Source organism: Enterococcus sp. DIV1298c (assembly GCF_017316315.1).
GTDB lineage: Bacteria > Bacillota > Bacilli > Lactobacillales > Enterococcaceae > Enterococcus_B > Enterococcus_B mangumiae.
In genome coordinates, this window is the sequence record NZ_JAFLWG010000019.1 from 1 (window position 1) to 45,588 (window position 45,588).

42 protein-coding genes, 1 pseudogene and 1 other annotated feature are annotated in these 45,588 nt (G+C 38.6%); of the genes and pseudogenes, 10 read left to right on the plus strand and 33 right to left on the minus strand.

Features of this window, described 5'->3' with window-relative positions; genetic code table 11:
- Nucleotides 1–114 precede the first annotated feature (114 nt).
- From JZO83_RS05410 to JZO83_RS05430, 5 genes are all read right to left on the minus strand, one after another.
- Nucleotides 115–2,556: a DNA translocase FtsK gene (locus JZO83_RS05410; RefSeq protein WP_207115170.1), complete on the minus strand. Its 2,442-nt coding sequence runs from the start codon at nucleotides 2,554–2,556 to the stop codon at nucleotides 115–117.
- 174 nt (nucleotides 2,557–2,730) lie between these two features.
- Nucleotides 2,731–4,173 carry a glycoside hydrolase family 1 protein gene (locus tag JZO83_RS05415; protein ID WP_207115171.1) on the minus strand — a complete coding sequence of 481 codons (1,443 nt, stop codon included), beginning with the start codon at nucleotides 4,171–4,173 and terminating at the stop codon, nucleotides 2,731–2,733.
- Between the two features lie 208 nt (nucleotides 4,174–4,381).
- The gene (locus JZO83_RS05420; RefSeq protein WP_206857037.1) at nucleotides 4,382–5,194 is read right to left on the minus strand and encodes an amino acid ABC transporter substrate-binding protein; all 813 of its coding nucleotides are present in this window, start codon (nucleotides 5,192–5,194) and stop codon (nucleotides 4,382–4,384) included.
- Between the two features lie 18 nt (nucleotides 5,195–5,212).
- Entirely contained in the window at nucleotides 5,213–5,848 is a 636-nt protein-coding gene (locus tag JZO83_RS05425) for an amino acid ABC transporter ATP-binding protein (RefSeq protein ID WP_207115172.1), read from the minus strand.
- Nucleotides 5,849–5,868: 20 nt separating this feature from the next.
- On the minus strand, nucleotides 5,869–6,510 hold the full coding sequence (locus JZO83_RS05430) for an amino acid ABC transporter permease (protein WP_206857035.1): 642 nt from the start codon (nucleotides 6,508–6,510) through the stop codon (nucleotides 5,869–5,871).
- A gap of 90 nt (nucleotides 6,511–6,600) precedes the next feature.
- Nucleotides 6,601–6,831 (minus strand) — a binding site (T-box leader).
- A 92-nt stretch (nucleotides 6,832–6,923) separates the two neighbouring features.
- Between JZO83_RS05430 and JZO83_RS05435 the strand changes: the two genes are divergently transcribed.
- A complete protein-coding gene (locus JZO83_RS05435; RefSeq protein WP_207115173.1) occupies nucleotides 6,924–7,409 on the plus strand; it encodes a prolyl-tRNA synthetase associated domain-containing protein in 486 nt (161 codons plus the stop codon).
- Nucleotide 7,410: 1 nt separating this feature from the next.
- Here the strand turns inward: JZO83_RS05435 and JZO83_RS05440 are convergent, their stop codons facing one another.
- The 3 genes from JZO83_RS05440 to JZO83_RS05450 all read right to left on the minus strand — a co-directional run bounded on the left by JZO83_RS05440 (nucleotide 7,411) and on the right by JZO83_RS05450 (nucleotide 10,487).
- Complete coding sequence (locus tag JZO83_RS05440) at nucleotides 7,411–9,486, minus strand: DNA topoisomerase III (protein ID WP_207115174.1); 2,076 nt, start codon at nucleotides 9,484–9,486, stop codon at nucleotides 7,411–7,413.
- Nucleotides 9,419–9,796, minus strand: coding sequence for a DUF1033 family protein (locus JZO83_RS05445; RefSeq protein ID WP_207115175.1), 378 nt, complete (start codon nucleotides 9,794–9,796; stop codon nucleotides 9,419–9,421). Before JZO83_RS05445 ends, JZO83_RS05440 begins: the two co-directional genes overlap by 68 nt.
- Nucleotides 9,797–9,920: 124 nt before the next feature.
- Nucleotides 9,921–10,487, minus strand: a complete 567-nt coding sequence (locus JZO83_RS05450; RefSeq protein WP_206857031.1) for a TetR/AcrR family transcriptional regulator — start codon at nucleotides 10,485–10,487, stop codon at nucleotides 9,921–9,923.
- 146 nt (nucleotides 10,488–10,633) lie between these two features.
- Between JZO83_RS05450 and JZO83_RS05455 the strand changes: the two genes are divergently transcribed.
- The gene (locus JZO83_RS05455) at nucleotides 10,634–11,899 is read left to right on the plus strand and encodes a multidrug efflux MFS transporter (RefSeq protein WP_206857030.1); all 1,266 of its coding nucleotides are present in this window, start codon (nucleotides 10,634–10,636) and stop codon (nucleotides 11,897–11,899) included.
- A 163-nt stretch (nucleotides 11,900–12,062) separates the two neighbouring features.
- Here JZO83_RS05455 and mnmA read toward each other — a convergent pair whose 3' ends face one another.
- The 5 genes from mnmA to JZO83_RS05480 form a co-directional block, all read right to left on the minus strand.
- Nucleotides 12,063–13,184: a tRNA 2-thiouridine(34) synthase MnmA gene (gene mnmA / locus JZO83_RS05460; protein WP_010736172.1), complete on the minus strand. Its 1,122-nt coding sequence runs from the start codon at nucleotides 13,182–13,184 to the stop codon at nucleotides 12,063–12,065.
- 199 nt (nucleotides 13,185–13,383) lie between these two features.
- Entirely contained in the window at nucleotides 13,384–14,007 is a 624-nt protein-coding gene (locus JZO83_RS05465) for a hypothetical protein (protein WP_206857027.1), read from the minus strand.
- Nucleotides 14,008–14,751: 744 nt separating this feature from the next.
- Complete coding sequence (locus JZO83_RS05470; protein ID WP_207115176.1) at nucleotides 14,752–15,039, minus strand: hypothetical protein; 288 nt, start codon at nucleotides 15,037–15,039, stop codon at nucleotides 14,752–14,754.
- 388 nt (nucleotides 15,040–15,427) lie between these two features.
- Nucleotides 15,428–15,688, minus strand: coding sequence for a hypothetical protein (locus JZO83_RS05475; protein WP_207115177.1), 261 nt, complete (start codon nucleotides 15,686–15,688; stop codon nucleotides 15,428–15,430).
- Nucleotides 15,689–16,316: 628 nt separating this feature from the next.
- Nucleotides 16,317–16,583: a hypothetical protein gene (locus JZO83_RS05480; protein WP_207115178.1), complete on the minus strand. Its 267-nt coding sequence runs from the start codon at nucleotides 16,581–16,583 to the stop codon at nucleotides 16,317–16,319.
- Nucleotides 16,584–17,232: 649 nt separating this feature from the next.
- Between JZO83_RS05480 and JZO83_RS05485 the strand changes: the two genes are divergently transcribed.
- A complete protein-coding gene (locus tag JZO83_RS05485) occupies nucleotides 17,233–19,155 on the plus strand; it encodes a hypothetical protein (protein ID WP_207115179.1) in 1,923 nt (640 codons plus the stop codon).
- Between the two features lie 132 nt (nucleotides 19,156–19,287).
- Here JZO83_RS05485 and JZO83_RS05490 read toward each other — a convergent pair whose 3' ends face one another.
- Together JZO83_RS05490 and JZO83_RS05495 are read right to left on the minus strand one after the other, a co-directional pair.
- The gene (locus tag JZO83_RS05490; protein WP_207115180.1) at nucleotides 19,288–19,899 is read right to left on the minus strand and encodes a metallophosphoesterase; all 612 of its coding nucleotides are present in this window, start codon (nucleotides 19,897–19,899) and stop codon (nucleotides 19,288–19,290) included.
- Nucleotides 19,900–19,983: 84 nt separating this feature from the next.
- Nucleotides 19,984–21,216, minus strand: a complete 1,233-nt coding sequence (locus JZO83_RS05495) for an MFS transporter (RefSeq protein WP_207115181.1) — start codon at nucleotides 21,214–21,216, stop codon at nucleotides 19,984–19,986.
- 134 nt (nucleotides 21,217–21,350) lie between these two features.
- On the opposite strand from JZO83_RS05495, the gene JZO83_RS05500 reads away from it, so the two are divergent.
- Nucleotides 21,351–22,130 carry a hypothetical protein gene (locus JZO83_RS05500; RefSeq protein WP_207115182.1) on the plus strand — a complete coding sequence of 260 codons (780 nt, stop codon included), beginning with the start codon at nucleotides 21,351–21,353 and terminating at the stop codon, nucleotides 22,128–22,130.
- Between the two features lie 137 nt (nucleotides 22,131–22,267).
- Here JZO83_RS05500 and JZO83_RS05505 read toward each other — a convergent pair whose 3' ends face one another.
- The 5 genes from JZO83_RS05505 to JZO83_RS05525 all read right to left on the minus strand — a co-directional run bounded on the left by JZO83_RS05505 (nucleotide 22,268) and on the right by JZO83_RS05525 (nucleotide 27,332).
- Nucleotides 22,268–22,615 carry a DUF1831 domain-containing protein gene (locus JZO83_RS05505; RefSeq protein WP_206857016.1) on the minus strand — a complete coding sequence of 116 codons (348 nt, stop codon included), beginning with the start codon at nucleotides 22,613–22,615 and terminating at the stop codon, nucleotides 22,268–22,270.
- Between the two features lie 75 nt (nucleotides 22,616–22,690).
- Nucleotides 22,691–23,821 (minus strand): cysteine desulfurase family protein, encoded by a 1,131-nt coding sequence (locus tag JZO83_RS05510; protein WP_347401508.1) that lies wholly within the window; start codon nucleotides 23,819–23,821, stop codon nucleotides 22,691–22,693.
- A gap of 168 nt (nucleotides 23,822–23,989) precedes the next feature.
- A complete protein-coding gene (locus JZO83_RS05515) occupies nucleotides 23,990–24,970 on the minus strand; it encodes a ribose-phosphate diphosphokinase (protein WP_206857014.1) in 981 nt (326 codons plus the stop codon).
- A gap of 77 nt (nucleotides 24,971–25,047) precedes the next feature.
- Nucleotides 25,048–25,902: a dihydrolipoamide dehydrogenase gene (locus JZO83_RS05520; RefSeq protein ID WP_207115193.1), complete on the minus strand. Its 855-nt coding sequence runs from the start codon at nucleotides 25,900–25,902 to the stop codon at nucleotides 25,048–25,050.
- A gap of 194 nt (nucleotides 25,903–26,096) precedes the next feature.
- Nucleotides 26,097–27,332 carry a transposase gene (locus JZO83_RS05525; RefSeq protein ID WP_242542451.1) on the minus strand — a complete coding sequence of 412 codons (1,236 nt, stop codon included), beginning with the start codon at nucleotides 27,330–27,332 and terminating at the stop codon, nucleotides 26,097–26,099.
- A 332-nt stretch (nucleotides 27,333–27,664) separates the two neighbouring features.
- Between JZO83_RS05525 and JZO83_RS05530 the strand changes: the two genes are divergently transcribed.
- On the plus strand, nucleotides 27,665–29,572 hold the full coding sequence (locus JZO83_RS05530) for a M13-type metalloendopeptidase (RefSeq protein WP_207115183.1): 1,908 nt from the start codon (nucleotides 27,665–27,667) through the stop codon (nucleotides 29,570–29,572).
- Nucleotides 29,573–29,836: 264 nt separating this feature from the next.
- Here the strand turns inward: JZO83_RS05530 and JZO83_RS14520 are convergent.
- The 6 genes and pseudogenes from JZO83_RS14520 to JZO83_RS05550 all read right to left on the minus strand — a co-directional run.
- Nucleotides 29,837–29,959: pseudogene (locus JZO83_RS14520) on the minus strand (GNAT family N-acetyltransferase); the annotation flags it as partial.
- 524 nt (nucleotides 29,960–30,483) lie between these two features.
- Nucleotides 30,484–30,585 (minus strand): putative holin-like toxin, encoded by a 102-nt coding sequence (locus JZO83_RS14380; protein ID WP_347401510.1) that lies wholly within the window; start codon nucleotides 30,583–30,585, stop codon nucleotides 30,484–30,486.
- Nucleotides 30,586–30,981: 396 nt separating this feature from the next.
- Complete coding sequence (locus JZO83_RS05535; RefSeq protein WP_207115184.1) at nucleotides 30,982–31,533, minus strand: isochorismatase family cysteine hydrolase; 552 nt, start codon at nucleotides 31,531–31,533, stop codon at nucleotides 30,982–30,984.
- A 12-nt stretch (nucleotides 31,534–31,545) separates the two neighbouring features.
- On the minus strand, nucleotides 31,546–32,238 hold the full coding sequence (locus JZO83_RS05540; RefSeq protein ID WP_206857010.1) for a 5'-methylthioadenosine/adenosylhomocysteine nucleosidase: 693 nt from the start codon (nucleotides 32,236–32,238) through the stop codon (nucleotides 31,546–31,548).
- A 17-nt stretch (nucleotides 32,239–32,255) separates the two neighbouring features.
- Nucleotides 32,256–32,540 (minus strand): cell wall synthase accessory phosphoprotein MacP, encoded by a 285-nt coding sequence (gene macP, locus JZO83_RS05545; protein WP_206857008.1) that lies wholly within the window; start codon nucleotides 32,538–32,540, stop codon nucleotides 32,256–32,258.
- A gap of 12 nt (nucleotides 32,541–32,552) precedes the next feature.
- Entirely contained in the window at nucleotides 32,553–33,116 is a 564-nt protein-coding gene (locus tag JZO83_RS05550) for an NUDIX hydrolase (RefSeq protein WP_207115185.1), read from the minus strand.
- Nucleotides 33,117–33,333: 217 nt separating this feature from the next.
- Here JZO83_RS05550 and JZO83_RS05555 point away from each other — a divergent pair, with 217 nt between their 5' ends.
- Together JZO83_RS05555 and JZO83_RS05560 are read left to right on the plus strand one after the other, a co-directional pair.
- On the plus strand, nucleotides 33,334–33,990 hold the full coding sequence (locus JZO83_RS05555) for a 5-bromo-4-chloroindolyl phosphate hydrolysis family protein (protein WP_207115186.1): 657 nt from the start codon (nucleotides 33,334–33,336) through the stop codon (nucleotides 33,988–33,990).
- 89 nt (nucleotides 33,991–34,079) lie between these two features.
- The gene (locus JZO83_RS05560) at nucleotides 34,080–35,279 is read left to right on the plus strand and encodes a toxic anion resistance protein (RefSeq protein ID WP_206857001.1); all 1,200 of its coding nucleotides are present in this window, start codon (nucleotides 34,080–34,082) and stop codon (nucleotides 35,277–35,279) included.
- Nucleotides 35,280–35,330: 51 nt separating this feature from the next.
- Here JZO83_RS05560 and JZO83_RS05565 read toward each other — a convergent pair whose 3' ends face one another.
- From JZO83_RS05565 to JZO83_RS05580, 4 genes are all read right to left on the minus strand, one after another.
- A complete protein-coding gene (locus tag JZO83_RS05565; protein WP_206856999.1) occupies nucleotides 35,331–36,710 on the minus strand; it encodes an amino acid permease in 1,380 nt (459 codons plus the stop codon).
- Nucleotides 36,711–36,752: 42 nt separating this feature from the next.
- Nucleotides 36,753–37,619, minus strand: coding sequence for a GRP family sugar transporter (locus JZO83_RS05570; protein WP_206856997.1), 867 nt, complete (start codon nucleotides 37,617–37,619; stop codon nucleotides 36,753–36,755).
- A gap of 348 nt (nucleotides 37,620–37,967) precedes the next feature.
- The gene (locus JZO83_RS05575; RefSeq protein ID WP_207115187.1) at nucleotides 37,968–38,993 is read right to left on the minus strand and encodes a sensor histidine kinase; all 1,026 of its coding nucleotides are present in this window, start codon (nucleotides 38,991–38,993) and stop codon (nucleotides 37,968–37,970) included.
- 17 nt (nucleotides 38,994–39,010) lie between these two features.
- The gene (locus JZO83_RS05580) at nucleotides 39,011–39,685 is read right to left on the minus strand and encodes a response regulator transcription factor (protein WP_206856994.1); all 675 of its coding nucleotides are present in this window, start codon (nucleotides 39,683–39,685) and stop codon (nucleotides 39,011–39,013) included.
- Between the two features lie 397 nt (nucleotides 39,686–40,082).
- Between JZO83_RS05580 and JZO83_RS05585 the strand changes: the two genes are divergently transcribed.
- Entirely contained in the window at nucleotides 40,083–40,910 is an 828-nt protein-coding gene (locus JZO83_RS05585; protein ID WP_206856993.1) for a manganese catalase family protein, read from the plus strand.
- A gap of 54 nt (nucleotides 40,911–40,964) precedes the next feature.
- Here JZO83_RS05585 and JZO83_RS05590 read toward each other — a convergent pair whose 3' ends face one another.
- The 3 genes from JZO83_RS05590 to JZO83_RS05600 all read right to left on the minus strand — a co-directional run bounded on the left by JZO83_RS05590 (nucleotide 40,965) and on the right by JZO83_RS05600 (nucleotide 42,527).
- Nucleotides 40,965–41,171, minus strand: coding sequence for a hypothetical protein (locus JZO83_RS05590; RefSeq protein ID WP_023519183.1), 207 nt, complete (start codon nucleotides 41,169–41,171; stop codon nucleotides 40,965–40,967).
- A 189-nt stretch (nucleotides 41,172–41,360) separates the two neighbouring features.
- Nucleotides 41,361–41,816, minus strand: coding sequence for an ArgR family transcriptional regulator (locus JZO83_RS05595; RefSeq protein WP_207115188.1), 456 nt, complete (start codon nucleotides 41,814–41,816; stop codon nucleotides 41,361–41,363).
- A 78-nt stretch (nucleotides 41,817–41,894) separates the two neighbouring features.
- Complete coding sequence (locus JZO83_RS05600; protein WP_207115189.1) at nucleotides 41,895–42,527, minus strand: GyrI-like domain-containing protein; 633 nt, start codon at nucleotides 42,525–42,527, stop codon at nucleotides 41,895–41,897.
- A 208-nt stretch (nucleotides 42,528–42,735) separates the two neighbouring features.
- On the opposite strand from JZO83_RS05600, the gene JZO83_RS05605 reads away from it, so the two are divergent.
- Both JZO83_RS05605 and JZO83_RS05610 read left to right on the plus strand, forming a co-directional pair.
- Nucleotides 42,736–44,118 carry an MFS transporter gene (locus JZO83_RS05605; RefSeq protein WP_207115190.1) on the plus strand — a complete coding sequence of 461 codons (1,383 nt, stop codon included), beginning with the start codon at nucleotides 42,736–42,738 and terminating at the stop codon, nucleotides 44,116–44,118.
- A 305-nt stretch (nucleotides 44,119–44,423) separates the two neighbouring features.
- Nucleotides 44,424–45,530, plus strand: coding sequence for an FAD-dependent oxidoreductase (locus tag JZO83_RS05610; protein ID WP_207115191.1), 1,107 nt, complete (start codon nucleotides 44,424–44,426; stop codon nucleotides 45,528–45,530).
- Nucleotides 45,531–45,588: the final 58 nt, after the last annotated feature.

The following is a 45,588-nucleotide window of genomic DNA, read 5'->3' on the forward strand; positions in this document are numbered from 1 at the left end:
TTATAATCATTGTTCTGTTACTACCTCTTTTTTTTAGTCTTAGATATTTTTTTAAACTAAACACAAAAAAAAGCAAAAAATCAATTCAATAAGAAAAGATTTCTTGCTTTTAATTTATATCTCCTGATTGTCAGATAGTGGCTGATCCATGGATTCTTCCACCTGCTCGATAAAGACTTTACGTGGTTTACTTCCTTCTGAAGGCCCTACGACTCCATGCGCTTCCAGTTCATCGACTAAACGGGCTGCCCGATTGTAACCAATTCTGAAACGTCGCTGCAATAAGGAAATACTTGCAGTTTGCATTTCGATGACTAATGCCTTTGCCTCTTCAAATAGTTCATCTTGTGGTTGCTCGTTTGAACCCGTTGATTCGACTTCATCAGTCGGCATCATTTTCTCTTCATAATTTGCTTCTTGTTGATCCGTTACAAAGCTTACCACCCGTTCGACTTCATGATCGGAGATAAATGCGCCTTGGACCCGGATCGGTTTGTTCTCACCCATTGGCAAGAAGAGCATATCCCCTCGTCCTAAGAGCTTTTCAGCACCATTTGAATCAATGATCGTCCGTGAATCGGTTCCGCTGGATACAGCAAACGCCATGCGGGAAGGAACATTGGCTTTGATGATCCCAGTGATAACGTCCACACTTGGGCGTTGTGTCGCTAAGATCATATGGATTCCTGCGGCACGAGCCATTTGTGCTAAACGAATGATCGCATCTTCAACTTCGTTACTTGCGACCATCATCAGATCCGCCAATTCATCGACAATAACGACGATAAACGGCAAGGTTGGATGTTTCGTCCCATTTTCCAGATTTTTTTGTTGAACAAATTCATTGTACCCAGAGATATTTCTCACACCAGTTGCAGCAAATTTCTCGTAACGTTCTTCCATTTCCTGAACGACTTTTTGTAATGCTTGCGCCGCTTTTCTTGGGTTAGTTACGACCGGCGTCAATAAATGCGGGATGCCGTTATACATATTCAACTCAACCATTTTCGGATCGATCATCATCAATTTTACTTCATGCGGTTTTGCGCGCATCAAGATACTTGTGATGATCCCATTGATGGCGACCGACTTCCCACTACCAGTCGATCCGGCAACAAGCAAGTGAGGCATTTTAGATAAATCAGCCGTTTGGACACGACCAGAAACATCTCGTCCTAATGGTACTTCCAATAGTTTGTCTGGATGATCCGGCTGTGCTTCGATGATCTCTCTAAAGGAAACCATACTGATCTTGCTGTTCGGTACTTCGATCCCAATCAATGATTTCCCAGGAATCGGCGCTTCCATCCGGACATCTTTTGCAGCTAAAGCTAAAGCAATATCATCCGTCAAACTAACGATCTTACTTACTTTTACTCCGACAGCCGGTTGAATCTCAAACTTCGTCACAGAAGGTCCTAAACTCGCTTTGACGACTTTTGCATCGACACCAAAACTTTGGAAGGTTTGTTCTAGGACGCCAATGTTTTTCTCGATTTTCTTATACTCGTCACTTTGGTCTACCGTTTGTGCCGAATCTAATAAATCGATTGAAGGTAGTTCGTATGCTTGATTTTCTTCTTCTGCTTCGATCTCAAATTCTAGTGCAGTGCCATCATCTTCAAAGAGCTCTTCTTCTGATAGCTCCTGCGTTTCTGTCGGCTGTGCTGTTGCTTGTGTCGGACGTTCCATCACAGGAGACTGGACATTCCCTTGAAAACTATCGATGGGAACAAAACTCAATTGTTCTGGTTCCTTTTCTTCATAACTATTTGAAGCTTGTTCGTCAAAATTATTTTGACGAGTCGCTTGTTTTTGTTCCATTTCCGCCATTTCAGCTTCTGCTGCTTCTTTCGCAGCAAGTCGCTTGGCTTCTTTTGCTTCGGCGCGTTGCTTTTGTCGTTCTTCTTTCACTGCTTGTTTACGTGCCTGTTTCTCTGGATCTCCTTCCAACAATTGTTGGAACTTCTCTCCCATGGTCTGCAAGCCATCCAGTAATTGATGTCCTTCGATATTACTGATCAAAGTTGCTCCGCCAATAATCAGTAAAACAGCAACAAAATAACTACCTGGTTGAGCGATCAAAAAGAACGTCAAATTATAAAGAAATGCACCTAACATCCCTCCACCGACATTTGCGGTGATTTGACTTTGGCGAATATCTGCCGATAGCAGGTCCCAAGTCGTTCCGATAATATTTGGTTCACCACTGTTCAATTTCCCAAAAAGGTTGGCATGTAAAAAGAGCAAGATACCTAAATAAAACAGTCCTACTCCCAACCAACGACGACTCTTGCCCATCGTAAATTCTCTATTTTTGACCATGATCCAAAATCCTAAAACTGCTAATACTACACAGAGGATCTGATACGTATTTCCAGCGACTATGCGAAAGCCGTTCGCCACTAAAATGCCTAAAAAGCCAAGTTTTAAAAAGCCAAAGACGGCAAATAGTATAAAAGCAAAGCCAACACCGATCGCAATCATTTGCTCCTGCTGCTGTTTTTGTTTTTTTGTTTTTCTCTTCTTCTTAGCAGGACGTTTTTTCTTTGCCATGATTTATCCCTCTTTTCATCAAGTTCCATTATACAAAAAAAAGCAAGCGAACAAAAGTTTTGTTTGTCCGATTGCTGATTTTCTTTCTTTATCAAAAAAAGAAGAGCCGGACCTACGTCCTCTCTTCCTTTTTTTGCTATTCATTTTTTATGAAGAAATGGTTCAAATGACCTGCTACTCGCCAATATTTGCTCCATTTTCACGAATCACTTGTTGGTACCAATAGTAGCTATCTTTTTTGTAGCGATCAAGTGAGCCTTCTTGTGTTTCATCCTGATCCACGTATACAAAGCCATAACGTTTTTGGTAACCATTCAACCAGCTAAGCAGATCTGTATAAGACCAAGTGCAATAGCCCAAGACTTCTGCGCCATCTGAAATTGCTTCTTTGATTGCTTTTACATGGCTTTCCAAGTAATTGATACGATAATCATCGTGGATTTTTTTATCTTCGGTCAATTTATCATATTCACCTAAACCGTTCTCAGTGATCAAAACAGGAATACGGTAACGGCTTGTGATCCGTCGCAACGCAACACGTAACCCTTCTGGATCAATCTCCCAATCCCAATTCGTACGTTCGACAAATGGGTTTTCGACCTTTTTGTACATACCAGGTACGCCTGTTTCTTCTGATGAACCTTTTTTACCTGTCGTATTCATCTTACCAGCACCCACGCCATCCAATGGATTAAAGGCATTCGTTGCTGTTTGATAGTAGTTGATCCCTAAAAAGTCAGGTTTTGCTGAAGCTAATAGTTCCTCATCGCCCGCTTCGATCGTTGGTGCCCATCCTTGCTCTTCCAAGAATTTCATCGCAGCAATCGGATATTTGCCCCACATGTACACATCCATCCAATAATGAGCCATCAAATCTTCGGCATTTTCAGCCGCTAAAATGTTTTTTGGATCGCTGTCGATTGGATAGTTTGGCGTATACGCAAAACTTGGTCCGATCTTCCCAGGCATGTCCATTTCATGAAAGGCATTGATGACAGCTGCATTTGCCAAGTTTGCAATGTGGTTCACCTGATACATCCGTTTTGGATCAGTTACTCCAGGAGGATGTACAGCTAATAAATAACCTAGTGAAGTGAAAATATTTTGCTCGTTCAAACTCACCCAATAATGGACTTTGCCACGAAACGCTTCGAATAACGTTTTTGCATAGTTCGTAAAATCTTCGATGATTTGACGAGATTCCCATCCTTGGTATTCATCTTGTAATGCTTGTGGTAAATCCCAATGATACAATGTCAACATTGGTTCAATGTCGTTTTTGATCAATTCATCAATCAAGTCCATATAGAAAGCCAAACCTTCTTGATTGATCTCCCCGCGGCCATTTGGAAAAATACGCGTCCAAGCCACAGAGAAGCGATACGTTTTCAAACCTTGTTCTTTCATCAAGGCAATGTCTTCTTTATAACGATGGTAGTGATCTACTGCTAGGTCACCATTCGTTCCTTTAAATGTCTTACCTGGAATACGGACAAAGCGATCCCAAACTGACTCACCTTTTCCGCCTTCTTGCCATGCGCCTTCTACTTGATAGGCTGCTGAAGCAGATCCCCAAAGAAAATCATCAGGAAATGCCGTTAACTTTTGGTGTTCCATGAACATCTTCCTTTCCTAGTTCAATCTTTACCTCTTTAGAATAACACGAAACCCTTTTCATTACCAAGTAGATTTTCGACTTTTCATCATAAAAGTCTAGTCATTTAAAAAATAAGTCTGACATATAGCAAAAAAAGAGAGCACAGCAGATGCTGTCCCCCCTTTTTCGGATTTCACCATGATTTTGCGCCTCATGCCATCCTGTCACCTATTCTGGTGTGACATCCTCGCCAAACCATTTCTCTGAAATCTTTTTAAACTCTCCGTTTTCAACCAATTCAGCGATGCCATCATTGATTTTCTTCACGAGTAGTTCATCATTTTTTCGCGCACCGACAGCAAAATCTTCTCCGTCAAACTCCCCTTTGATCACGTTGAAATCATCTAATTCGTCGCGTACGGTCAAAAAGTATTCTGCGTAGACTTTATCGATCAAGACGCCATCTGTACGACCACTCTTCAAATCGATCAATGCTTCATTGAAACTTGCGTATAAGACCGCATCTTGATTTTTTACATAATCTTTCAAGATCTCTGGGTGTCTGACAAACATATCATAGCCAGAAGAGCCATTTTGTGCGCCTAATACTTTGTCTTTCATTTGTTCAAAGCTAGTGATGCCAGAATCTTTAGGTGTGATCAGTACTTGATCATTTTTCATATATGGTTTTGTGAACAACACTTTTTCTTCACGTTCCGGTGTTTTTGAATAACCATTCCAGATCAAATCGATCGTCCCATTATTCAATTCGAATTCTTTCATCGACCAATCGATGGGCTGGAATTCAACCGTGATGCCATATTCATCAAAGACAGCTTTTGCCAAATCAATATCAAAGCCTGTCAGTTTGCCATCTTTATCACGAAAACCCATTGGTACAAAACTGTCGTCTAGTCCCACGATGATCTTTTTTTCTTGATTGATCCTTGTCCAACTTTCTGTCGCTGTCCGCTCGTTCGTGCAGCCAGTTAAAAAGAAAAAACCAATCAAAGATAGGATCAAAAAGCTGAATTTTTTCATTTTCTCCCCACCGCTTTCTTACTTACTTGGTACAACTTTGATCAATTGATCCCCAACATTTTCAGCAAATACTAAATCATGGGTCACGATGATTTGTGTCACACCTTCTTCTTTTAATGTAAGAATCAATTTTTCTACTTGTTGACGTAACTCTGGATCTAACGCACTCGTTGGTTCATCATACGCTAATACTCGCGGGTTCATTGCCAACGCACGGGCAATTGCCACCCGTTGTTTTTGTCCCCCAGATAACTGATAAGGATAATTTCCCAATAAATCACGAATACCTAATGAATCAGCTAACTCTTCTGCTTTTTTCGTGTATTCTTCTTTGCTTTGTTTCAACACCATTTTAGGCGCCAACGTAATATTGTCAAAAATACTCAAGTGTGGGAAAAGCTGAAAATCTTGAAATACGACTCCTACAACTTGTTCTTCTGTTTTCAATTCAAATGGGTCGAATTTTGAACCATCAAGGAAAAACTCGCCACTATCTGCTTTTTCCAATCCAGCTAAAATGCGTAGCATCGTTGTTTTTCCGCCACCAGACGGTCCGCCGATCGCCAATGTTTGTCCTTCTGGGATTACTAAGTTAAAATCTTTGATCACTTGTTTGTCACCAAATGATTTACTAATATTTTTTAATTCAATCATCGCTGTTCCCTCCTCGATTCTTAGCGGTAATAATTTAATTTTTCTTCAATTTGTTTCAACACGATCGTCAAAATCCCTGTCAATGCTAGGTAGATCAACGCAACACCAAGTAGTGGAAGCAAGCTAGCATCTCGTTCCATCGCAATTTTTCCTGCGCGCATCACATCTCCTAGACCTAAGATATAAATCAAAGAAGAATCTTTCACTAGATTGATGACTTCATTCCCTACAGAAGGTAAAACGATTTTTGTTACTTGCGGAATAATGATTCTTGTCACTGTTTGGAAAGGACTCAACTGTAACACTTGCGCTGCTTCATATTGCCCTTTAGGAATTGACTGGATACCGCCACGGAAAATCTCTGCAAAGTATGCAGCATAATTTAAAATGAATGCGATCAAGGCAGCTTCGAAGCGGTCAAATACGATCCCAATCGTTGGTAAGCCATAAAATACGAAAATCAATTGTAATAATAGCGGTGTTCCTCGCATGATCCAGACATACGTCTGTAAGAAATAACGGATCGGTTTAAAATGCAACGACAACCCTAAAGCTAAAATAATTCCTAACGGCAAAGAACCAATCAAGGTAAAGGCAAATAATTTTAAGGTTGTCAGCGCCCCTACTAACAACTGTGGCATCACTTCTAATAAATCATTCATTTTTCTTCCTCCTCTTTTCTTTAAAGGGGTACATTGTTAGCTGTCCCTTCCAACCACATGAAAAACAAAAAAAGTCCTTTGATCCGAAGATCAAAGGACGTAAAATACGTGGTTCCACCTTTTTTTATTAGTTTTTCGCAAAACTAACCTTATCTGGTCGTCTAACAACGACCGCAGCTATAACGGGCTTCCCGGATTTACTTACTGGTTGTTCAGAAAATCGACTCCAAGATGTGTTTCACAATCAGTTATTGTCTCTTCTCACCAACCAGAGACTCTCTTCAAACACTTAATCGCTACTCTTCTTTTCGATGTCTTTTATTTAACTTAATGAGTAATTTACCTGATTCATTTTTATTTGTCAATCTTTTTTGTGCTAAAATAAATAAAAAATGAATGGAGGTTTGTTTTTTATGTCTGATGCCACGAAACAAGAAGCTTATGACCTGCTTGATCGATTAGCAATCAATTACCAAGAAGTGAGCCATCCGGCAATCACTTCCGTCAAAAATCTCACGTTTTCTTTGCCAGGACCACAAGTCAAAAATCTCTTAGTCAAGTCAAAGAAGGGCAAACAAATTTATTTCGTCGTCTTGCCTGATGAAAAACAAGCCGACTTAAAATTGTTGGCAGAACAGTTGAAAGAAAAACGATTATCATTTGTTTCAGAAGAACAAGTGAAACGTCTATTACATGTTCCACCAGGTACCGTCAATCCGTTTGCCTTAGTCAACGATTTAGAAAACGAGATCCAAGTCGTCATTGATTCCTCGATCGACCGCAAAGATACCGTCGGCTTTCATCCAAACAGCAATACGAGTACTGTCATTTTTCCCTTTGCAGATTTTGAACGATTACTCGCTCATGTGAATCATCTGCCATGGTTTGAAGTCTTGTAGCTTAATTCTCTTTCATTGCAGCTTTCAAGGCAGCAGCTAATGGGCTTTCTTCCGGTTCTTCTGCTTGAGAATATTTCTTCATCAAGCGACGTTCTTCATGTTTCGTCATCTTTTTCTTCTGCTCTTTTTTCCCTAGCATTTTCTCTGTCGTCCCATCAAATTTACAACGGAAGTAAGCCCCATTCTTGCCTTCAATGATTTCCATTTTGCGATGACATTGCGGGCAACGATGATTGGAGACTTTCGGATCTTTGCGACGGCGATAGTTACAATCTTGATTCGTACAAACATAGATTTTTCCATCTTTTGTGTTCTTCTCACGCAGATTCGAGCCACAATCTGGACATTTCTTTTGCGTAATCGAAAAATCTTGATACTGTTGCTTACTTGTTTTGATTTCTTGAACAAGTCGCTTCGTTTCCTTCTCGATCGATTGCAAAAAGACATTCGCTTGTTTTTTCCCAAGAGCAATCGCTTCTAAATCTTTTTCCCAGCTTTCCGTTAAATCAGGTGTCACAAGCGATGGATTGACCAACTCTAACAATTGCTTGCCTTTTGGTGAGACTTGCAAGCCTTGCGGTGTGCGTTCCATCAGTTCGGATTTGATCAGCTTTTCAATGATCTCCGCACGAGTCGCCGGTGTTCCTAAACTGTGTTTTTCCATCAACCCTAACAGACTGGCTTCCGTCAAAGGTTTCGGCGGTGCCGACAATTCTTTCTTGATCGTAAAGTCAGGTTGGATGCGCATGTCTTTCTTCCAATCGAAAGAATCTACATGACTTTCCTCCGTGTTTTTCCAGCCTGCTTCCAACACACGATTTTGGCGGAAAACAAATTGTTCGTTCCCAAATACAACGGTGATTTTCGTTTGGCTGATTTTATGTGGCTCTGCAAACAAGCCTAAGAATCGTGTCACGATCATTTGATAAATCTTTTGTTCTTCATTGCTTAATTTTTCATAGCGTGGACGATTTTCCGTCGGTAACAAAGCATGGTGATCCGTTACTTTATTGTCTTGGAACACGCTTGTTTGGCGAACGACTGCCCCATTTTTTAAATAAGTTTTGACTTCTGGCGCAAAATCACTGATAGCTTGAAGGCGTTCTTTCATCGTGCTTTTCATGTCATTCGTCAAATATTTACTATCAGTTCGTGGATACGTCACGATCTTATGCGTTTCATATAAACTTTGAACGAGACCTAACGTTTTCTTTGCTGAATAGCCATAGCGCTGATTCGCTTCTCGTTGGATCTCCGTCAAATCATAAGGCAACGGTGCTTTTTCTGTCTTAGTTTTTTCTTCAATACTCACCACTGTTCCCTTACTTTGACTCAGTGTTTTAACAAATGCTTGGGCTTCTTCGTGGGATTTCAAAGCAAACTGATTTTTTTGGACCATTTTTGCTTGTTCCTTGCCGACTGTCAACGAAATCGTAAAATACGTTTGTGGTCGGAACGATTCGATTTTCTTTTCCTGATTACGCACCAAAGCTAAGGTTGGGGTTTGCACCCGACCCGCTGATAAATTATCTTGGTATTTCACAGTTAGCGCACGTGTCACATTCAAGCCGACTAACCAGTCCGCTTTCGCTCTAGCTAAAGCAGACTCATAGAGTGCGTCATAACTTTTAGCTGGTTTCAATTGGTTGAATCCTGTCTTGATCGCTTTGTCCGTTTGAGAAGAGATCCATAAACGTTTCACTGGCTTATTGAAGTGAACATATTCTAAGATCCAGCGAGCAACAAGTTCGCCCTCACGTCCGGAATCTGTAGCGATCACGGCCTCTGAGACATCCTTACGACTAGCTAACTGTTTGATTGCTTTCAATTGATGCCCTGTTTTTGGTAATGGCTTGATACCTAACTTTTTAGGAATCATCGGCAAAGTTTCCATTTGCCAGCTTTGCCATTCTTTGTTTAGATCCTCTGGCATCTTTAGACCTAATAAATGACCAAGGGCCCAAGTCACGATCACCTTGGGTCCTTCGTAATAATTTTTGTGTTTTTGATTAGCACCCAGCACCTTGCTTAGGTCTTTCGCAACGCTTGGCTTTTCCGCTAGAATTAGTTGTTTCATAAAAATCCTTTCTGCTTTCCATGGTGATCAGCTGATAATCCTTCAGCAGAGCAAGTCCTTTATATTGCTGCAAGTCATCATCACATTCCTCACACCAGCGCTCATCCCCATCATTCCAAAAGGCACTTAGAAAATTGGTTTTGGCATGGATATACTCATAATTGTTTTTAATGGCTAGCCATTTTTCTTCATAACTTTGTTGTGCTTCTTCAAAAGAGGCAAAAGTTTCCTCCATTTGAATATCTTCTTGCCAATTTTCAAAGAACCACCAAGGCTCATTATCACCGAACATTGTAATTACTTGATACATACGTGCGCTCCTTTTCTCAGGTCATCTTAAAAACATATTAGTCACTTTCCAAGAAAGTTGCAAGAAATTTTGCTTAAAAGGGGCATTTTATGAATGTTCAGAAAATTAATTTAAATGATGCCTTTTATTTTATTGGTAAAGTTGCTATAAAGTCGTCGATCATCCAGACATAACTTGCTTCTGGAGAAACATTTGGTTCATTGGTAAAGTATCCTAAGAAACGCAACGAAAGATAACCATGGATCATGCTTCGTAATTCTCGACTACGGTGGACTTTTTCTTCTTTTGACAAGGAAAAAGCGTCAAATATTTGTAAAATGATTTGGTTCGTTTCATGTATTCCTTCTAATAAAATTTCTTCATTGGTATGTGGCACACTGATCAGAAGTTCATAGACTGCCTGATTTTCAAATGCAAAAGACTGATAGGTTTGCGCATACGCTTGTATTGCTTCTCCCTTACTTTTCCCTACCAACACTCGGCGCAATTGATCATTCAGCTCCGTTAAAAGTTTCGCAGTCAACGCCGTCTTTACTTCCCGAATATTTTTGAAGTGATTATAAAGCGAAGGTGATTTGATATTCAATGCTTTAGCTAAATGTTGAAAAGTGATTTGCTGTACAGCCATCTCTTCTGCTAATTCTCGAAAGCAGTCGATGATTTTTTCTTGTGACAGCGTTCGTTTTTTCATCTAATTTCCCCTCTTATGGAATAAACTCAATCTTATTCAGTTTACCACGAAAGACGAAGAGAAAAAAGACTTCTTCTTGATAAACTACACATTGTAGTTTATAATAAATGATTGTAGATGAAAATTTTCAGAAAGAAGGCTTTACTGTGGTTTCAAGATTAAAGGATTCTGTATTTAGAAAAAGAGAACCTTGGGAAAAAAATCTAGTGGTTTTGTGGTTTGGTACATTTATGGCCGGAATAGGTTTCAGTCTAGTGATGCCTTTTATGTCACTTTACATAGATACGTTAGGTAATTACAGTACAGCACAATTGAATTTCTGGAGTGGATTGACCTTCTCCTCCACTTTCCTTGTTACTACCTTGATTTCTCCATGGTGGGGACGCCTTGCCGATCAAAAAGGGCGGAAGTTGATGTTGTTGCGTGCCTCTTTAGGAATGGCGGTAGTGATTTCCTTGATGGGTTTAGTAACAAGCGTGTATCAATTAGTCGCTTTACGACTATTACAAGGCATTTTTTCCGGTTATATCAGTAATGCAACAGCTTTAGTCGCCACTGGTACCCCAAGAGAAAAAAGTGGACAAGTACTTGGCACTTTGGCTACTGGCTCTGTGACCGGAACATTACTTGGTCCTCTACTCGGTGGACTTTCTGCTTCTGCCTTTGGGTATCGTCCAACCTTCTTTATCACTGGGACGATCTTGTTCTTCGTTTTCTTGCTCAGCTTATTTTTCGTCCATGAAAAATTTGTCCCCGTAGAAAAAAGTGAATTGGTTTCTGCTAAACAAATTTTCCGTGACCTGAAATATCCACATGTCGTCATCGGTATGTTTATTACGACAATGATCATCCAAGCATCAAACAATTCGATCAGTCCGATCATTAGTTTATATATCCGTCAATTGTTACATGGACACGGCAACGTCACGTTGATCAGCGGGATCATTGCTTCTATTCCCGGGATTGCCACACTGATTGCCGCTCCTCGCTTCGGACGTTTAGGTGATAAGATCGGTAGTGAACGAATCTTAGCGATCGGTTTAGGCTTTGCCTTGATCGTTTACATCCCAATGGCTTTCGTAACGAATGTATGGCAACTTGCAGGACTACGATTTTTGATCGGAATCTCCGACGCTTGCCTCCTTCCAGCGGTGCAAGCCTTGATCACTAAATACTCTCCCGCACAAGCTGCCGGAAGAATCTTTAGTTACAATCAATCCTTCCAAGCAACAGGAAATGTCGTTGGTCCGTTGATTGGTTCAAGTGTTTCAAGCATGTTCGGCTATCGTGGTGTCTTCTTATCCACATCCTTACTTGTTCTTGCAAACTTTGTGCTTGTTCGCCATAATACGAAGGAGATTCATGAGCGGGAAGAGGATTCATCAGTGGCACAATTGACTACACATAAATAGAGGTTGTGACAGAAGTGTCCAGCTCCGAGAAATAAGCCAGCCAGTCCGAAAATTGTTCTTCAAATTTTTGGACTGGCTGGCTTATTTCCGAAGGAGCTACTTCTGGAACACCGTTTATTCAATTTTATAAGGCGTGAGAAAGCAAATACCTCAGACTTTTATTTTAAACGTATTGCAAAACTTTCGTTTCTTGATACGCATGGTCGATCAATCCGCCACCTAGGCATTCCATTCCGTCATAAAAAACAACGGCTTGTCCTGGTGTGATTGCGCGTACGGGTTCGTCAAAGATGACTTCTGCGCGATTATTTTCTAATAAGCGCACGGTTACCGGTACATCTTGTTGACGGTAACGAAATTTCGCTGTACATTTGAATTCTTTTGGCATTGGTTCATTCGTTGTAAAATGGATTTCACTTGCATCTAAACTTGTCGCATACAATGCAGGATGATGGAATCCTTGTCCAACATATAATGTGTTCGTCGCAAGATCTTTACCCACCACGAACCAAGGTTCTTGTGAATCGCCACCGCCGCCGATCCCTAAGCCTTGGCGTTGTCCGATCGTGTAGTACATCAAACCAGCGTGTTCGCCTTTGACTTCACCATCAAGGGTCACCATATTGCCTTTTTTTGCTGGTAAATAGTTACTTAAAAATTGTTTGAAATTCTTTTCGCCGATAAAACAGATGCCTGTTGAATCTTTTTTCTTCGCCGTTGCTAGACCAGCACGTTCTGCGATCGCACGTACTTCTGATTTTTCCATGCCACCTAACGGAAACATCGTTTTTGCTAATTGTTCTTGTGACAATTGGCTAAGGAAATACGTTTGGTCTTTGTTGTTATCTACGCCACGCAACATATGTGACACGCCATTTTCATCACGTGTAACTTGTGCATAATGGCCAGTAGCGACATATTCCGCTCCCAAGTCCATTGCATAGTCTAAGAATGCTTTGAATTTGATTTCCTTATTGCACATTACATCTGGGTTCGGGGTACGTCCCGCACGATATTCTGCTAAGAAATATTCAAACACACGGTCCCAATATTCCTTTTCAAAATTGACTGAGTAATAAGGAATCCCGATTTGGGCAGCGACTTTCGCTACATCCTTATAATCTTCCGTCGCCGTACAGACGCCATTTTCATCGGTATCATCCCAGTTTTTCATAAAGATCCCGATTACATCATAGCCTTGTTCCTTTAACAAAAGTGCTGTTACAGATGAGTCAACACCGCCACTCATCCCAACGACAACGCGTGTTTTGCTGTTGTCTGTCATGGTATCACCATCATTTCAATTAGATTCTGAAACATCTACGAGTTGAAGGTCGCAACTTTTCAGTATTTTACATTATACGTCATCTTTCTGAAAATTTCACCCCTAAATAATCAATTTAAAAAAGCGACGTTTTTTAGTTGCTCCATTCTATGCTTTTCAGATACCAAAACTTTGCTATGAGATGAGTTTTATTCATGATTCAGTTTCTTACTACATTCACCAAAAACAAAAGCAGTAACACAACATTGAAATATGTAGAGAACAAATAGTTGATAAACAATAAGTAAAACTTTCGCCGGCTAGTTTCCAGTTTTGTTGCAGCGTATAGTCCAATCAACCCAGAGATCACCATCAACAGAAGTAAAGGAATCAAATAATAACTCTCGAAGGAATGACTTCGAAAAATAATCAAATAATGAGCATAAATAAATGCGAGTGTAGAAATAGACATCGGGATGATCAAGCCCATGATAAAGAATACTTTCTTCTTCTCTAACTCATGAAGTGCCCCCACAATCAATACGTACGCAATAGGAAACAATAAATACTCCACATTACCAAAACTGGCAAAACCTAATAAAGTACCTAGTACAATACCATACATCAAAACAAGATGAATCCCAATGAGCCCCCTTTTTAAGAATGCTGAGGGGATTCTAGTTGAGTAAAACAAACTGATTCCACTGATGATCCACCAAGAATATTGGACTGTTGCAAATAACCAATAAAATTTAAAAACAAAAACTAAACTTCCTAATAGAAAACAAAGCGCCAATAGATAGAACGAAATGTATTTATTCGGCATACTTTTTTTTACAATCATTCCACTCACTCCTTTTAAAAAATACTTATCTAGTAGAAAACCACCAGCCAAAGATACAGAACCAGTTAACCAAAATGATCAATACTTTTACCCAACCGAATGTTATTCCTGTTGAAAAAAATAAACTAATCCCACTCAAGAACCAGCAAATAGTGGAAATCATCAATTTAATCTCGCCAGTATATGGTGAATAAGGTAAAAAATAAAAACTCGCAAAAAATACTGACAAGCACATAAATAGTAGGCAAAAAAACTTAAATCTTTTAGGTTCAATCGAAATCATTCATCTCACTCCTTTTTTCAACAATTAACGATCATAGCTTACTAGAAATAAACTCAATCAGACGCATCAAACTCATAGCGGTCGCAAATCCATAATTTACGACTAAGAGAAATCCTTTCTGATATTTACTCATCGGAAGACAGTTCGTAAAATAAATTCCCATAAGTCCGGGAATTACCATGTACAGGATAAATGCAAAACTTGAAAGTGAATCTTCTCGATATAGAAAGCTCCCTATCATAAAGAAGGTAGACAACAGCATCGACAGACCTAATCCTATTTTATGGAATTTCATGTTAATCTCCTATTCATCTTTTATTTATTGTAGCGTGATGATGCCTTTTTCTATGTACAGTTACTTTTCATTTTAATCTCCGCTCGTCAAATAATAGTTACTTCTATTTTTTGTTGACTGTTAAAATTAGTAACTGGATGAATGATCCAATAATAATAAAGAAATACTAACTTTTGAAAAACTCTATCCCGAAGAATTGTAACCAATAAATTACGATAATCAAGACAGTACTGTAAGTAGCGAAAAGGTAATTCAGCCCTAGCAGTAGCCATTTTAACTTCGTCTTTATTATTTTTGTTGAACAATAAAATCCAATCAAACCCGGAAAACCCAAACCTAATGCAAAAAGAATACCTTCAATTTCTCCACTTAAATAAATATGTATATAAAACAAACCACTTACACATGCAAGCATTGACAAACATAAAACGACTAGATTCAATGCACGTTTCATTCTTCTTTCCCCTCCTTATCAACATCAATATTTCTCACTAAAAACAGAAATAGCTTCAAAAATTTAAAGAAAATTGGAAAATCGTAAATAAAAAGACATAGCCAAATACAAAATTCAACGTAATCAATGTCTTTTTCAGGTATCTGTCTGCGATTCCTAACGCAAAAACGATACTCCCTCCATTGATGACCCAACAAATCGAAATTGTGACTATAAATAGATGCGATTGATATTTAAATGAGTCAAACAATACGGGACTAGCAAAGACACACGTAATAAATACAAGAAAAATTGATAATACTAATAGAACTACTGATTTTTTTGTGCAAGAATTATTTTTTAGAAAAGACATTTATACGCTCCTTTTTACTATTTTTAATTTTCTATTTTACAAGCACACATAGACTAACCAACCATAGATACAACAAAAATTCACTAATATAATTCCTCTTTTCAAATATGGATAAGTGATTTTTGTTGAAAAAAACAAACTTGCAGTGCTACATAACCAACAAACCGTCATGATGAATATTCTGATTTCATATTGCAATTTAGAATACGGATAGGCATAGAATAAAAATAAAAGAATAGAGATTGCCAATAAAACAATTGAAAGAATAAATTCTAAATAATTTTTCTTGGTTAACATTCCTATTCCTCCTCGTAATAGTCTTAACTCATTTGGATAAACTTTCTAATAAACCATTCAATGAATTGCCCAATAACAATATACGTAGCAAAAAAGTAATTCAAAGAAATAAGCAACCATTTATAATGTCGAAGTTCCGCTTTAGTGGAAAAATAAAGTCCTAGCAGACTTGGAAAAGTCATCATGAAAAACAAAATAATCCGTAGAGCACTCTCTCCGGAAATGATTCCTCCAACAAAGCAACTCATCGAAAAAACATTGCTATAGATAATATGAATTGGTTATTCGTCATCTTATTCTCCTTTTAATTTATGAATATCTGTATTTTCAAAAATCATATATAAACCACCAACCATAAATACAGAAAATGTTGATGCTAATGACAATACGTTTCAGAAATTTATTACTGATCGCCCGACAAAAAAATAAACTAAATCCGCTTAGTATCCAACAACCGTAGACAATAATCCTTTGATATACAAGTGGATATAGTCTATAGGATAAAAAATAATGTCTAGCAAGTAGACATGAAAGTATCAATAATACAAACGACAAAATCCAATATTTTTTATTTTGAATCATTTTTTTCTCCTTCTTTCAATATCTTTCTTGATACGCCTGTTCCTTTTTATTTATAAAAAAATTGTAAGAAAACATAGACCAAATCCCATATGGTGAGCGTAGTCGCAAATAAATAATTCACGACTAACAGAGACCATTTCAAGTACCTTCTCATAGTGATTTTTGTGGTAAAATGGATTCCCGCAAGTCCTGGGATAATGATCACAAACACCAAGATGAAGCCGATATATCCTCCATAATCTATGATCGCTCCCAATAAACACAAGATCGATAAAACCATAGAAACAACTAAACCGATTTTATAACCGTTCATCTAATCTTCCTTTCTTTTCACACCTTTTAGATAGTACCATTCATTGATTCAGCTGATTTTTATTCGTTGCGCTCTTACACCCTATAGAACCTTTGTTAAAACTGGATTAACTACCTGATATGAAGATGCGTTGCGAATAAATAATTTACGATAAACAAAAAGATTTCAGATACCTAGCCATAGTGATTTTAGTTGTAAAATAGATTTCAAAAAATCCTGGAATAATTGTTAAAAAACTAACAACAATCCCATTAATCCACGTCCATCAATCAGTGAACCAATAATACACAGAATAGATAAGGACATTGACATACACAAGCCGATTTTGTCCCATTCATAAGCTACTCCTTTCTTCGCTTCATTTAAAATAATCGAAGCTATTTTTGGATTAATAAAAAAATTATACACCTAACAATCAAAAACCAATAAATAGTTATTTAAAATAAAAGTTAAAATAACTTTAAAATAAATAAATTAACTTGCAGATAAATAACGAAAAGTTCTTCACATAAACTATTAATGATAAACATAATTAGATAAAAGTTTTTCCGTAAATCCATATAAAAAAAACATATAAAATTAAAAAAATAGGTGTTTTTATAAATGTTTGTATGTTATTATTTTATCATAAAATTAAGGAGGAAATATCATGAAGCTCAAACTTTTTTTCACAACTTTTTTATTAATCGTTTCACTTCAATTCTCAAATCTGCAGGTACATGCCGAAGCGGACCCTTATCAGTCTTTAGAGGATTATTATGAATTTTTCAAAAATGAATACGCTTCCTTCGAGCAGACATTTGAGGAATTTTCAGCTGGTTACTACAACCAGACACCTTATTTAGATGAGGATCAATTAAAAGAATATGCACATTCCGTCAATGACACTTATTTAACCGAGGAAGCAGAACGGTTAGCGAAAATCCCGCCACTATGGTCCTTCAATATTGGAAATTCTCTAGATAATATTACTTTTGAAAAGAAGCCGGAATATGATACTTATGACTTATTGAATACGGTCCAGCCTGGAGATCTCATTTTTGAGGTAAATCGAGCGGATATTTTAGATCTCGGAGTGATTGTGCTTCATCATATAATGATTGTCGATGATATTGTTGAAGAAACTCATATAATCAATGGAAAAGAAGAAACTTTTACATATATTCGAACAATTGAAGCAACAAAAGGAAACTTTGGTGCCAAAAGTGATGGCGTTGTCTACGGTGTATTAGATGACGAGCGCTTTGATTATACCAATGCCTCCATCCTAAGAGTTCCTGAGGCAACAGTGTTACAAAAACAAGCTGCTATTTTATTTATGAAAAGTCAATTAGGAAAAAGTTATTCTTTGTCATTGTCGCTCGGACATCGGGATCGTACTTTTAGCAGACAAAGTTGGTATTGTTCCATGCTTGTATGGGCCGCCTACATGAACGCTACACCTGATGGCAACATTGATGACCTGACGCCTGTAGATGACCCAAATTTTCTAGGAATTGATCTCGAGTCTAAAAATGATCCAATCGAAGCGCCAACGATTACGCCTAATGATATAAAACGCTCTGATAAACTGGAAAGAATCAGTCCTTCGTTTCCCGAACACATCGATTATCTAAAAAATATTACTTGGTCTGGAGAAGGCGCTCCGCTTCAAGGTGAAGATTTTGTTTTCACCCCGAACTCTAACCTCTATTATCTTGAAAATAACTATCATTTCTTAGCAATCGATCAAAACAACCAACGTCCCTACACCAACAAATCCCTTACACTCGGTCGGAATGCCAGTGGAAATGTTGTTGCACAATTAGATTTATTTACCAATTTTGCTTTGACTGATGAAGCGAAGCAAAAATACGCAGATAAAAATATCCCTGTCGTACCTAGTGGCATCGAACTTGCCGATATCCCAAATTACGTGATGAATTGGATCAATCGCTATACTCAGTGTAGCTTTGATATTGTTTACTCAAAAGATATCACGACGGATAGTAATCACTTACGCTATAATCCGACTTATTCAAAAATCGATCAAAAAGCACATCCTTTATATGGCTATTTAGTTAGTCAAGTAGTACATACGCCTCCAGCATTTACTCAAAGAAAATTTGATTACACGGAGAATTTAAGTGTCTATGAAAATTATGATCTAGCTTATCCGAATCCATTGAATTATGATGTATCCTATACGAAGAACCGTCCGACTTGGTATTATTTCTTCAACAACTTCCATGCATTGATCAAGTTAGAAAATGGTACCTATCGATCCGCCACTTATCTAAGATTCCATGGTTCTTTCACTACTCCTGCTTTTCAGAGGAACGGTTATGGGCTAAACCATGACTTTACAATGATTGATGAAGCCAAAACGATTTACCAAAATTATTACTATCATATCGGTGTCAACCAATCCGTAGATTACGCAATCGACTGGTTAAATCAATATACAAAAGAAGAAGTTCTTATTGTCTACTCAACAAACATCACGAATGATCTTAAACGATTGAATGATGGTACTGCTTCGGTGGGTAAAGGACTAAGCAATCAAGGAAAATGGGTGAATTGTATTATATAGAAAAGTATCATTTTATTAATTAACCCCTGTCCCAACAACAAAAAGCATCCAAGTACTACTCGTAATAGTAGCACTTGGATGCTTTTCAACTATCTTTCAACTAAATACTTCCGTCCCGATTGAGCCTCTTCTTTACATTTTTTTCAGTCGTTCCAGTTCTGCTTGTTTTTTCTGATAGATTTCCTCTATATTGTTTTCTGATAAAGGTGTGCCAAAGGGTAATGTTTTTTCCAATAGTTCTCGTTCTGGCGCATCTACGCCTACATTGACGTCGTTGCCGATCGGTACGCTGTAGTGATGGATATGTCCGTGAAGATTGCGGATTTTATCATTGTTTCCAATCAATAATGGATAATGGGTCAGATAGTATTGTTGATGATTGAATTTTATGATGACGCCCACATCGTAAAAGTAAAATTTTTGTTTTCCTTCACTTTTCCATGGATCATGTTGTTCCAAATATTTGAAAAAGGCCCGACTGTCATGATTTCCTTTAATAAAGTGGATCGTGCCATTCAATTGTTTGACTAAGGAAAGAATTTCTTCGCTGCCTTTTTCATATTTGGGGTGCATCGCAAGGTCACCTAGATGATAGACATGGTCAGATTCCTTTACTACTGCATTCCAACTAGTAATCAACTGATAATTCATGCGGGCAATATTTTTAAATGGTCGTGGTGAAAAATCACTATTACCGAGCAACCGTTCATGAAAAAAATGGATATCACTGATAAAATAATTCATCCAATCTCACCGTCCTTTATAAATATCGTATGTGAAAACAAAAAAATAGGCAATCAATGCCTATCTTCAAAAAGAAATTTTTTCTTAGCTATGTTTACTTTGTAATTCTATATCGTAGTTTCTTGCTGAAGGTACCATGTACAGCGCAACCGCACATAGTAATGTACCGATTCCAGCAATCACAAATAGTTTTTCTACGCCAAGAGCATCGGCTAATGGGCCCGCAAAGATCAAACCAACTGGACCGGGTAGAGACATCAGAGAATTGAACACGCCCAATACTCTTCCTAAAATACTTGGCTCAAAACTTTGTTGGATCATCGCCATCACTAATGTATTGTAGTAAGGCGTGGCCAAACCGGCAATCGCATTGAGAATGACAAAATAAATAAATCCTTGTGAGGTCGCTGGCAATAAACCACTCGCTCCAACTGATACACCTAAGACGATGTAAGAGATGATCACTAATAACATGCGATTCTTAAAGTGTCCAGAAAACCCAATGATCGCTCCCCCTGCTAACATTCCAACAGCATATATCACTTCGATCAAACCAGCTTGTCCGACGGTGCCATTGAAATAGCCCATGGTCATTAAAGGGTATAAGCTTGCAGCTGGCATGAATAACAGCATGAAAACTGCGCCATTGATCATGATATGCCATAATCCCCGTTTCTCATACAGCTTTTTAACTCCGAATTTAGTATCCGCTAATAGATGAACCTTTTCCCCTTGCCTGTCAATCTTAGGGATCATAACAAAAAGCAACAGACCGACACCAAGAATGGCTCCTAACACATCTAAAAGGATCAAACCATTCATCGGTACCGCAGCAAATAAAAAAGCACCTAATCCAGGAGCAATGATATAATTCGCTGATTGGACCATTCCCAACCGTCCATTGATCCTTGTCAATTCCGTTTCAGGAACCATCGTTGGTAAGATCGATTGGATCGTTGGCATTTGAAAGGTCTGTGCGACTGAACGAATAAATAAAGAGACAAAGACTAACCATAACGGAAAGGTCGACATCACTGTTCCTACAATGGATAAAATAAGAGCAAAGATTGCAACAATGATATCCGTGTAAATCAATAACTTTTTCTTATCCCAACGATCAATCAGCGGTCCAACAAACGGACTTAAAAGAACCATCGGAAGCATCCCTAATAATGTGGCAAAACTTAAAATAGTCGCCGATCCTGTTTCTTGTGTTAAATACCAAATGATGGCATACTGCACGACCATACTTGTGATCCCTGATAAAAATTGACCTATAAGAAATAGGTTGATATTCTTTTTCCAATGTTTTTCCATAAATCCCTCCTGTTTTTTGTATCGTTTTATTCTACCATTATTAATCCAGCGATTGCTACAAAACAAAGTCCACATTATTTCTTCCTGATTGAAAAAATGGTAAACTGAATAAAACATTTTTAGGAGGTACCACCATGGAAACAGTCAGTTTTCACACGACGATCAGCCGTTCAGAAATAAACATTGATTTTGAAGAAGAACAAATCCATTTCAGTATACTTAATAAAAAAACTAAGCTGTTGGAGAATTCCTTTTTTCTTTATTATGAAAAAAACAAATGCATTGCTATTGGAAAAAACGATCAGCCTAAAAGTTTTGACAAAGTGATTCTCGTCAAATTACCTTGGGATCTTGAAGCAGATTATTTTATGTACCTTTTGAATGACCAAGCAGCTGAGGCCGGATTAATCTTAGAAAAAGACCAAGATTTCAAAGAAAAGATCCCAGCAGAAGCCGCCAAAAAATTAGCACCAAGCATCGAAAAGGTAACGACTGTGTTGACGACTTTCGGCTATGGCTTCGCTCCGCTTCCTGAGACGAAAAAGAAACCTGCCAAAGCACGTCATCGCTGGACGAAACAAATCAGTGAGATTCCTTTTACAGTGGAATTTCGCGGCAGTAAAGCAACGCTTTATTGGATCAGTCGCAACGAGATGTTGATCAAAGCAGGTGCTACTTTATTACTTGATGCTCCATTGAATAAAGACGGTTCAGTCAGTTATGCAGCTAAATACGGTGATAAAATGCGCGACGACTACCGAGCGCAGATCAAAGATGACAAGATCGTGGAGGATGTTATCGTCAAAAGTGTGAATGAAGCTAGTTTACTATTGTATTATGGTGGAACAAATAGTTGGTTAGAATTAAAAGATCCCCAAGGAAAAACATTAGATGAATGGTCAAAAGTCGAATGATCGTTGACTACTAAAAAAATACCTGAGCGCTAGAAAGAACAGCTTGGCGTACTTATCGTCACATGAAGACGATAGACGTTCCTGTTTCCCTAGCGCTTAGGTATTTTTAGTTTTTCTTTGCTATCTCACACGATTGATTAGCCTTCAACTTTTTCAAATAGTCCACGACTGATCATGCTATCCATCAAGAAATAAAACTTATCTTGACTCATTTTTTGCTTTGGATCTTTAAAAATATCGACTGCACGCAACCCATTGGCTGTCGTGATCGACATCTTCAATGACTTGATGTCTTTAGCAACTGTGATTTTTAATTTAAAGCCTTCTTTGCTTTGTGGGGTTGCATCAAGCGGACGAATCAATTGATAGTTGCCGCCGTTCGTTTCTGTAAAACCATTATCACGTAATGTGTATCTTTTTGCATCAGGATGTAAACGGTAAGTGACCGGAGAACCGAGTACGGACGCTGTTTGTTCAAATGCCATATTTTTCACCTCAGTAAATTTAGTTTCCTCTTTATTATAAAAGTTTCTGACTCGTTTTACTAGGCTTTTTCATGCTTAGATCGCCTTTACTAGGCTATCCGCAAATCGTTGGACTTCTTCTTCTGTGTTGCCATAACCAAAACTGATGCGGATCGATTCTTTCAAGAAAGATGTTCCTTTTCCATACATCGCTTCTAGCACATGAGAAGGCTCAATATTTCCAGCAGTACATGCCGAACCGATCGAGATTGCAAAGCCTTGCAGATCTAATTTCATCAATAAGAGGTCATTGACAATGCCCGGAATACGTAAATTCAGGACATGCGGTAATTTATTCGATAAATCACCATTGATTGCATATTCAATGCCATTTTCTGCTAATTTATCTAAAATCAATTGCTGGAAGCCAACGTACTTTTTATTACGTGCTTCTCTTTCTTCAAGGGTCAATATCTCGACAGCTTTGGCTAGTCCGCAGATACCTGCCAAGTTTTCTGTACCAGCACGACGTTTTTCTTCTTGTTCGCCACCTAAAAGCAAAGGTGGAATGTTTACGCCATCTCTTTTATATAAAAAGCCGATTCCTTTAGGCCCATTGATCTTATGCCCTGATATGCTCAAAAGATCGACCCCTAATTCTTGAGGATGAATGGTTTGATTGCCATAAGCCTGAACAGCATCCGTATGAAAATAGGCTGGATGTTCTCGCAAGATTTCACCGATTTCTTTGATTGGTAATAAATTGCCGATTTCATTATTTCCATACATGATCGATACTAAAATGGTTTCTTCTTTTAATGCAGAACGAAAATCATCGATGGAGATATTCCCTTTTTGGTCAACTGGTAGATATGTAACCTCAAACCCCTTTTTTTCTAGATACTTCATCGTATTCAAGACAGCTGGATGCTCTATAACTGTAGTAATCAGATGTTTCCCTTCATTTTGGCGTGAAAATGCTGTTTCAAGAATTGCGGTATTATCGCCTTCAGTTCCGCCACTGTTGAAAATGATCTCATGCGGGCGGACTTGTAAACTATCTGCCACGATTTGTCTGGCATTTTCTAATTTTTCATGAGCCATCCGACCAAATCCATGAATGCTCGAAGGATTGCCAAATGTCCCTTCCATGATATCCATCATTTCTTTGATTACTAACGGATGCATCGGCGTCGTCGCTGCATGATCTAAATAAATATTGCCCAATGTATTCATCCCTTTCAAATAGAACTAGGCACATTCTAGCATAGAAATAGCAAGTTACCAAAAATAAACTGTGCTAAAGGCGTTTTTTTAGTCGCTCGGACACAGTAGATGAAAAAAACACCATAAAAATGAACCCTGTTCCGCCATTTTATGGTGTTTCAACCTTCTTTATCTAAAGCTCTTCTCTTCCAAACGGAACAATGGGCTCATCGGTGTATTTTCGTGGATACGTTTCACCGCTTCTCCCATCAAGTTTGAACAAGTCACGATCGTCAAGTTTTCAGGATGACGTTCTTCTGTTGTATAGACAGAATCAGTAATACAAATGTCTTTGATCGGTGCTTCGTCCAAGATTTGTTTCGCAGGATCTGACAGCAAGCCGTGTGAAGCACAAACGTAGATATCTTTGGCGCCATTTTCTTTCAGGACTTTGGCTGCTCGAGCGAACGTCAAACCAGTATTTAAAATATCATCAACCAGTATGCACGTTTTCCCTTGAACGTTCCCGATGACATAACTTTCTGCTGTTCCTTCAACTTCTTCGTCTGCATGATCAACGATCGCTAACGTACTATTTAGGTACTCTGACAAGCTGCGTGCACGTTGGACACCGCTATTCTTTGGTGACACAACGACAATGTCATCGCCAACTAATCCAAGCTCACGATAATAATGAGCAAACAATGGCATTGTAAATAAGTTATCTACAGGAATATCAAAGAATCCTTGCACTTGAACTGTATGCAGATCTAACGTCAATACACGTGTCGCTCCTGCTTCTTCAAGCATATTCGCAATCAGTTTTGCTGTAATTGGTTCATGAGGTTTCGCTGTACGGTCTTGTCTCGCATAGCCATAATACGGCAACACCACATTGATCGTTTTGGCACTTGCACGTTTCATCGCATCGATCATGATCAATAATTCCATGTAGTAATCATTGACTGGCTCATTCGTGGACTGAACGATGTAGACATGGTCGCCACGGATACTTTCTTCGATGTTGATCGAAATTTCTCCATCGCTGAATTGTTTGACTACACATTTCCCTAACTCTGTTCCAAATACTTTGGCGATTTTTTCTGCTAACGGTTGATTCCCATTCAAACTAAAGATTTTCAACGTGTCGTCCTGATACTTTTTACTCATGACATCCTCCCAAACTTCTCTATTCTTGGATAGTTTAACATATTTCTACGAGTATTTCTGGTGTTTTCTGAAAATAATCAAGGAAGTGAGACTGTGCCATTCGCCCACTTAGCAGGAATGACTTTATTCGTGTTTCCCCAATTATCATGGACTTTATAATAACGTTCACCAGAAGCTGATTCATAGTAAGCATAAGCTGTGACCCAATGATTACCGTAAGTACTGCCTAGTAGTTTTAAAATGCCGATCATTACCGGTTTTCCTTGGCGAATTCTCTTTGTTGCTCGTTGCCAAGACCCCACTACTGTACTTCTGGCGTAAATGGGTTCTTGTTGTGTTTTAAAAAAGGCGGATATCCCTGAGCTTACTTGAATCGGTATGGTGGGAAAGCCTAAAGGTTGGATCGTGTGACGTAGCTTTTGGATCAATTCTTTTGCATCGCGAGAATCTTTTTGGCGAATATCTGATGGAATCAGATCCGACACACAATAATCTTGATAGTAGGCAAGCAGCACTGCTGCCGCATAAGTACCACAAAGATAACCAGATGGCGTTCGCCACTTTTTATAAGTCAAGAAACGTTGCTCAGGCAAGCCTACCCAACAATCCACTAAATGTGTGGTTGACTGTTGTTGCGCCCACTTTGTTAGAAACGTGTCGATCATTTCATCGTCACTAGTTGCTACATCTATACTTGTTTCTTGCCAAGTAATGGATGTTGCGATGCTTTTTGAATAGCCATCCACCGCTGTAATAAATTCGACAGACTGACCTTGACGATCAATGATCAAATAGCTTTCATTTTCAAAAATCACTGCTAAATAGTGTTCGTTCTCCCGTCTTCTTTTTAGCAGACGAAACTCTCTGATTCGCTCTGTTTTTCCGTCGAGCGTGACTTCTTGCCATTTCCCACTTGCATTTTCCAGAACGATCACCGTTGCCAAAAATCTATAAATAGTTCTAACCAACTATAAAAGTTGTCAGATTAATGTTTATTTCCTGTTTCACCGTGCCCGATTTTGCCACTTGCTCGCTACTGTCGTTTGTTCTAACACTCCACAGGCGTCAATTCGGATACAACGAATCCTATATATCTACGTTTTTCTTTTGATTAGAAACTCGTAGATCAAGCACTGTAATTAGCTAAATTCAGACTGGCATTATGATCCCTATCTGTTGTATAACCGCATTTCTCACAATGGTAAATACGTTCACTCAGTTTTAAGTTCACTTTCCTATGCCCGCATTCGTAACACAATTTAGAACTTGGATAGAATCGATCTGCTTCGACGAATTCAATGCCGTACTCTTCACATTTGTATTGAAGTTGACGTTTGAACTCATAAAATTTTTGTTGTGCGACTGATTTAGCTAAGTGCTTGTTCTTCATCATGCCCTTTACATTCAATGTTTCAACAACGATTTTCGATGGTTTGGTTTTCACGATCTCAGTCGTTGTTTGATGGATGTGGTTCTGACGAATATTTGCTAATTTTCGATGTATGTGCCGAATGTTCTTTTCTAATTTATAGATGTTACATGTTTTGACAAATCGGTTTCCCTCCTTGTTCATCTCGTATTTTCGAGAGACGTTACGTTGTAACCGACGTAATCGTTTCTCGATTTTTCTTACTTTGTTTGTCTGGTTGATATTTTTATAAACTTTGCCATTTGAAACAACGGCTAAATTTTTGATACCTAAATCAATACCCAACACTTCAGTGGTTAATTCTTGTTTGTGACATTGTTTTTCAATGCCAACAGAAAGATACCAATACTTGCCATCGAAAGAGATTCGTGGATTGAGATATTTCGTCTTCATTGGCACTTGTTCACTAGTTTTTATCCAACCAATTTTTTCAAGTAGAACGGATTTCGCTTTTACTTTTAATTTGACATTGTCATTATAAAAAGCAGGTTTTGTCTTCTTTCTGGACTTAAAACGTGGCTTCTCTGCTTTCACTCGACTTTTTCCGCTACAGCCATCAAACCATTTTTTATATGCATCACAAGCATCTTTAACTGCCTGCTTTGCAACATTATTTGACACTCGGTTCAACCAAGCATACTTTGGACGTTTTTTTATTTGAGTAATATGCTTTCGCAACTCATTGTTGGTGATAAATTTCCCACCAAATCGATGATTCATTTCCCACATGTGCAATACCCAGTTAAACACCCAGCGAGCCGTTCCAGCTGATTGCCAAAGTTGTTCTTCTTGTTCTTTCGTCGGCCGTAGTCTTATCTTCTTGGCTCGTATGACTTTTTGTACTAGTTTTGATCCCTTTTTTGTCTCCTGTTTCTTAAAAGTTTGTAGACTTCCTTCGTAATGTTTTGCCCATTTTCCGGCTGGATAGTTCATATTTGTTCTCACCTCAATAGTAAGATACGCCCTATCTAGCCATTCAAACGATTTTTTTACTATTTCTAAATTCTATCCTACTGCCCTTGACCTCCACCTACATTATAAGGGATAGACCTAAAAAAATAAATCAGAGTGACTAATAGATGATTGGTTGTTTTTAACATTTTTCTTGATTTGTATGGACAGAAATTGAACTTCTTATCCGTCAAAGAAGCTGATTATGCCTCCAATCACTTGTGCTTCTTTGAAGTAGATTTTACGTTCCATTTGTTTATTCTGCTTTTTTGTTAGATAATGGGCACACGGAACTAAAAAGGAGCGATGATTCAATGAACCAAGAACGTTTGAAACAAGATTTTTTTGAAGCAGTAAATGAAGAATGGTTAAAAACAGCAACAATTCCTGCCGATAAACCAGCGACTGGCGGGTTTCAGGATTTAGTTGATGGCATTGATCAACTAATGATGCAAGAGACAGATAAGATGTTAGCTGATCCGTCATCTGTTACGTCTGACAAGATGCGTCAATTCCTTGCGTATTACCAATTGGCAAATGATTATGCCTATAGAGATCAATTAGGTGCGACACCTTTACAACCAATCCTTGAACGGATCGAAAAACTTACTTCTTTTGATGAACTAAATCAGCAATTTCCAGACTGGACATTGGATAGCTTACCGCTACCTGTTGTTTTAGATGTGGATGCAGATATGAAAAATGCACAAGTCAATGCCTTTTTCGCCTCACCACCGTCTTTATTTTTACCAGATAAAACTTATTACGAAGCAGAACATCCAAATGGTGCTCAGTTATTGTCTGTCTTTTTTGATATGATGGTCCAACTTCTAGAAATGACAGGCAAAGAAAGAAGTCAGGCTGAAGCAATCGTTGAACAAGCGATCCAATTTGATAAATTGATTGCGCCTCATGTCAAAAGCGCAGAAGAAAATGCGGACTACAGCCAAATGTATAATCCAAGAGCCTTTACTGAATTTACGACATATACAGATGCACTTGACTTAACTGCACTAAGCACTGGCTTGATTGGCACACCCCCAGATCAAGTGATCGTTACAGATCCTGTCTACTTTGAACATTTAGCTGAACTGTTGACAACACCTCATTTCCGACTACTTAAAAGCTGGATGATCGTAAAAACTGTGCGTTCATTAAGCAGTTACTTGTCTGAAGAGTTCCGTCAAGTCAGTGGGATCTTCTCTCGAACTTTATCGGGAACTGATGAAGCAATGCCGCAAAAGAAAGCAGCTTATTACCTTGCTTCAGGGCAGTTTGATCATGTACTTGGAGATTACTATGGCAACAAATACTTTGGTGAAGCGGCGAAAAAAGATGTCGAGCAAATGGTCAAAAAAATGATCAACGTTTATCAAAAACGACTCGAAACAAATGAATGGTTAAGTGATGCGACACGAGAAAAAGCAATCGTCAAATTGAACAAATTAGGCATCCAAGTCGGTTATCCTGACAAAATCCCTGCTTTGTTCGATGCATTCCAAACAGTTCCCGCAGATGAAGGTGGAACCCTTCTTTCAAATGCATTGAACTTTAGTCATCTGACGTTAAAGGATCGTTTCAGTAAATGGAACAAACCTGTCGATCGTAGTGAGTGGGAAATGAGTGCAGACACAGTCAATGCGTACTATCACCCATTCCGCAACGTCATCGTTTTCCCAGCTGCAATTTTACAAGCGCCATTTTATAGTTTGGAACAATCTAGTTCAGCAAACTTCGGCGGAATCGGTGCAGTTATTGCGCATGAGATCTCTCATGCTTTTGACAACAACGGCGCAAAATTTGATGAGTTCGGTAATTTGAATAACTGGTGGACAGAAGAAGACTTTGCTCATTTCCAAGAAAAAGCACAAGCTATGATCGAACAGTTTGATGGTGTACCTTTTGCAGATGGCACAGTCAATGGCAAACTGACTGTTTCTGAGAACATTGCCGATGCTGGTGGGCTAAGTTGCGCACTAGAAGCCGCAAGGACAGAAGACGATTACTCAGCAGCTGATTTCTTCATGAATTGGGCAACGATCTGGCGCACAAAAGCGAAAAAAGAATACCAACAATTACTTTTACAAATCGATGTTCATGCACCTGCAAAACTACGTGCAAATATCCAACCTCAGAACTTAGAAGAGTTTTATGAGGCATTCGAGATCACTGAAGAAGATCCGATGTATCTAGCACCTGCAAAACGTGTGCATATTTGGTAGAAAATTTCTTTTGGAAACTATATTAAAAAATTGATAGTCAAGTAACATGTTAAAAGAGTATAGAGCAGACACACCAAAATGTTTGCTTTACACTCTTTTTTTAAGTCATATTTTATTGGTATTTATGGCTAATAATCAGTAAAACTAACATCGCAAGTATAATTACAAACCTGGATTTTTCCAAGAAGATTAAAAAATATATTTTAAGTAATTAGATTTCTGGTTAACTAGGTTAAACCCAAGGCTATCATAAAAAAGCAACAGTTACTTTTGAGATAACTCATTAGTAGACGGATCTGCTTTCGTTTTAGCAACCAGACTCAAAGAAGAAAGTTTCTCCCCTCTTGCCCAATGTATAACTCTTTTCATCATATAAGTTGCTATTCCCTTATTTCTATATTATTCAGATACATACAATCTTTCAATTTTTACATTATTGTTTATCTCTTGAGAAAATTCAACACGTCCAATTAAAATTGCCCCATCAAAACCATCTAATCCTGCTTGCGGAGAAAACATCCATCTTCAATAGGTCTTTTGTTAATTTTATAAATAAAGAGCGTTGGGCAAGGAATGAAATACAGATTGTCTACAACAATAACATTTTCCTCTCCAAAATCATATATTGGATATTTTTTTAGAATATCTATCATTTTCTTGTCTCAATAAATCTATTTTTCTATCTCGTTCTAACCATCTATATTCAGTAGATAGGTAATCAATCTCCTCGTTCAATTTTTTTATAAAAGATATTCCTTTACTAGCAATAATTAATCTAATAAGCTATAATGATATTGAAAAAGGAGCTATGCACCAACATAGCCCCCCAAAAAAATGTAGCCGTTTAAGACGGTAGCAGATTTAAATAGGTTAAATAAACCCGTCAAACCTCGCTAAAGTTTATGACGGGTTTATTTTTTGTTGTTTTTGCTAATTGTTAGCATAATGCCAACCAAAGCAAGGACAAATGATCCAAAATGAATCATCAGACCAATTGCTTCAGCAACAGACAAAAAATGCTACTCCCTTCTACGAAGTAGGAAAATGCACATAAGCATCACCCCCTGAGTAGCTACCATCACAAACTTACTACGATAATATTATATCATACAAGAAAACATAATTTCATTTAAATTAATCATGTATACAACTTTAACGTTATTTAATAAATCAGTTTACATCATTTAGAATTATACCAATTTTCAGTGACAACATTTATTCCTTGCACTGTCTTTGTGAAATAAAATTGATTTTGGTACCAGCCTTCTTTATTTATTGATTTTTACTTTTCACGTTTTTGAAATTGCCTTATTGCAAATATAAATTTTCCTTTTGTTTCAAATAATTAATTAATAGAAATAGTGGATAAAGTACTGAAGAAAAGCCTTTATCCACTATATTCACTCTTTTTATCCCTTAATAATCTCAGCACCAAGCACTGTTTGAAAATGCTTCAACGCCCAGTCATGTCCGATTGGATCAAAACTAGCAACTGCATCTTCATAAATAAATAATTGATAGCCTAAGTTATAGGCATCGACCGCTGTGTGCAAGACACAAATATCTGTACAAACGCCTGTTAAATATAGCTCAGTAATCCCACGTTCACGTAAACGAATATCGAGATCTGTACCGCTGAATGCAGAATAGTGACGTTTATCGATCCAATACACGTTGGCTTGCGTTTGGTATTCCGTATAAATCTCTTGCAATGAACCATATAGATCACGACCATTCGTTCCGATCACATTATGTGGCGGAAACAAGTTGTTTTCTGGATGAAAGTCATCCGTTGGGTCATGGGCATCAATAGCAAAGACGACATAGTCATTTGCTTCAATGAACGATTTTGTGTGGTCCGTCAATGCTGTTTCAATCGCTTGCCCGGCTTCTCCAGTAGTCAATTTCCCGTCATCTGCAACAAAATCATAGGTGTAATCAATCGAAATCAATGCTTTCATTCGGTTCACTCCTTATACAAGATGTTTGACAAACTCAATCACCATTTCAGCTGAACGTTTTCCTGCTTCTTCAATGAATTCGTCAAAGCTTTGTGTTGCTGAATGGTCTGCTGTATCACTCATTGCTCGCACGATCAAGAAAGGAATGTTGAATTGTTGCGCTGTTTGACCAACCGCAGCTCCTTCCATTTCACAAGCAAGTGCTTCAGGGAAATTCCCTAAGATCTCTTGGACTTTTGTTGGAGAATCAACAAATGTATCCCCTGTAACGATCAAGCCTTCTTTGGCATTTAAGTTGGTTGCTTCTGCGGCTCTTTTCATTTCTGAACGTAAATACGTACTTGCTTCATAGTAAAGAGGCATCCCTGGTAATTGTCCTGGTTTATAGCCAAAACCTGTCACGTCTGCATCAAAATAGGCAACTTTGTCAGAAATCACGACATCCCCTACACGTAGCCCTTCACCAATACCGCCAGCTGACCCTGTATTGATGACCATGTTGACACCATATTGTTGGATCAATAAGCTTGTTGTGATCGATGCCAAGACTTTTCCGATGCCTGAACGTACAACGATGACTTCATGATTTCCTAAAGATCCTGAAATAAACAAAGCCCCCGCTCTTTCCCATGATAACGGTTCGCCTAATTGCTCTCTTAAAATTTTTACTTCTTCTTCCATAGCGCCAATGATTCCAATTTTCATCTACTAGTTCCTTCTTTCTATAAAAATGCGACTGCTAGAAAAACGATGGCTAACAATAAAATGACGATAACCAAGCCTTTCATTAAAATAGCATTCCATTTGCGTGTTTTTTCTCGTTCTCCGGCTCTTGTTTTTGTGATCGGCTTGTTTTTCTTTTGTTCTTTGCGATAAAAGCTCGCGATCTTTTTTTCTTCTTGTTTGTACGTGGCTTCCGCTTTTCTTTGTTTTTTCAATGATTCTTGTGCTTGCTCTTGCTGTCGCTTGCGGATTTCACTACGTGTGACTAGCGGTCCTTTGACCATCCATCGATCCCTCTACTTTCCTTTGTTCATTGATTCCCAGTATTGAATCGCATAAATCGTTTTGGCATCGCAAATGATTTGATCTGCCATCGCTTGTTTTGCTTCTGGTAACGTCAGCGCATAAAGCTCCAATACCTCGTCCTCGTCTTGTGCTAGAGGCTGTTCTACTTTTTTGATATTTACTGCATGATAGATATGCAAAAGTTCATTTGCAAATCCTGGTGACAAATACATGGAAGTCAAATGTTCCAATCGCTCTGCGCGGTAGCCTGTTTCTTCTTCAAGTTCTCTGGCCGCAGTGATCTCAGGCGCTTGTTTCTCTCCTGGATCGATTTTACCTGCGGGTATTTCCAGAATCACTTTTTCTAAAGGTTTACGGAATTGTTTGACTAATAATAGACGTTCCTGTTCATCAAAAGCAATGATCCCCACACCACCCGGGTGAAAGACTAGCTCACGTTTTCCGACATTGCCATCTGGTAAACGAACATCATCGACAGCTACATCAATGATCGCGCCATGATAGATTTCTTTTCGTTGGATCGTTTTTTCTTCAAACTGTTCGTATTCAAGCATCATTTCCCCTGCTTTCTTTTGTCCTATAATAACTACTTTTTTTGATTTTTTCAATTTTCTTTTTGATTTCTTACTTAGTTTAACATATCCAAACCTTAGAAATTCTATAAACTCGTAAAATCCACCTTTAGTCCGATACTAATTATTAAGTAGGGTGTGCTAAAATGAAGGGGTAGATGAATCGAATGGTCAACGAATATACTTGGAGGTTTTTATAATGATCAAAAAAAATTGGAAATGGATCTTAGGTTTACTCTTAGTGATACTGTTCTTTAGTTATAATGATGTATCGATCATATCAATGATCTTGCTGATTGGCGCTGTTTTGGTGATTTGGGGACTTTTCGGTTTTCGTAGCAAACCTAAAGATAAAACCGCATTACCCGATCTTTCAGACAAATTAGCATCCCATTATAGCGAAAATGGTATGACACCTAGCGAAATCTCTTATTTTAGAGAAACGATGAATCAAACAAAAAATGAAATTGAACAGCTAGAAAAAAATATGCACGAAACAGCGAAGTTAAAAGCAATCGATCTTCGTCACGAACCTGTAAAAGCAGCAAAAGGGTTGTTCAAAGAACTTGTAAAAGAACCTACTCGCCTGCACGATGCGAGTCAATTTCTTTACACCCACTTGCCAAATTTAGTGGATTTGACAAATAAATACATCGAGATCAATGCACACGAGATCAAGAATAAACAGACTTACCAGAAATTGGAAGAAAGCAATCAGATCATTGATCAACTCGCTTTATTAGTTGCTAAAGACTATCAAGATTTCGTATCCGAAGATCTGGAAGATATCGATGTAGAGATATCTGTTGCGAAACAAAGCTTAAAGCGTGATAATAAAGAAGAACAAGAAGAATAAGCAACTCGTCTCTAAGACTCGGAACAGTTAGACATCGTCTGCCTGTTTCGGGTACTTTTTCTAGCTTCATTCGATAAGGAGGAAATTATATGGAAAATAAGCCAAATTTACCAAAACAAGAAGTAACCCCAGTTAACGATACTTTAGAAGACTTACTGAATAATCCATTTTCGACACCTGTCGATAAATTGACCCAAACACAGCAAAACGAAATCAATGCTTTGCAAGAGCAACAAACAGCTGCCCGTTTGATTGATAAGTTACCTGCCGAAAGACAAGAACAAGCAAAACAATTAGCAGAAAAAATCGATGTGACTGATTCTCAGTCTGTCATCAGCTATGGTTCCGCTGCCCAAACAAAATTAGGTGAATTCTCACAGTCGATGTTGAATCACGTACAAGCGCAAGATATCGGACCAGTCGGCGATTCATTGACTGAACTGATGTATCGCTTGCAAGAAGCGAATCCTGATGAATTACGTGCCGGCGAAGGAAATATTTTCCAACGCGTATTCGGCAAAGTCAAACAATCGATTTATGAAGTGACTGCAAAATATCAAAAAATCGGTGCACAAATCGATAAGATCTCAGTCAAATTAGACAAAGAAAAAGATGGTCTATTAAAAGACAATTTGATGTTAGAACAACTTTATCAAAAAAATAAAGATTATTTTGATGCGTTGAATATTTATATCGCTGCTGGCGAGTTAAAAATGGAAGAACTACAAACAACGATCATCCCAGAAGCGATGCGAAAAGCAGAACAAACAGGCGATCAAATGGATGTACAGATCGCCAATGATTATACACAGTTTCTTGATCGCTTAGACAAACGTACCCACGATCTACGTTTAGCAAGACAAATCACGATCCAACAAGCACCACAGATCCGTTTGATCCAAAACACAAACCAAGCGTTAGCAGAAAAGATCCAAGCATCGATTGCTACAGCGATCCCATTGTGGAAAAACCAAGTGGTTATCGCGTTGACTTTACTTCGTCAAAAAGATGCTGTTACTGCGCAACGTCAAGTTTCTGAAACAACCAACGATCTGTTGAAGAAAAACTCAGAAATGCTGAAAATCTCTGCGATCGAAACGGCGAAAGAAAATGAACGTGGCATCGTAGATATCGAAACATTACAAACGACACAAAATGATTTGATCGAAACGATCCAAGAAACACTCCGTATCCAACAAGAAGGAAAAGAAAAACGTCGCCATGCAGAAGTCGAGCTTGGCCATATGGAAGAAGATTTGAAACAAAAATTACTAGATTTAACACAATAAATAAAAAAACCTTGTACGAAGCAATCTGCTTGATACAAGGTTTTTTGTTTCCTATTTTTCGGTATTCATCTTACTGTGTTTATAACCATAACCAAAATAAATCACTAGTCCGATGACCATCGTAATCGCAAAGACTAACCAAGTCACCGCTTGTAAACGTGACATCAAAACGAGACAAGATAAAATCGAAATGATTGGTAAAATCGGCACCAACGGCACTTTGAACTCGCCAGCTTTTGGTTTACCAAACATTTTACGCAATTTCAATAATCCTAGACTTACTAACATCAGATAAGCTAATGCCATGATGTTCGTCAACTCTGCCAAAATATTCAACGGGAAGAATCCGGCGAAGAATAATGCGGCGATCCCTGCTGCATAAGTCGCTTTCTTTGGCGTACGGTGTTTCTTATCGATTTCTGTCATAAATTGTGGCAACAAGCCATCTTTACTTACTGCAAACAATAAACGAGCTAATGAATACATCATTGAGATCGTAACCGTCAATAAGGTCAAAATCGCCCCAACAGCGATGATTGCACCTACTGTACCATGACCGACATAACGCATTGCGAATGCCACAGGATCATTTACCCCTAATTCTGTATAAGGAACGATTCCTGTTAAAATCAATGTCACAATGATATATAAAACTGTTGCGATCAAGATCGAACCGATGATTCCACGAGGTACATCTTTTTGCGGATTTTTTACTTCCTCTGCCGCCATCGCTACCGCATCAAATCCTAAGAATGCGAAGAAAACTAATGCTGCGCCATCCAGTACTCCTTCGAAGCCGAACGGTGTAAATGGTTGCCAATTCTCTGGCTTAACAAAAAAGATTCCTACAATAATAAATAATGCAATGATTCCAAATTTCACATAAACCATCATGTTGTTCAATCGTAACGCTTTCTTTGCCTCCAAAGAAACAACGTATGTGACGAAAATCACAACAAGCACCGCAATTAAGTCGATGTATGTACCATTGGCTGGGTTATATCCACCTGTTAGAGCAGTTGGCAAGCCAAAGCCAAGACTTTCAATAAACCCTTGTACATAACCGGACCAACCAGACGCGACAGATGAAACGGCTAATAAAAACTCACCGATCAATAGCCATCCAGTCAACCATGCAGCAAATTCTCCAAATACGACATAGAGATACGCATAAGGTCCACCGATCACTGGTACGCGTGACGCAAATTCTGCAAAGCTTAGACCAGATAAAATCACAACGATCGCTGCTAAGACAAACGATAATGATAGTGCTGGGCCTGCATTTTGGTTTGCTGCCACTCCTGTTACGACAAATATTCCTGTACCGATGATCGCGCCAATACCAAGCATGATCAGATCGGATGTTTTTAGTTCTTTCTTCATCTCACTCGTATGATTGAGATTGATTTCTTTCTTACGAAACAAATCCATTTAATTTCCTCCCCCTGATTTTGAGTATATAAAAAAACAGCTTTACGCTGTTTTCATATACCCTAAAAGAATACCACCAAAAATAACTAAAAGGCAACCTACAATTACAAATATAAGCTCTTTTTTTGTCTTTTTCTCACCTAAGATAAAAATACCACCTAGAGTTGAAATGATGATTCCCATTTGTGAAAGAGAGAAACCTACTGCTAGTCCTAATGACTTCACAGTCAATAGCATACATACGTTACCGATTCCCCATAACAATCCGCTTGCCATGTTTTTCCAAACATATTGATCGACTTTGACTTTTCGGAATGCAAAAAAGCTTGCCCCTAAAATCATTCCGATACTTTGCGGTAAAATAATCGACATCGCATCTAAGTTTGCCCAGTTGACGATGATCGTATACACACCATAACCTAACGTAGAATAGATCAATGCTCTGAATCCCTTACCAAAATCAAGCATTGTATTCTCTGTATCAACTTTTCCTTCATCATCTTGTCTAGCCGTCAAATACGCACCGCTTACAAGAAGAATCAATGCTAAAATACCGTAAACATAATCTTTTGTTTGCGTCCATTCATGGAAAAACACAGCACCCGCAATCGTATTCAAAATCAATTGAAAACCAGTCGATAACGGTAACCCTACAGATACACCCATGAATTTCATCCCATGGAACTGACCGTTTTGACCAACGCTCCATGCTAGACCAGATAGAAAACCAATCAATGCGATCCACGGTGTGATTGTTGGACTAACGATGAAAAAGGCAACGAGTGAAAAAAGAAATGCGCCGATCGTCATCCCTAATGTTTGTTGATTGGCATCGCCACCGATCTTTCCACTGACTAAACCAATACTCCCCCATGCTACCATTGGGACTAATGCGATTAATAATTCCATAACCATTCTCCTTCTTTTCAATGTCACATGTTATAGAACATATCAACGAAAACGTTAACAACACAAGAGTTATTTTTTATTTCTCACTTTTTTCTAACTTAACTTCATCAACAGTTCTCTGAAGTGTGAGCAGACACTAAGAAGCCAATAAGCAAAAATCAGCCACTGCTCCGAAAATCAGCCGATTTTCGAGCAATGGCAAATGCATTCGACATTAAAATTTTTTAAATCATTCGCTTATTGTAAGTAGAGTCGCTATGATCTCCATGGGCAAAAGAAGTCTATCTTTCGTCGCTAAAAATGTTTCATAGACTGACTTCAGAAACAAGTATGAAAATCTCCTTGATTTTAACGCTCTTCTTGGTAAAAACTCAAGATAGGGAAAAATAAAGTCATCGTCGTTCCTTCTCCCTCGATCGAATCAACAGTGAGCGTGATCCCGAGTTTTTCAGCCAGATTTTTAGCAAGGTACAAGCCTAAGCCAGTAGAATGTGTTTTGCTCAGACGACCATTCGCCCCCGTAAATCCTTTGTCGAAAATCCGTCCAACATCTTCTTTTGGGATACCGATCCCTGAATCTTTGACAGAAAAGTTTACGCCTTTTGGGGTTTTCTCGATCAACAATTTGATCTCACCTTCATCTGGCGTATACTTGATAGCATTGCTAAGAATTTGTTTAAAAATAAACGCTACCCATTTCGAATCCGTTAAAATCGTTTGGTCTTCACCGATTACTTCATAGCGTATCTTCTTTTGGATAAAATAATTTGCTTGGCTACGAATGACCGGTTGGACGATGCTCTTGATACTGTATTCTTGAATCAAATAGTCCCTTGAAAAACTATCCAAGCGAGCATAATACAATACTTGTTCGACATACTCATCGATTTTAGACAACTCGTTTTCTAACAGCGTATACTTTTGATCGTCAATATCAAACTCAATCGAGCGTAACAGTAATTCTGAAGCTGCTACGGGAACTTTGATTTCGTGGACCCATGAGTCGATATAATCTTTTTGATCTTGTTGATTCGTGATGGCTTCTTGCATCACTTCCTGATGTTCACGTATCAGCTGATTGATATAAGCCTCCACCAATTTTTCTTCTTCCGTATGTCCACCATCCAAATAATTTTGTAAAGGGGAAATTTTTTGCAGATTCGACAATTTCGCCCACCATCTACGTTTACTTAAATAACTGACAAGCAAGAAAAAGAGTAAAAAGACACCTTCGATCAAAGCTAGGTATGCAATCGTAGCCCAGTCTACTGTGATATTAGGGGCTAACCACATGACAAAAATCGTCAACAAAATGAAAAATACCCAGCCAACGATCAGCGACCATTGATCTTTCAAATACTTAAAAAAATTCATAGTTATCTTTCATCCTTTCAGGGAACGATATACCCCTGGCCGACTTTTGTTTCGATATAGCCGGTGATACCTGCTTGTTCGATCTTACGACGCAAACGATTGATGTTGACCGTCAATGTATTGTCATCCACAAACCGTTCATCATCCCATAATGCACGCAATAATTTTTCGCGAGTCAAAATCTTGCCGTGTTGCTTCATTAGAATGAATAACAAGCGATACTCATTTTTACTCAAATCGATCATTTCGCCATTGATCTCCATACTGCCGTTATCAACATTCAATGTGATGCCATTATGTGTCATCATTTCACTCGACAACTCACCATAATTGTATGAACGACGTAACAAAGCATTGATTTTAGCAATCAAGACATCGATTTGGAACGGTTTCGTCACAAAATCATCCGCCCCCATATTCATTGCCATGATCATATCCATATTGGTATTACGACTTGAAATAAAAATGATCGGTACTTTAGAGATCTCACGAATTTTTTGACACCAATAATAACCATCAAAAACGGGTAGATTGATATCTAACAGAACAAGCTGCGGTTCTTCTTTTTCAAAATCAGCAAAAACCTGATTGAAATCTGATGTTCCATACGTTTCAAATTGCCATTTCTCCAACTCTTCCATAATCAGCTGACGAATGATCTCTTCATCTTCTACTACCATAATTTTAGCCATGATATACCTCCGATGTTTTTCTTGTACTAACCATATCAAAGAAGCAAACATTCTACAAGTAACAATAGGTCGTGAGGTCGTGAGAAAAGCGTTCTGACCTGAGCAGTAAGATTATAAAAACAGAAAGTAGTACCTCGTGACGAAAATCCCCTTACTTACTTTCCGTCAATAAAATGAGAATACAATTGGAAACAAACATTCTTTTTCATTTTTGGACAAAAGCTATTTCGTCGATTTGCTTCATTCTTTTTCTTTTGACCGACTCAAGCTCACAGAATCAAACATTGTTAAATCAACGTTTATAAATTATTTTTGATAATCAGAGCGTTTCCTTTGAATTTTTTTCTATTCCATATAACAATAGTAATGTATTAAAAAATGATTAGGAGGAGATTTGATGTTTAGACACCAAAAAGAATTACAGTTTGAGGCAAAACCAGATCGTCCGAATCCATTAATCGCAAAATATTTACAAGAATTGATTGGCGGACAATATGGTGAAATGAGTGTAGCGATGCAATACCTTTTCCAAGGTTGGAGTTGTCGTGGGGAAGAAAAATATAAAGATATGTTAATGGACATTGCGACAGAAGAACTTGGACACGTTGAAATGTTAGCGACGATGGTTGCTCGCTTACTCGAAGATGCACCTGTTGAAGATCAAGAAGAAGCAATGAAAAAAGACCCAACGATCGGTGCGATCATTTCCGGTATGAATCCTCAACATGCTATCGTAGCTGGCTTAGGACCACGTCCTGCGGATAGTGTAGGTAATCCTTGGAGTGGTGGCTATATTATTGCTAGTGGGAACTTACTTGCTGATTTCCGTGCCAACTTGAATGCTGAATCTCAAGGAAGACTACAAGTCGCTCGTATTTACGAAATGATCGATGATCGTGGCGTAAAAGACTTACTTTCAGTTTTATTAGCTAGAGACAGCTATCACCAAAATCTTTGGGCAGCTGCTGTAAAAGAATTAGAAGAAACTGAAGGCGGTATCCTTGTTCCTACAACCTTCCCAAGAGAAGAAGAACGTAAAGACATTGCCTATGATTTCTATAACCTTTCAGAAGGTGACGAAAGTAGCGAAGGCTCTTGGGCAAAAGGCAAAGCGCTAGATGGTGAAGGAGAATATCAATGGTTGAAAGAACCTAAAATTGAAGGCGAAGCACCTAAATTAAAACCAGTAACGCCTAAAATGTACGGTACACCTCCAAAAAAATAAACGAAAAGCAAAAACTGATGCCTCCAACGTAGTGGGCATCAGTTTTTTTGTGGATCACTCGATCAACAGGATTCCGTCTTCGACGATCTTCCCGAAAAATAAGAAAATACTACTTGTGAATAACAACGTCATATTCACACCAAAATAGATGGCTATTTTTTCTAAATAATTTTTGATTTCTTTTATTTTAATATACATAAACGCCAAGAAATTGACGCCGTAAACTAAAATGGTCAAGAAAATGATCATGTTTGTCATCACTGGCTCGTTCGCCTCTCTTTCACTGTCTAGTTGTTCAAATTGATTGGCACTTTGGGATGCTACGACTTATTCCGAGATCGTTCGATCAAATTACCTACCATTAAGTCCAGCACTCCTACCGTTTCGTAGTATCTAAACAACTACCTGTTTGTTTAGCGCTTCCATTGATGACTAGATAAAAAAGCGAACCTATTCCCTCATTTGCTCTAATTTTTCGGCAAAAGACTGAGCTTCTTCTTCTGTTCGACAGATAATAATGAACGTATCGACCCCAGCAATCGTTGCAGCGACTTCTGGATAATTTACTTCATCTAACCAATTCGTCACGACGTCCGCACCATCTTTTTCAGTCAAGACCACGATCATGAATTGGATGGGTTGGATACGTAAGACTTCACGTTTGACCGCATTTCGTAAGCGATCTTCCATTAAAGAATCGGCTTGTTGATTGAATAACGCATACCTTATCTGTTTATTCTCATCTTGGATCTTGACGAGCTTCAATTCGCGGATATCTCGTGAGATCGTTGCTTGAGTTGCATTGACACCATTCATTTGTAAATGATTCAATAATTCCTCTTGCGTACCGATCGCATGTTCCGTGATCAATTGGCGAATCAATGATTGTCGTTGATTTTTTTTCATACAAAAAACACCTCTTCGTATCTAATTATAGCAAAAAAACAAGTAATCTATCGGTTGCATTTAGTTGATTTCTGACACTTAGTCTGGTTTGTCTTGTTCTACGGTCACTCGTAAAATCGTTTTTAATTTTTCTGGTGCAACCCTTCTTGGATCACTCATATAGATTTCTTTATGCTCTTTTGATGTTCGGTGATAGCCTTTTTCTTTAAGAAATACATCCAGCTTTTCAAATGTTTCTGGTTCATCATCGTATGGACCAACGTGTAAGATTTGCGCAACCATGCCTTCTTCGATCGACGTGAAGAAAAGTTGACTCACTAAATCTTCTGGGATTTTACTTGCGGCTCGCGTTAACGCCTCTGAAGCCACTTGAGGGGTAACAAAATCTGGTTGCTGGATCATCAACTGATAAGAAAAATGTTCCTTCAACATCACTGGTTCATTCAAAAATTTTTCTTGTAGTCCCCACTGACCTTCCAAAGGATAAACGGTGTAAGGTGCATAATCAGGAATCAACCAGCCACTTTTTTGTGCCATTCGGATCGTATAACTTACAGCATATAAACAGCCTATACGACGCTTGAATTCTTCCCCGTTTGGATCACCTACTCCATTGATACAAAAAAAGTTTTTAGCACGGAGTTTCAGTAGCTGTGGTTTCTTTGACATACGATAACTAGGGTCGGTTTTTCGCCATTCGATTTTTTCCATAAGCCCTCCTTGTTTTATTCTTCACTACTATCATAACTCTTTTACATTCGCTTGGCTAATCTGGTTGACACTATTTTTAGACTTATGCTAGAATAAGCCGAATGATAAATCGTACAGATAACACGCCTAGCGTGTCGAGAGAGAGGCGGTTTCTATTTTAGAATAGAAATCTGTCTCTTTTTTTACGAAAAAATTAGAGGTGAAAATCATGCAAAAAGAAAAACAACTACAGTTAGTTCCGGCAGTACTTGCCACAGGGATCATGTCATTTTCTGGGGTTTTGATTGAAACCGCAATGAACGTGACTTTCCCTACACTTATCCAAGAATTTCAAATCAGTACGTCTCAGGTACAATGGGTTACGACCATCTATTTGTTGATGATTGCGATCATCGTACCCCTTTCGACCTATCTGACAAAAAACTTTAGTATCCGAACACTTTTCTTGAGTTCTAATTTACTATTTATTGCTGGTTTGTTGGTCGATTACTTTTCTCCTACCTTCTTGTTATTGCTCTTAGGTCGTGTGCTCCAAGGGGCTGCGACAGGGATCGCCTTGCCTTTGATGTTTCATATCATTTTGACTTTTGCCCCTATGGGAAAAAGAGGCACGATGATGGGACTCGGTACTTTGACAACTGCGATTGCTCCAGCGATCGGTCCAACATATGGTGGGATTTTGACTGCTAACTTCTCATGGAGTCATATTTTCCTCTTTCTATTGCCAGTATTGCTCCTTTCACTTGGGATCGGCTTATATGCGATTCCAAAATTTGCGGTTGAGAAAACTGGTCGCCTAGATTTACTTAGTGTCTTCGGTGTTTGTCTGATGTTTAGTGGAAGCCTTACGTTTTTAAGTATGTTTAAAGACTGGATTGGCTGGGTGTCCTTGGTCATCGCTATTTTAGGCTTCTTGCTTTTCTATCAACGAACAAAAAAAGCCGCACACCCTTTGATCCGACTAGAGATTTTTAAAAATCGCACGTTCCGCTTATTTTTATTTAGTTTTTTAGTTTATCAATTTTTACTGCTTGGTGTTTCCTTTGTCCTACCGAACTTTGTCCAAATAGTTCAAGGAAACAATGCGTTTGTCGCAGGTTTAGCGATGCTTCCAGGGGCAGCGATTGGTGCTCTCTTATCTCCTTTCTCAGGGAAATTACTCGACCAACACGGACCTAAAAAACCGATTTTTATCGGTCTCTTGTTTTCATTGGTGGGTTGGAGTGTCCTTGTCGTGATACTAGGCCACGCATCACTAGGCTTCTTGATTGCTTGTCACTTCTTCTATATGATCGGTATCGGCCTTTCTTATAGTAATATGATGACAACTGGGATGAATGCTTTATCAATGGAATTACAATCAGACGGTAATGCTGTATTCAATACGTTACAACAATTTTCCGGAGCTGTCGCTACTACGCTAGTTGCTGTGATCATCAACTTTTTCCAAGACCATCGTTCGAATAGTTATGAAGCCGCAACTACACTCGGTTCAAAAGTGGCTTTAGGTGTCCTACTTTGCTTATTGATCATCAGCTTGCTCCTATTTATCCGTTACATGATGCAAAAGCCTAAGCAAGAACAAAATTAGAACGATACTCCGAATGAGGTTGTGACAGAAGTGTTCAGCTCCGAGAAATAAGCCGAGAAACCCGAAAATTGTTCTTCAAATTTTTGGGTTTCTCGGCTTATTTCCGAAGGAGTTGCTTCTGGAACACCGTTTATTCGGTTTTAATGTTAGAAACAAAAATGAATTTTATTTTTGTCTCACTCTCATTTTTTTCAACGATTAGCTTTCAACACAAAATTTTGTATTCAAGCGAATAAAATCCTCGGATAAAATATTGTATCTTCTAACATTCTATGAGATGGTAGATACGTAAAGGAGGTTTTTTTATGGAAAAAATCGCTGTTATCGGTGGTGGTATCATCGGTATGACATTAGCAAATTATTTAGATACCTCTAAATTTGAGGTTACCTTGTTCGATGCAAAAGAAGGACAAGCAACTCGGGCAAGTGCTGGGATCATCTCGCCTTGGCTTTCCAAAAGACGAAATAAACAGTGGTATCAGTTAGCAAAAGATGGCGCTGCTTTCTTCCCAAAGCTCATCCAAGATCTAGCACTTGATGATTCTATCTATAAACAATCAGGTACATTGATCTTTCGCACAAAAGAAGCTTTGGAGGACCTTGCCGCACTTGCGGAAGAACGAAAGAAGGAAGCACCAGAAATTGGTGATATTTCACTATTGAGTGCTGAGGAAACAGCGAAGGCTCTTCCCTTGCTAAAACCAACTCCTTCCTTGTTTGTCAGTGGCGGAGGCCGTTTAGATGGTCACGCTTATCTGTCTCACCTTGCCGCACGGTTAGAACAGAAAAGGGTCCAAGTTGTCTCTGAACGTGTCCAATTACGCAAAGAAGCCACCCAATGGCTCGTATCTGGTACTTTTGGACACAAGTCATTTGACCGAGTGATCTTAGCCCCTGGACCTTCATTGAAACCGTTGCTTGAAGAAATCGGAATCTGTGCAGATATTCGCCCCCAAAAAGGGCAACTGATCGTTTTTCAAACGCCTTATTTACACAGCCAAGAATGGCCTGTCGCTATGTTAGAAGGTGAAGCCGATTTTATCCCATTCAATAATGGGACAATACTAGTTGGTGCCACCCATGAAAATGATGCAAGATGGGACCTCGCGCCAACTGAAACGGCTTATCAACAACTGATCCAAAATACCGCACCATTTTTGACTGATTCTGATCAGCTTGCTACATGGACACACACGATGCGTGTCGGCACACGTGCGTACACTTCTGATTTTGCGCCATTCTTTGCGCCTGTGCCTGAAGAACCAACGTTGATTGCTGCAAGCGGCTTAGGCTCTTCTGGTTTGACTACCGGACCTTATATCGGCTATTTGATCGCAGACTATCTCAATACAGGAACTTGGCGAGGCGAGCATTATCAAAAACCGATTGGCACGTATCTTTCACGAATATAAAAGAAAAGCAAAAAAAAGAGGCCTACTTGCGTAGTCCTCTCAGATTGTAGACAAACCT

Coding starts and splice junctions, on each gene's coding strand:
- JZO83_RS05600 (WP_207115189.1), bottom strand. CDS start 42,527: ATGGAAAAAATCGAATGGCGAAAAACCGACCCTAGTTATCGTATGTCA.
- JZO83_RS05535 (WP_207115184.1), bottom strand. CDS start 31,533: ATGAAAGCATTGATTTCGATTGATTACACCTATGATTTTGTTGCAGAT.
- JZO83_RS05410 (WP_207115170.1), bottom strand. CDS start 2,556: ATGGCAAAGAAAAAACGTCCTGCTAAGAAGAAGAGAAAAACAAAAAAA.
- JZO83_RS05470 (WP_207115176.1), bottom strand. CDS start 15,039: ATGAAACGTGCATTGAATCTAGTCGTTTTATGTTTGTCAATGCTTGCA.
- JZO83_RS05595 (WP_207115188.1), bottom strand. CDS start 41,816: ATGAAAAAAAATCAACGACAATCATTGATTCGCCAATTGATCACGGAA.
- JZO83_RS05415 (WP_207115171.1), bottom strand. CDS start 4,173: ATGGAACACCAAAAGTTAACGGCATTTCCTGATGATTTTCTTTGGGGA.
- JZO83_RS05515 (WP_206857014.1), bottom strand. CDS start 24,970: ATGAGTAAAAAGTATCAGGACGACACGTTGAAAATCTTTAGTTTGAAT.
- JZO83_RS05440 (WP_207115174.1), bottom strand. CDS start 9,486: ATGAAACAACTAATTCTAGCGGAAAAGCCAAGCGTTGCGAAAGACCTA.
- JZO83_RS05610 (WP_207115191.1), top strand. CDS start 44,424: ATGGAAAAAATCGCTGTTATCGGTGGTGGTATCATCGGTATGACATTA.
- JZO83_RS05490 (WP_207115180.1), bottom strand. CDS start 19,899: ATGAATTATTTTATCAGTGATATCCATTTTTTTCATGAACGGTTGCTC.
- JZO83_RS05580 (WP_206856994.1), bottom strand. CDS start 39,685: ATGGCTAAAATTATGGTAGTAGAAGATGAAGAGATCATTCGTCAGCTG.
- JZO83_RS05570 (WP_206856997.1), bottom strand. CDS start 37,619: ATGGAATTATTAATCGCATTAGTCCCAATGGTAGCATGGGGGAGTATT.
- JZO83_RS05445 (WP_207115175.1), bottom strand. CDS start 9,796: ATGTATCAAGTAATTACAATGTTCGGTGATAATGAGCCTTGGTGGTTC.
- JZO83_RS05465 (WP_206857027.1), bottom strand. CDS start 14,007: ATGATTGTAAAAAAAAGTATGCCGAATAAATACATTTCGTTCTATCTA.
- JZO83_RS05420 (WP_206857037.1), bottom strand. CDS start 5,194: ATGAAAAAATTCAGCTTTTTGATCCTATCTTTGATTGGTTTTTTCTTT.
- JZO83_RS05430 (WP_206857035.1), bottom strand. CDS start 6,510: ATGAATGATTTATTAGAAGTGATGCCACAGTTGTTAGTAGGGGCGCTG.
- macP (WP_206857008.1), bottom strand. CDS start 32,540: ATGGTCAAAGGACCGCTAGTCACACGTAGTGAAATCCGCAAGCGACAG.
- JZO83_RS05565 (WP_206856999.1), bottom strand. CDS start 36,710: ATGGATTTGTTTCGTAAGAAAGAAATCAATCTCAATCATACGAGTGAG.
- JZO83_RS05495 (WP_207115181.1), bottom strand. CDS start 21,216: ATGGAAAAACATTGGAAAAAGAATATCAACCTATTTCTTATAGGTCAA.
- JZO83_RS05540 (WP_206857010.1), bottom strand. CDS start 32,238: ATGAAAATTGGAATCATTGGCGCTATGGAAGAAGAAGTAAAAATTTTA.
- JZO83_RS05425 (WP_207115172.1), bottom strand. CDS start 5,848: ATGATTGAATTAAAAAATATTAGTAAATCATTTGGTGACAAACAAGTG.
- JZO83_RS05435 (WP_207115173.1), top strand. CDS start 6,924: ATGTCTGATGCCACGAAACAAGAAGCTTATGACCTGCTTGATCGATTA.
- JZO83_RS05475 (WP_207115177.1), bottom strand. CDS start 15,688: ATGTTAACCAAGAAAAATTATTTAGAATTTATTCTTTCAATTGTTTTA.
- JZO83_RS05550 (WP_207115185.1), bottom strand. CDS start 33,116: ATGCTTGAATACGAACAGTTTGAAGAAAAAACGATCCAACGAAAAGAA.
- JZO83_RS05530 (WP_207115183.1), top strand. CDS start 27,665: ATGAACCAAGAACGTTTGAAACAAGATTTTTTTGAAGCAGTAAATGAA.
- JZO83_RS05555 (WP_207115186.1), top strand. CDS start 33,334: ATGATCAAAAAAAATTGGAAATGGATCTTAGGTTTACTCTTAGTGATA.
- JZO83_RS05450 (WP_206857031.1), bottom strand. CDS start 10,487: ATGAAAAAACGAACGCTGTCACAAGAAAAAATCATCGACTGCTTTCGA.
- JZO83_RS05525 (WP_242542451.1), bottom strand. CDS start 27,332: ATGAACTATCCAGCCGGAAAATGGGCAAAACATTACGAAGGAAGTCTA.
- JZO83_RS05480 (WP_207115178.1), bottom strand. CDS start 16,583: ATGAACGGTTATAAAATCGGTTTAGTTGTTTCTATGGTTTTATCGATC.
- JZO83_RS05585 (WP_206856993.1), top strand. CDS start 40,083: ATGTTTAGACACCAAAAAGAATTACAGTTTGAGGCAAAACCAGATCGT.
- JZO83_RS05575 (WP_207115187.1), bottom strand. CDS start 38,993: ATGAATTTTTTTAAGTATTTGAAAGATCAATGGTCGCTGATCGTTGGC.
- JZO83_RS05605 (WP_207115190.1), top strand. CDS start 42,736: ATGCAAAAAGAAAAACAACTACAGTTAGTTCCGGCAGTACTTGCCACA.
- JZO83_RS05560 (WP_206857001.1), top strand. CDS start 34,080: ATGGAAAATAAGCCAAATTTACCAAAACAAGAAGTAACCCCAGTTAAC.
- JZO83_RS05505 (WP_206857016.1), bottom strand. CDS start 22,615: ATGGCATTTGAACAAACAGCGTCCGTACTCGGTTCTCCGGTCACTTAC.
- JZO83_RS05500 (WP_207115182.1), top strand. CDS start 21,351: ATGGAAACAGTCAGTTTTCACACGACGATCAGCCGTTCAGAAATAAAC.
- JZO83_RS05485 (WP_207115179.1), top strand. CDS start 17,233: ATGAAGCTCAAACTTTTTTTCACAACTTTTTTATTAATCGTTTCACTT.
- mnmA (WP_010736172.1), bottom strand. CDS start 13,184: ATGACAGACAACAGCAAAACACGCGTTGTCGTTGGGATGAGTGGCGGT.